This window comes from Dielma fastidiosa (assembly GCF_000313565.1).
Classification (GTDB): Bacteria; Bacillota_I; Bacilli_A; order Erysipelotrichales; family Erysipelotrichaceae; genus Dielma; species Dielma fastidiosa.
Map to the genome: position 1 here is coordinate 113251 of NZ_HE578926.1, position 57671 is coordinate 170921.

The 57671-nt window shown below is 40.2% G+C and carries 55 protein-coding genes (1 of these 55 running past the window's edge); 7 read left to right on the forward strand and 48 right to left on the reverse strand.

The genetic code is table 11. The features are described from left to right. The 14 genes from DAHG_RS08455 to DAHG_RS08520 all read right to left on the reverse strand — a co-directional run. A protein-coding gene (locus DAHG_RS08455) for an aminotransferase class V-fold PLP-dependent enzyme (protein WP_235696036.1) crosses the window boundary here: on the reverse strand, positions 1 to 444 show its 5' end (the start). 660 nt of this gene lie to the left of the window's left edge; the window shows 444 of its 1104 coding nt (coding positions 1–444); its start codon is at positions 442 to 444; the stop codon falls past the left edge of the window. Then, complete coding sequence (locus DAHG_RS08460; protein ID WP_110370599.1) at positions 441 to 1436, reverse strand: amidase family protein; 996 nt, start codon at positions 1434 to 1436, stop codon at positions 441 to 443. Before DAHG_RS08460 ends, DAHG_RS08455 begins: the two co-directional genes overlap by 4 nt. Further along, on the reverse strand, positions 1433 to 2311 hold the full coding sequence (locus tag DAHG_RS08465) for a phosphotriesterase family protein (RefSeq protein ID WP_022937911.1): 879 nt from the start codon (positions 2309 to 2311) through the stop codon (positions 1433 to 1435). The genes DAHG_RS08460 and DAHG_RS08465 overlap by 4 nt, the downstream gene beginning before the upstream one ends. 69 nt (positions 2312 to 2380) lie before the next feature. Continuing rightward, positions 2381 to 3688, reverse strand: coding sequence for a YhfT family protein (locus DAHG_RS08470; protein WP_022937912.1), 1308 nt, complete (start codon positions 3686 to 3688; stop codon positions 2381 to 2383). Positions 3689 to 3691: 3 nt separating this feature from the next. Beyond that, entirely contained in the window at positions 3692 to 4060 is a 369-nt protein-coding gene (locus tag DAHG_RS08475; protein ID WP_022937913.1) for a DUF2620 domain-containing protein, read from the reverse strand. A gap of 18 nt (positions 4061 to 4078) precedes the next feature. Then, entirely contained in the window at positions 4079 to 4420 is a 342-nt protein-coding gene (locus tag DAHG_RS20540; RefSeq protein WP_022937914.1) for a PRD domain-containing protein, read from the reverse strand. Between the two features lie 227 nt (positions 4421 to 4647). Next, entirely contained in the window at positions 4648 to 5571 is a 924-nt protein-coding gene (gene yhfZ / locus DAHG_RS08485) for a GntR family transcriptional regulator YhfZ (protein WP_022937915.1), read from the reverse strand. A 79-nt stretch (positions 5572 to 5650) separates the two neighbouring features. Continuing rightward, positions 5651 to 6562, reverse strand: a complete 912-nt coding sequence (locus DAHG_RS20545; protein WP_022937916.1) for a hypothetical protein — start codon at positions 6560 to 6562, stop codon at positions 5651 to 5653. Between the two features lie 47 nt (positions 6563 to 6609). After that, positions 6610 to 8034 carry an Asp-tRNA(Asn)/Glu-tRNA(Gln) amidotransferase subunit GatB gene (gene gatB, locus DAHG_RS08495; protein ID WP_022937917.1) on the reverse strand — a complete coding sequence of 475 codons (1425 nt, stop codon included), beginning with the start codon at positions 8032 to 8034 and terminating at the stop codon, positions 6610 to 6612. Next, complete coding sequence (locus DAHG_RS08500; protein ID WP_022937918.1) at positions 8031 to 9449, reverse strand: amidase; 1419 nt, start codon at positions 9447 to 9449, stop codon at positions 8031 to 8033. The genes gatB and DAHG_RS08500 overlap by 4 nt, the downstream gene beginning before the upstream one ends. Continuing rightward, the gene (gatC, locus tag DAHG_RS08505; RefSeq protein WP_022937919.1) at positions 9449 to 9742 is read right to left on the reverse strand and encodes an Asp-tRNA(Asn)/Glu-tRNA(Gln) amidotransferase subunit GatC; all 294 of its coding nucleotides are present in this window, start codon (positions 9740 to 9742) and stop codon (positions 9449 to 9451) included. Before gatC ends, DAHG_RS08500 begins: the two co-directional genes overlap by 1 nt. Before the next feature lie 14 nt (positions 9743 to 9756). Beyond that, positions 9757 to 10938, reverse strand: a complete 1182-nt coding sequence (locus DAHG_RS08510) for a CamS family sex pheromone protein (protein WP_022937920.1) — start codon at positions 10936 to 10938, stop codon at positions 9757 to 9759. Next, positions 10925 to 12919, reverse strand: a complete 1995-nt coding sequence (gene ligA / locus DAHG_RS08515) for an NAD-dependent DNA ligase LigA (protein WP_022937921.1) — start codon at positions 12917 to 12919, stop codon at positions 10925 to 10927. The genes DAHG_RS08510 and ligA overlap by 14 nt, the downstream gene beginning before the upstream one ends. 14 nt (positions 12920 to 12933) lie before the next feature. Beyond that, positions 12934 to 15117, reverse strand: coding sequence for an ATP-dependent helicase (locus DAHG_RS08520; protein ID WP_022937922.1), 2184 nt, complete (start codon positions 15115 to 15117; stop codon positions 12934 to 12936). Positions 15118 to 15315: 198 nt separating this feature from the next. On the opposite strand from DAHG_RS08520, the gene DAHG_RS08525 reads away from it, so the two are divergent. After that, on the forward strand, positions 15316 to 16884 hold the full coding sequence (locus DAHG_RS08525) for an LCP family glycopolymer transferase (RefSeq protein ID WP_022937923.1): 1569 nt from the start codon (positions 15316 to 15318) through the stop codon (positions 16882 to 16884). A gap of 110 nt (positions 16885 to 16994) precedes the next feature. Here DAHG_RS08525 and DAHG_RS08530 read toward each other — a convergent pair whose 3' ends face one another. Continuing rightward, positions 16995 to 19781 (reverse strand): InlB B-repeat-containing protein, encoded by a 2787-nt coding sequence (locus DAHG_RS08530; protein ID WP_022937924.1) that lies wholly within the window; start codon positions 19779 to 19781, stop codon positions 16995 to 16997. Positions 19782 to 20064: 283 nt separating this feature from the next. On the opposite strand from DAHG_RS08530, the gene DAHG_RS19160 reads away from it, so the two are divergent. Continuing rightward, positions 20065 to 21930: an LCP family protein gene (locus DAHG_RS19160; protein WP_022937925.1), complete on the forward strand. Its 1866-nt coding sequence runs from the start codon at positions 20065 to 20067 to the stop codon at positions 21928 to 21930. Positions 21931 to 22013: 83 nt separating this feature from the next. Here the strand turns inward: DAHG_RS19160 and DAHG_RS19165 are convergent, their stop codons facing one another. Both DAHG_RS19165 and DAHG_RS08545 read right to left on the reverse strand, forming a co-directional pair. After that, positions 22014 to 22619 carry a hypothetical protein gene (locus tag DAHG_RS19165; protein ID WP_022937926.1) on the reverse strand — a complete coding sequence of 202 codons (606 nt, stop codon included), beginning with the start codon at positions 22617 to 22619 and terminating at the stop codon, positions 22014 to 22016. A gap of 37 nt (positions 22620 to 22656) precedes the next feature. Further along, positions 22657 to 23820 carry an alanyl-tRNA editing protein gene (locus DAHG_RS08545; protein ID WP_022937927.1) on the reverse strand — a complete coding sequence of 388 codons (1164 nt, stop codon included), beginning with the start codon at positions 23818 to 23820 and terminating at the stop codon, positions 22657 to 22659. Positions 23821 to 23961: 141 nt separating this feature from the next. On the opposite strand from DAHG_RS08545, the gene DAHG_RS08550 reads away from it, so the two are divergent. Next, complete coding sequence (locus DAHG_RS08550; RefSeq protein ID WP_022937928.1) at positions 23962 to 24837, forward strand: class I SAM-dependent methyltransferase; 876 nt, start codon at positions 23962 to 23964, stop codon at positions 24835 to 24837. Positions 24838 to 24975: 138 nt separating this feature from the next. Here DAHG_RS08550 and DAHG_RS19170 read toward each other — a convergent pair whose 3' ends face one another. From DAHG_RS19170 to buk, 6 genes are read right to left on the reverse strand one after another with little or no spacing between them, the layout of a single operon-like run. After that, positions 24976 to 25218, reverse strand: a complete 243-nt coding sequence (locus DAHG_RS19170) for a LemA family protein (protein ID WP_022937929.1) — start codon at positions 25216 to 25218, stop codon at positions 24976 to 24978. A 26-nt stretch (positions 25219 to 25244) separates the two neighbouring features. After that, complete coding sequence (locus tag DAHG_RS19175) at positions 25245 to 25832, reverse strand: UbiX family flavin prenyltransferase (RefSeq protein ID WP_022937930.1); 588 nt, start codon at positions 25830 to 25832, stop codon at positions 25245 to 25247. After that, on the reverse strand, positions 25825 to 27294 hold the full coding sequence (locus tag DAHG_RS08565; RefSeq protein WP_022937931.1) for a UbiD family decarboxylase: 1470 nt from the start codon (positions 27292 to 27294) through the stop codon (positions 25825 to 25827). Before DAHG_RS08565 ends, DAHG_RS19175 begins: the two co-directional genes overlap by 8 nt. Beyond that, positions 27287 to 27646: a prenylated flavin chaperone LpdD gene (gene lpdD / locus DAHG_RS08570; RefSeq protein ID WP_022937932.1), complete on the reverse strand. Its 360-nt coding sequence runs from the start codon at positions 27644 to 27646 to the stop codon at positions 27287 to 27289. Before lpdD ends, DAHG_RS08565 begins: the two co-directional genes overlap by 8 nt. Before the next feature lie 2 nt (positions 27647 to 27648). Continuing rightward, positions 27649 to 28554 carry a phosphate acyltransferase gene (locus DAHG_RS08575; RefSeq protein WP_022937933.1) on the reverse strand — a complete coding sequence of 302 codons (906 nt, stop codon included), beginning with the start codon at positions 28552 to 28554 and terminating at the stop codon, positions 27649 to 27651. A 43-nt stretch (positions 28555 to 28597) separates the two neighbouring features. Beyond that, on the reverse strand, positions 28598 to 29659 hold the full coding sequence (buk, locus tag DAHG_RS08580) for a butyrate kinase (protein WP_022937934.1): 1062 nt from the start codon (positions 29657 to 29659) through the stop codon (positions 28598 to 28600). A gap of 273 nt (positions 29660 to 29932) precedes the next feature. On the opposite strand from buk, the gene DAHG_RS08585 reads away from it, so the two are divergent. Continuing rightward, positions 29933 to 30694 (forward strand): IclR family transcriptional regulator, encoded by a 762-nt coding sequence (locus DAHG_RS08585; RefSeq protein ID WP_022937935.1) that lies wholly within the window; start codon positions 29933 to 29935, stop codon positions 30692 to 30694. A 106-nt stretch (positions 30695 to 30800) separates the two neighbouring features. On the opposite strand, the gene DAHG_RS08590 is transcribed toward DAHG_RS08585, so the two are convergent. The 12 genes from DAHG_RS08590 to DAHG_RS08645 form a co-directional block, all read right to left on the reverse strand. Further along, complete coding sequence (locus tag DAHG_RS08590) at positions 30801 to 32072, reverse strand: acyltransferase family protein (protein WP_022937936.1); 1272 nt, start codon at positions 32070 to 32072, stop codon at positions 30801 to 30803. Positions 32073 to 32481: 409 nt separating this feature from the next. Next, the gene (locus DAHG_RS08595; protein WP_022937937.1) at positions 32482 to 33021 is read right to left on the reverse strand and encodes a LemA family protein; all 540 of its coding nucleotides are present in this window, start codon (positions 33019 to 33021) and stop codon (positions 32482 to 32484) included. An 11-nt stretch (positions 33022 to 33032) separates the two neighbouring features. After that, positions 33033 to 33923 carry a DUF3137 domain-containing protein gene (locus DAHG_RS08600; RefSeq protein ID WP_022937938.1) on the reverse strand — a complete coding sequence of 297 codons (891 nt, stop codon included), beginning with the start codon at positions 33921 to 33923 and terminating at the stop codon, positions 33033 to 33035. Between the two features lie 74 nt (positions 33924 to 33997). Then, entirely contained in the window at positions 33998 to 34732 is a 735-nt protein-coding gene (locus DAHG_RS08605) for a sugar isomerase domain-containing protein (RefSeq protein ID WP_022937939.1), read from the reverse strand. Positions 34733 to 34905: 173 nt separating this feature from the next. Continuing rightward, entirely contained in the window at positions 34906 to 35598 is a 693-nt protein-coding gene (locus DAHG_RS08610) for a Bax inhibitor-1/YccA family protein (protein ID WP_022937940.1), read from the reverse strand. Between the two features lie 129 nt (positions 35599 to 35727). Then, positions 35728 to 36381, reverse strand: coding sequence for a DUF1905 domain-containing protein (locus DAHG_RS08615; protein ID WP_022937941.1), 654 nt, complete (start codon positions 36379 to 36381; stop codon positions 35728 to 35730). 73 nt (positions 36382 to 36454) lie between these two features. Beyond that, positions 36455 to 36961, reverse strand: a complete 507-nt coding sequence (locus DAHG_RS08620; protein ID WP_051151199.1) for a YcxB family protein — start codon at positions 36959 to 36961, stop codon at positions 36455 to 36457. A 42-nt stretch (positions 36962 to 37003) separates the two neighbouring features. Beyond that, a complete protein-coding gene (locus DAHG_RS08625) occupies positions 37004 to 37609 on the reverse strand; it encodes a DUF5052 family protein (protein ID WP_022937943.1) in 606 nt (201 codons plus the stop codon). Between the two features lie 9 nt (positions 37610 to 37618). Continuing rightward, on the reverse strand, positions 37619 to 38062 hold the full coding sequence (locus DAHG_RS08630) for a GNAT family N-acetyltransferase (protein WP_022937944.1): 444 nt from the start codon (positions 38060 to 38062) through the stop codon (positions 37619 to 37621). A gap of 89 nt (positions 38063 to 38151) precedes the next feature. Further along, entirely contained in the window at positions 38152 to 38952 is an 801-nt protein-coding gene (locus DAHG_RS08635) for an ABC transporter ATP-binding protein (protein WP_022937945.1), read from the reverse strand. Beyond that, positions 38952 to 39866 (reverse strand): ABC transporter permease, encoded by a 915-nt coding sequence (locus DAHG_RS08640; protein WP_022937946.1) that lies wholly within the window; start codon positions 39864 to 39866, stop codon positions 38952 to 38954. Before DAHG_RS08640 ends, DAHG_RS08635 begins: the two co-directional genes overlap by 1 nt. Positions 39867 to 39874: 8 nt before the next feature. Next, positions 39875 to 40885: an ABC transporter substrate-binding protein gene (locus tag DAHG_RS08645; protein WP_022937947.1), complete on the reverse strand. Its 1011-nt coding sequence runs from the start codon at positions 40883 to 40885 to the stop codon at positions 39875 to 39877. Between the two features lie 201 nt (positions 40886 to 41086). Between DAHG_RS08645 and DAHG_RS08650 the strand changes: the two genes are divergently transcribed. Further along, a complete protein-coding gene (locus DAHG_RS08650; RefSeq protein ID WP_022937948.1) occupies positions 41087 to 42043 on the forward strand; it encodes a D-2-hydroxyacid dehydrogenase in 957 nt (318 codons plus the stop codon). A 35-nt stretch (positions 42044 to 42078) separates the two neighbouring features. Here DAHG_RS08650 and DAHG_RS08655 read toward each other — a convergent pair whose 3' ends face one another. The 11 genes from DAHG_RS08655 to DAHG_RS08705 form a co-directional block, all read right to left on the reverse strand. After that, positions 42079 to 42399: a hypothetical protein gene (locus DAHG_RS08655; RefSeq protein ID WP_022937949.1), complete on the reverse strand. Its 321-nt coding sequence runs from the start codon at positions 42397 to 42399 to the stop codon at positions 42079 to 42081. A 22-nt stretch (positions 42400 to 42421) separates the two neighbouring features. Then, complete coding sequence (locus DAHG_RS20550) at positions 42422 to 43090, reverse strand: CPBP family intramembrane glutamic endopeptidase (protein ID WP_022937950.1); 669 nt, start codon at positions 43088 to 43090, stop codon at positions 42422 to 42424. A gap of 55 nt (positions 43091 to 43145) precedes the next feature. Then, entirely contained in the window at positions 43146 to 43862 is a 717-nt protein-coding gene (locus DAHG_RS08665; RefSeq protein ID WP_022937951.1) for a hypothetical protein, read from the reverse strand. Then, a complete protein-coding gene (locus tag DAHG_RS08670; RefSeq protein WP_022937952.1) occupies positions 43855 to 46107 on the reverse strand; it encodes a M1 family aminopeptidase in 2253 nt (750 codons plus the stop codon). Before DAHG_RS08670 ends, DAHG_RS08665 begins: the two co-directional genes overlap by 8 nt. A 2-nt stretch (positions 46108 to 46109) precedes the next feature. Further along, positions 46110 to 46961: an ATP-binding cassette domain-containing protein gene (locus DAHG_RS08675; RefSeq protein WP_022937953.1), complete on the reverse strand. Its 852-nt coding sequence runs from the start codon at positions 46959 to 46961 to the stop codon at positions 46110 to 46112. A 95-nt stretch (positions 46962 to 47056) separates the two neighbouring features. Then, the gene (locus DAHG_RS19185) at positions 47057 to 48517 is read right to left on the reverse strand and encodes a sensor histidine kinase (RefSeq protein WP_022937954.1); all 1461 of its coding nucleotides are present in this window, start codon (positions 48515 to 48517) and stop codon (positions 47057 to 47059) included. Further along, on the reverse strand, positions 48501 to 49163 hold the full coding sequence (locus tag DAHG_RS08685) for a response regulator transcription factor (RefSeq protein ID WP_022937955.1): 663 nt from the start codon (positions 49161 to 49163) through the stop codon (positions 48501 to 48503). Before DAHG_RS08685 ends, DAHG_RS19185 begins: the two co-directional genes overlap by 17 nt. Positions 49164 to 49256: 93 nt before the next feature. Further along, complete coding sequence (locus DAHG_RS08690; RefSeq protein ID WP_022937956.1) at positions 49257 to 49634, reverse strand: DUF2500 domain-containing protein; 378 nt, start codon at positions 49632 to 49634, stop codon at positions 49257 to 49259. Between the two features lie 76 nt (positions 49635 to 49710). Beyond that, complete coding sequence (locus tag DAHG_RS08695) at positions 49711 to 50061, reverse strand: DUF2500 family protein (RefSeq protein ID WP_022937957.1); 351 nt, start codon at positions 50059 to 50061, stop codon at positions 49711 to 49713. Between the two features lie 22 nt (positions 50062 to 50083). After that, positions 50084 to 50656, reverse strand: a complete 573-nt coding sequence (locus tag DAHG_RS08700) for a hypothetical protein (protein WP_022937958.1) — start codon at positions 50654 to 50656, stop codon at positions 50084 to 50086. A 60-nt stretch (positions 50657 to 50716) separates the two neighbouring features. After that, positions 50717 to 51139, reverse strand: a complete 423-nt coding sequence (locus DAHG_RS08705) for a TFIIB-type zinc ribbon-containing protein (RefSeq protein ID WP_022937959.1) — start codon at positions 51137 to 51139, stop codon at positions 50717 to 50719. A gap of 173 nt (positions 51140 to 51312) precedes the next feature. Here DAHG_RS08705 and DAHG_RS08710 point away from each other — a divergent pair, with 173 nt between their 5' ends. After that, a complete protein-coding gene (locus DAHG_RS08710; protein WP_022937960.1) occupies positions 51313 to 51831 on the forward strand; it encodes a hypothetical protein in 519 nt (172 codons plus the stop codon). 49 nt (positions 51832 to 51880) lie between these two features. Here DAHG_RS08710 and DAHG_RS20555 read toward each other — a convergent pair whose 3' ends face one another. Next, the gene (locus DAHG_RS20555) at positions 51881 to 53260 is read right to left on the reverse strand and encodes a glucosaminidase domain-containing protein (protein WP_051151194.1); all 1380 of its coding nucleotides are present in this window, start codon (positions 53258 to 53260) and stop codon (positions 51881 to 51883) included. 185 nt (positions 53261 to 53445) lie between these two features. Between DAHG_RS20555 and DAHG_RS19195 the strand changes: the two genes are divergently transcribed. Next, positions 53446 to 54939 (forward strand): glycoside hydrolase family 10 protein, encoded by a 1494-nt coding sequence (locus DAHG_RS19195; RefSeq protein ID WP_022937962.1) that lies wholly within the window; start codon positions 53446 to 53448, stop codon positions 54937 to 54939. A 182-nt stretch (positions 54940 to 55121) separates the two neighbouring features. On the opposite strand, the gene DAHG_RS08725 is transcribed toward DAHG_RS19195, so the two are convergent. Then, positions 55122 to 57158, reverse strand: coding sequence for an InlB B-repeat-containing protein (locus DAHG_RS08725; RefSeq protein WP_022937963.1), 2037 nt, complete (start codon positions 57156 to 57158; stop codon positions 55122 to 55124). Positions 57159 to 57671: the final 513 nt, after the last annotated feature.

A 57671-nucleotide genomic window follows, 5' to 3' on the forward strand; every position in this document is an offset into this window, starting at 1 on the left:
AGGCTTCTGCCTTGTGTACTGCACAATGGCTCCATCGACATCCTGTTCCTGCATCACTTTGCGAATATCCTCTAAATCATTAAAATCAGCCTCTATCAAGGTCGCATTCAAACCATTTAAAGAAGTCAGCGTGGTTGGATAAACCGGTGCTTTATGTACCAGCACACGGCTGTTAGGCTTCAGCATCGCGGTTAAGCCCCAGCGAATCGCACCAGTACCGGCGCCGGTTACCAGGATTGCTTTCTCCGCATGGAAAAAACGTGCCAGCACCCGTTCAGCTTTTCCCGCATAGGATGGCTTATTACCTGGCTGAACAACACCTAAATCACCCAGATTCAAAAATTCTGCGCCTTCAAATTCACGGCATATTTCATCAACCAAAGCAAATTGCTTTTGTTTAGCTTCCTCCAAAGAAATGGAGTGCAGCGGATATGTTTTCATCATCTTTCCTCCTCGCTGAGATAACCTTTTGAAAAATACATTGATAGATTTTGGAAATAGCGGTGTACCATCACATCTGGTTCCCCCGCCAGCTGACCTGCCAGTGCCAGCATTCCCGCAATCTTTGTTTCTTTACTTTCACAAATTAATACAAACCCACAGCCCAATGCCGAAGAAGGTACGCACAGCGCTGTAGCATTTACCATATTGACAACCCGGATCAGCCCTTTTGAGGCCGCCTTTTGAATAGCCTGCGACCGTTTATCAAAATGACCGAATAACGTATCGCCAAACCCCTCCAAATCAATAGGACCTTCGTAGGAAATCAAACAATCGCATGTTGGCAGCACGCTATTCAAAAAATCAATCAAATCCAAGCGGCTGCCGCCAAGATCAGGAAAGGAACAGGATCTAACCGCAAATGGATAGTTCTGTGAATCCCTATCGCTGATTAAAATATCGCTTTGCGTTTCTGCCTCAGGCAATGGATAAGCATCCTTTACAACCTTGATCATCATCTCATAATCTCGGGTCATGAAACCGATAGAAGGGGTAAATGATATACCATCCGTTGATTGCTTCGTGTATTGTTTCATACTTTCCGCCTCAATCAAGGGGGAAATAAAACCAAACAAATTCACTGACATAGCCGGAGCCAGCACAGAACCGCCGCCATCAGTCCCAATTCCCACATCATTAATATAAGTGAGCACATTGATGGCTGTACCGCTTGAACTGCCGCTCATCCACCGGCCGCTGATTGGATTAATCAATTGAAGATCAACCGCCCGGCCGCCCAATGCATGAGCATCTAATGTATGCAGCGCATAACGATCCTTGCTCTGCAGACGCTTTAATAAAGAAGCGGGAATCTGTTCAACATTTTTAATACCCACCAAGAGTTCATTATGATGCACTTCAAAACACTGTTCCACCGAATGATAAGGATTTAATTCAGCTAACGCATGACGTTCTTCAACATCAGGCATCATCATTCTCCAAAAATCCTTTGCGGATTATGAATCAGCATCTGATCCAGTGATGCCTGTGATAAACCAGCTTCAAGCAGCTTTGGAATAAAGCTTTCAAACAAGTAGCAATAACCGATGCCGCCTTTATATTTCAGATGGGATTTGCGGGTCAGATCCTCCGACAGCACCACCTGATTCAGCAAGCCGTCTTTTTCTAACGCAAGCAGGAATTCAATTCTTTTTTCATCTGGGAGATAATTATTTTTGCCAATTGTGTCAAAGCCAACTGTAACCCCGCATGCTATAACGGAACGGATCATATCAAGATCACCGCTTAAATCAACATGCCCAATTACAACCTTATTTGGATCTGCGCCATGATCAACTAAATATAATGCCTGATCTTTTGCCAGCGTAGCCAATGTAGTATGGGTATAAATGGGTTTATGTGTTTCCTTATGGGCGATTAATGCCGCTTCAAACAACTTGCGTTCATTCGCTGTCCATTCATTTTTACTTGTTCCTATCTCACCGATGGCATCTGCTTTAACTGTACTTCCATCAATGCCTTCCATGATCTCTTTAATCATGAAATCAGCCAGCTCTTCTGCTGTCAGCCGATTCATCGCCTCTGGAATAAAAGGATCCTTATAGCAGCCGGTAGAGATCATAAAATGGATGCCTGATGCCTTTTCCAGTTTTAAAATCGTATCTACATCACGGCCCATGCCAACATTAGTAACTTCCCAAATATTGCGTACCCCATAAGCATAAAGCTGTTTCAATTCAGCACAGATTTCATCAAAACAGTCAAGACAGCAATCCTGATCTTTTTTCACACCGGATAAATCAATATGCATATGCTCATGCATCATCGTATAGCCATCGTTTAATTTCATTATTCTTATCCTTTCTTAAAATAAATGACGAGCAAGTGATTGTCACTTTACCCGCCATTTTCATGAAATTTAAGCTGCCAGTGTTACTAATTGAATAACAACCAGCAGGTTAATCAAAATACCATAGAGAATACAAGCAACCGGTCCAACGGCAAGTTCAACAATCGGTTTCTTGGAAACACGGTTCAGCAGCAGACAGCCGATTACAAATAATGCACCGATACCGCTTAACCCAACTGCCGCAGACATAGCTTCAGCTGATGCGACAGCACCAACAAGTAAGGCAACCTCTAAGACTTTATTCATTGAAGTACGGATATGCTCACCCATGTCTTTTACACCTGGGAACTTATCCATGCCTTTTGCGAAAACATTGATCAGCAATAATTCAATAATCATAACCGCCGCACCGGCAATCATTGCAACTAATGGATTATTAAAGAATAACAGACCCATAACGAAGACAAATGTACAGCCTGCCGGTCCATAAACACCAGTAACGATTGCTGTTGTGAATACCAAAGGAATGAAACCAATAGCCCGTGCCGCCGCAGCCATAGCTGCTTCAGAAATTGCGCCATTGCTTACTAAAGCTAATGAAATTGGGTCACCGGCAATCATTGCCATACTTGTACCGCAAGCCAGCAAGCCGCCCATGATAGCAAGCAAGAACCAATTCTTTCTGATTTTAGCTACTTTTTCTGAGAACACATTTACCAGATCCGTATTGGCCGTACCTGCTTCTCCCTTTACAGAAGCCGCGAAAGCCAGCATCGCAATCGTACCTGCGAGCATTGCCATACCCTCGCCATTTAACGCGATACTAACACCTTCACCAAGTGTAATAACACCAAACTTTTTAATCAGGAAATAAACGGCAACCACAATACCTGCCGTAATCGCGCCTTTTTTAAAGCCATGCTGATAAGCAACCGCGAGAGCTGGGAAAATGGCAAACGCAACTGTTACATATTTAGAAACGCTGCCTAATGCATCAAGGAAATTATATGGCAGATAACTAAATGCTGTTACGACAAAATCAAGTCCGACCAGAATCAGCAAACCATACAGAGCGCCGATTACACCAGCCATGATTGTACCCTTATTATTATCAGGACACCATGTACCAATGATATCCGTAGTCAGAAGCAAACAGTGAATTAATATAATTGTAGCCGCAATTGAGGTTGGAATACCAAAACCGATAACTAAACCAAAGCTAATTGCGAAACTCATGGTAGCCAGTTCTTTACGTGAAATCTGACCATCAAAATACTGCGGAACGATGGGTCTGAAACCATCATTAAACACCGCAATCCCCTTGTTCGCCAGAATTGATGCCAACGCACCAATTGCCGCGATGATAATGTACTTCATTTTCTAGTCCTCCATTTTTTCTAGAATAGCCTTCATTAATACTGGCAGCACCTGTTCAGCATGCTGGGCTGTAAAGCCAAATGCCTTTTTGCCCTCTTTCACTGCCGCGATGATTTCCTCATCAGGGAAAACCTTGCCCGGCATAGAAATCGTCTTGCATTGATTCTGTCCCAATAAAGCAATTGCCATTGCCAACGCACCGCCGCCGCCCGTATTACAGGCACCTACATAATAATCAAACTTCCCCATCTTTAAAGCATTTACTGCGTCCAGATCATTCTTAACAGCTAATTCAATACCTTCATAATTTTTTTGAAGAAAGTCATGAATCTCCTGCTTATTGATCTGACCGCCAACTACGATTCTCACCATCCCGCAAATCCTCCTTTCTTATTGATATAGATTGCATAGATGCATCAGCAGAAAACGTTTCTCACCTTCCGGGAAAGTACAAGGCGACTTTTCCATCAATGTTTCATAAAGCTTTTCTGCCTGATGAATACCCGAACTATTCACTACCTCATTCCAGATGCTCTCATCTAATGTTTCTACTTCCTGACCTGTGCATATCCGTTGGGCAGCCATTGCCAAGTGAGTCGTAAACATTTCAAGAATACTTTCTTTATCCATGAATGCCACCAGATCCTCATCGATGACTTGGTTCACAAACTCTGCAACTTCCGCTGAGATAACTCCTGCATTTTCTAAAATTGATATACGCTCCTTCAGCATAACTCCTCCTCTAATATACATTTTTTTGTATATTGATTGAATGAATAAGATTTGCATGATGCAAATCAATATTTATAATTCCAATATACATTTTTTTGTACAAATAAATTATAGACTGATTCCCGATGAATGTCAACCCTATTATTCGCAAGTATTCACATTAATAACTGTATGCTAATAAAGTAAAAGGCAACGTAATACCGTTACCTTTAGTTAGATTTCAAAATTTAATAGCTTGGTGTGATCTTTCCTTCCAGTACCAGCTTCTGATTATCCAGTACGATCTGTACATCAATCAACTCACTCAGCAAGCCAGCCATTTCACGCCGCCGTGCATTCACTACCATAACAGCTTCCGTATCATCAATGTTATCGGATGGCAGCGAAACATAATTGATATGCAGATGCTTATCAGTAATTTCATCTTCGTTCCAAATCGCCGCATCAAGCTCACCGCTGATAATTTTCTCAAGGATTTGGTTATATTCCACCTGGACAAACTCCACCTGCCTGCCTTCACATGCATGCTCGGTCAATACCTTTTGGTCAATAGAATCATTATCGATACCAATTTTCATGCCATTTTCAATTGCCTTGCATTTGGCATCATGAAATACAATCACATGCTCCGACAAATAAGAATGTCGGCCAAACGCTTTCACAATCTGTACGGAATCATTCTTCTTCATAATATTATTCGCCGCATAACGGGATATAATCGCAAAATCATACCGATCCGCAAGCAGCATCGCGATACGGTTGGTCGCTCCCCGCATATAGGCCATGGATGCCGGTAAATTATACTGGTTTTCCATCGCCACAATCAAACCCGTCGCAAATCCCTCATAGCGTTTTGAATACGGCAGCGGCATAACTCCGACAATCGATGTAATGCCGGCAAAGGCCAGTAAGATCGCCGTGTTCTTCGCGATCAGAAAGGTTCCCAGATGTCCCTTAGATTCAAGCTTGATCGCGCCGTTTTCCTGAAGGAATTTAATTGAATTTTGAATTGTCCCCCGTGCAAGTCCTACTTTCTCTTTTAGATCAGAAACGGTTGGTATCTTCTCCCCAAGCTGCCAAAATAAAAACTCCTTCGCTAATGTCATTGTTGAAAGACCGTTTTTACTCAATAATTTCTGATGGTAATCCATCCCCTCACCTGCTTCCTCTTATAATTAAATTTAATCAGCAATTGGCAAGAAAAACCCGGATCACTCCAGGTTTCACTTATTAATTGCTGTCAGCTTGATTAACAACCGACCAGTCCGCGGCATCAGCCATCTTTGCCTTTACATAATAGATCTGCGGCAGATCATCCGATCCCTCTGCTATATTATAAACATGAACCTCAAGATTCATATTCTTAGCATCTTCCGCATCTGAGAAATATGTTTCGATCGGCAATACTGAAACAACCTTTTCAGCGGCATCATTTAAAAGCCAAAGCAAATCATCTTCGCCAATGTTATCATTAGCGTCAATGCTGACCCGCAGAAGATTGTCTATAACACTGACCCGAACACTATCGACATTGTCATAGCTTAATGCAGCCTTCACATTTTCAATATCGGTATCTGTAATATTAGGATCAAGAATTGATTTTGCCAATTCTGGATTTTTGGCCACGGTATAATTATCAATGACCCAATCCTCATTAGCCGCATTCTTTGTTTTCACATAATAAATCTGCGGCAATGCTTCACTGCCCTTGGTTGTGTTATACACATGAATTTCAAGATCATACATCTTGGTTGCAGCACTGTTTGTGAAATAGGTTTCTATCGGCAGTACCGCAGCTATTTTATCAGCAGCATCGTTTAAGATCCAAAGAAGATCTCCCTCTGCCATATCATCACTGGTATTAATCATCACTCTAAGCGTTGCGCTGATCAGATTTACTTCCAAATTATCGATATTGTCATAATTCAAATTACTTCTGATACTGGCAAGATCAGTTTCGGTAATTGCCGGATTCAGCTCATTCTTAAAACGATCCGCAACCACTGGTTCACGGCTGTTTTCTAATGAGTTCATCAGCACGACACCAAGGATGATACATGGTACCAATACAATGATAATGCCCAGCCACAAGATAACGTGCGGCTTTTTCAGCTTAACGGGATTCGATGTTTTTTTAGCCATCAACTCACTCCTTCACGTACTATTGTACTTCAAATTATGCTGTTTGGCTATCTTTTCTTAAGCTCTTCCTGAACCATCTTATTGGTCATAGCCGGATTAGCAGTTCCCTTGCTGGCCTTCATAACCTGACCAACTAAAAAGCCGACTGCCTTATCTTTACCATTTTTAAAGTCTGTCACTGACTGCGGATTGGCTTCAATAGCGGCAGTAATCAATGCCAGAATTGCAGACGGATCACTCATCTGCTTCATACCCTTCGCTTCCGCAACCGCTTTTGGATCTTTACCCTGCATCATTTCCTCAAAGACAACCTTAGCCTGCTTGCCGGAAATCTCACCCTTAATGATCATATCAATCATTACTGCAAGATGTTCTGGCTGCAGCTTATTTTCTTCAAAGCTGATGCCTTCCTTATTCAGATAAGCTACCATCTCAGTAGTCACCCAGTTGCTGGCAAGCTTATACTCATTAGTATGCATGATTACCTCATCATAGAAATCAGATAATTCCTTCGTAGCAGTCAAGGTAACGGCGTCATAATCACTCAAGCCATATTGATTCATATAACGCTCTTTGCGCTGTTCAGGCACCTCATTCAAGTTCTCCTGAATACTCTTAATCCATGCCTCATCAAGCTGAATCGGGAAAATATTAGGCTCTGGGAAGAATTTATAATCGACATTGCCTTCCTTTTTACGCATCGAAATGGTCGTTTTGCTTGCTTCATCAAAACGGCGGGTTTCCTGAATCACCGTACCGCCTTCAAGATAGATTTTACTTTGCCGCTGGATTTCTTCATCCACTGCTTTCTGTACGTTGCTTAATGAATTCAGATTCTTGATTTCCGTTTTTGTGCCATAGCCGTCATAGCCATAAGGGCGCAGGGAAATATTTACGTCACAGCGCATGCTGCCCTCTTCCATCTTACAATCTGATACACCCAAATAATAAAGCATATTGCGCAGCTGTTCCACATAGGCAGCCGCTTCCTTACCACTGCGGATATCCGGTTCTGAAACAATTTCCACAAGCGGCGTACCGGCACGGTTGAAGTCGATCATCGTACCATTAGCAGTATGGAACTGCTTCGCCGTATCCTCTTCCATATGAATGCGGTTAATGCGGATCTTTTTCTTACCGGCTTCTGTATCGATGGTTAGATAACCATTGCTGCCGATTGGGTGGAACTGCTGAGTAATCTGGAAGCCCTTTGGCAAATCAGAATAATAGTAATTCTTACGATCAAATTTAATCAATGGATCAATCGTACAGTGAGCGCCGCTGCAAGCGCGGATTGCTAATTCTACCGCGTGCATATTTAAACATGGCAGCGTACCCGGCATACCCAGATCAATTTCATTGGTACAAGTATTCGGCGCCGCGCCAAAGCGTACCGGTCCGGCGGAGAACATCTTGGTATTGGTTTTTAATTCACAGTGGATTTCAATCCCGATGATGGTTTCAAAGTTCATGCGTTTACCTCCACAGTCTTTCCTTCTAATCCTGTTTCTTCTTCAATTGCTTTTGCGATATTCAATAAATTCTGTTCATCAAATGCCTTAGCTGTTAAATTCACACCGATTGGCAGACCTTCCACAAAACCGCACGGCACTGTAATACTTGGATATCCGGACAGATTGCCCAGCACCATATGGTTTTCAGCAACCAAATAAGTATCTGACATCTTTTCATCATTCGATTCATCCGGTTTCGGTGCTGTTGTGCTGGCAGCACTAGCCAAAACCACATCATAATCCTTTAATACATCCGCATAAGCATTAACGATCACACGGCGTACTTTTTGGGCCTTTCTGAACAATTTTTCCTGGTTTTCTACAAACAGCGACCAGCTGCCTAAAACAAAACGCTTACGCACTGCGGATGAGAAGCCCTTAGTTCTGGAATTGATCATGATTTCTTCCAGATTAGCTCCCTCTTCACGCATACCAAAACGCACACCATCAAGGTTAGAATGGTTTGCACATGCCTCCGCATTCGCGATAATCAAATATACCGGCAGCAGGGTTTCTAAAAGCTCATCATTCATTTTAACCTTTTCTACGATCGCGCCGCGGGCTTTAAGCTTTTCACATAAAACGTCAAAGTTTTTTAAGATAGCCTCATCCTTGATGGAATCCATCACATTGGCAAGCACCGCAATACGTTTTCCTTTTAAATCACTGTTTAACGCTTCAGCATAATGTCCAACTGGTTCATAGGAAGAAGTCATATCCCGATCATCTCTGCCCGCCAGCACTTCTAAAGCGGCAGCCGCATCTTTAACACAGGTTGTGAAACAGCCGACATGGTCTAAAGAAGAAGCATATGGAATGACACCATAGCGGGAAATGCGTCCATAAGTTGGTTTAAAGCCAACAACCCCACAATAGGCTGCCGGTTTACGAATCGAGTCACCGGTATCGGTTCCCAGTGCTAACGCAACAACACCCGCTGCTGTCAATGCCGCACTGCCGCCGCTGGAACCGCCTGAAATACGTTCAAAGTCATATGGATTATTCACCTTACCGGTATAGGCATTCAGATTGGTTCCACCCATACCCAGCTCATCCATGCTTGTTTTCACAGCAACAACGGCCCCGGCCGCTTTCAGCTTCGCAATGACATGGGCATCAAAAACCGGTACATAGTTATCTAAAATTCTTGAAGAAGCAGTGGTACGGATACCCTTTGTGGAAATATTATCCTTAACCGCCACCGGTACACCATAAAGCGGTAAATTCTGATCCAGCTTTTTAACTTCTTCAATCTGCTTTTCACAATCGACAAAAGTAACAACCGCATTCAGCTTATCCTGACTCGCGTGAGCCTTAGCCAGCACGCATTCTACGTTTGCTTCAACATTCTTTCCTAAATCATTCAGCTTCATTATTTCACCACCTTTGGCACTACAATATGATTCGCTGCCACCCGCGGAGCATTCGCCAGCGCATCTGCCGCGCTTAATGCATACTCATGCTCATCATCACGGATAAATGTTGTAGGTGTTTCAAACGGATATACCATTTCCTCTACATTTTCCGTATCTATGCGGTTTAACAAATCCATCTGCCGCACATAAATCTCAAACTCTTCCTGCAATTCGCTGATTTCCTGATCATTTAAATCAAACATGACATCATTAGCCAGTTTTTTCAGCATTCCTTTTTCAAATTTCTCCATCGATCTTCCTCCTGTTAATTCAGCATAATATCGATATTGCTGCTCCCCTTCTGCCTCGATAAAAGAGCAACTGTTTCATCATCCGATTTGATATCCACCTGAATAGAATAATTCGTATCGGTAAATAACGAACATAATTGTACCACATATTGAATCAGACTTTGCGTTTCAACGTAAGTTTTAGCCTGCATATTCACACTTAATTCAAGCTTGCTTAACGCGCTGTCCTCAAACAGCCCCATGCCAAACAAGCCGACATCCGTTGGGAAATGCTGAAACAATGACTGCTTCATCTGATTAAACTGAGAAGCAATTACCCCGTTGATCGCGTTGGCATCATCACTTGGAAAGTAAATCCATTCCTGATTGATCGGCGTATAGGATGATGAACGGTCAGTCACATAAGACTCTCCGATTACCACTCCCGGCGTTTTTGAATCAGCCGCCGGTGCCATATAGAGCACTACATGAATCGGCAGACTGCCGACTTCCGGGTGATTGTTGCGCAGATAATTAACCAAACGCTGCCCCGCCTCTACACTGCCGTATGTATAAAGCTGTTCCTTCGATACCTGAGTGGTCTGACTGCCGCCTTTTAAAAGCGTCTCACCATTCTCATCTGTTTTCACACTGCCGTCATCATTCAATTCTGCCTCACGATAAGACACATAACTGTTTAATACAATCACAAAGGTAAAACCGGCATAATCATACTGACCGTTTTCCTGCTTCATAAAATCAATTTCATATAGATCTGAAATCAGAATCGGATTATACATATTGGTACCAAAACCATTGGAAATAGCAATTCCTTTTTCCGGATTCAAGCCTTCGGTGTTTTCGGTTGATTTAAACTTCAAAAGTCCGCGTGCCGAGCCGTCAGTTTCATAGCGTTCAAGCTCTAACGCACTGACAATCTGACCCTCCTTCACCAAATACTCACCCGGATCAAAATATTTCTTGGCCAGCTGCTGGGCAAGATAGCCCATCGACAGCGGATCATATTTTGAGGAGCGATAGCTGTTATGCACAATTCTTGTGTCACTGGCTTCATAATCCAAAACATAACCATATTCACCGCTGATTACCGGTTTAATCTCAGTGATTTGATCCTGATCGTCGATCTCCTGCTTCGTACATGCACTGCCAAAAAGCGCGGCACAAAGCAGCAGCACTGCCGTTTTATGTAGTTTCATAGCGGTTCACCTCGCTTATAAATGAGACTTCATCCATTGTTTCTATGTTTAATTGTAATGCTTTTTGCAGCTTACTGCCAGCGTTTTCGCCATAAATAACCAGATCGGTTTTTTTGGAAACGCTGCCGGAAACATTGGCGCCGTATTTTTCAAGCAGGTCTTTCGCTTCATCTCTTGTCATTCTTTCTAAGGAACCCGTCAGGACAACCGTTTTATTCGTGAAATAGCTCTCCACTTTTTCAATTTGATCACTGTCCATACGAAGCCCTTCATGCTTTAATGCTTCAATCAGCTGCTGATTCTTTTCTTCCGCAAAGAAAGCCAGTATCGCATCAGCGGTTATTTCACCGATATCATGAATCTTAGTCAGCGTTTCTTTTTCCGCGAGCATTAGCTTATCCATCGTCTGAAATTGCTGCGCCAAAATTTTCGCCGCCTTTTTACCGACCTGACGGATTCCTAAACCAAAGATCAAATCCTCCAAAGGATTCTGTTTACTGTCTTCAATCGCATTTAACAGCTTATCTACTGATTTTTCTTTATAGCCTTCACATTGCAGAAGATCCTCACGGTGATTTTTCAGCTTATAAATATCTTCAACCGTATTCAGCCAGCCATGGTTATGTAAAAATTCAACCTTTTTATCACCCAGCGTATCAATATCCATCGCATCACGGGAAGCGAAGTGAATGATGCTTTCCACAACTCTGGCCGGACAGTCCTGATTGATGCAGTAATGATTCGCTTCATCTTCAAAACGGATTAATTTAGAACCGCAGATCGGACAGATAGTCGGGAATACATAAGGCTTTGAATCAGCCTCACGGCGTTCAGGCAGCGCTCTGACCACCTCTGGAATAATGTCGCCGGCCTTGCGGATTACCACAAAATCATTTACCCGCACATCCTTGGCGTTAATCATATCTTCATTATGCAGGGTTGCCGCTGACACACTGGTACCCGCAACTCTTACCGGTTCCAGTACCGCATTAGGGGTGATTTTACCGGTACGGCCTACGGTAATCATAATATCATGCAGCTTGGTAATAACTTCTTCAGCCGGGAATTTATAAGCAATCGCCCATTTAGGTGTTTTAATGGTAGCCCCCAAACGGCGCTGATCAGCGAGTGAATTTACCTTCAGCACCATGCCGTCAATATCAAAAGCCAGATCATTGCGCTTTTCTGTCATTTCCTGAATATAGTCCCAGGCATCCTGAATTGTTTTACACACGCGGCGTTCCTCATTGCAGTGAAAACCCAATTGCGCAAAGCGCTCTAAGCATTGTTCATGCGTCGTCATGCCATCATTTTCCGCATTGACATAAGTATACCAGAAAGCGTCAAGCTTACGGCTGGCCGCGATTCTGGAATCAAGCTGACGGATTGAGCCGGCAGCCGCATTACGCGGATTCGCAAATTCATCCTCACCGCGTTCACGGCGAATCGCATTCAGATGCTCAAAGCTGGCCTTGGGCATATACACCTCACCGCGCAGCTCCATCGGCCCTTTAAAATCAATAGTTCTTGGAATTGATCGAATCGTTAACACATTATTTGTCACATCTTCACCCACTGTACCATCACCGCGGGTAACCGCCATCTGCAGCTTACCTTCATCATAAATCAAGCTCATCGCCAAACCATCGATCTTGCATTCCACAACATATTCCACATTGCCGACTTCATTGCGCACCCGCTCATCAAAAGCCTGCAGATCCTCAAAATTATAAGCATTGCCTAAAGAAAGCATCACTTCCTTATGAGCTACCTTATTAAAGCCTTCCAATACCTTGCCGCCAACCTTTTGAGTCGGTGATTCAGGATCATATGCCTCTGGATACTGATTTTCTAATTCAATCAGCTCCTGCATATAACGATCATATTCCTGATCACTGACACTAGGCGCATCCAGTTCATAATATTCACGGGACAGTCTGCGTAAAATATCCCGCAATTCATTAATTCTCTCTATGCTCATACCGATACCTCTCTTTATTTTTTAGTGATTGAAGGATGATTCGCCATGATCTTGCGGATGCCGAATTTATTATTGAAAGCAATTTTCCAGACACCCTGGGATGTATCAAGCACGACACCCTCCCCAAAACTAGTATGTACCACTAAATCACCTTTACGGATGCGGCCCGATGTTTTTACCGGCGCATGACCTTCTTCATCCACATAGGTGAGCGCTTTGGCAGCTTGACCGGAAGGCAGCTCTTCCTGCCGGGAAGCTGTATGCTGAGTCGCATCCTGTACACCAAAATGTTCAATCGTATCCGGATCAATCTCTTTGATAAAACGCGATGGCAGTTTAATGCGGTCCATAACATAACTATACCCCTGCGCATCAGATATAAACAGCTGCTTACGCGCTCTGGTGAAAGCCACATAAGCCAAGCGCCGTTCTTCCTCAAGCGCCGTTCTTCCGCCTTCACTGATAGCTTTCTCACTTGGGAAAATACCATCACACATACTGTAAACAAACACAATATCAAATTCCAGTCCCTTTGCCGCATGAATTGTCATCAGCTGCACAAACTGACCGTTATTTTCCTGTTCCTTATCGGTATACAAAGCAATCTGCTGGAGATATTCATCCAGCGTACCATCAGGATTGGCGGTTTCAAAATCCTCGATATCATTAATTAATTCCTTAACGTTCTCAATTCGCTCAGTTTCCTTATCATCCTCAAGCATCTGCATATAGCCGCATTCATCCATTAAACCCTCAAGCAGCATCGAAATAGACATTGAATTTACTAAATTGCGATATTTCTCAATCAGCTTAATAAAATCATTCAGCGCTGTCTGCGCTTTGCCGCGGGCTACATCATGATTCTTGATCACTTCATACATATTCATATTCTCACTGCGCGAATAATCTTCAATCGTCTCTACCGTCTTATTGCCGATACTGCGCTTAGGCACATTGATAATACGTTTTAATGCCAGATCAATGGCCGCGTTATCATGAATCAGCATTCTTAAATAAGAGAGTGCATCCTTGATTTCCGCACGGTCATAGAATCGTACACCGCCATAGATACGGTAAGGAATCCTTGCTTCAAGCAGCTGTTTTTCTAAAGAACGCGACAGATAATTGCTGCGGTAAAGCACCGCGATGTCACGATAAGCCGCACCGCTTTGAATGCACTTATTGATCTGCTGGCAGACCCAGGCTGGTTCAAGCGCTTCTTCAAAAGCAGAATAATGAATAATTTTATTATCCTCCTGCCTTGATGTATACAAATCCTTATCAATACGATTCTTATTATTTTTAATAACGCTGTTGGCACCCTTAAGAATCGACGGGCATGAGCGGTAATTCTCATTCAGCATCACGGTATGAACAGGCGCAAAATCTTTCTCAAAATTCATGATGATATTCACATCCGCGCCGCGCCATGTGTAAATCGTCTGATCGGGATCGCCAACCACACAAAGATTGCATTTATCTGATACCAGATAGCGGATAATGCTGTACTGAATCTTATCAACATCCTGAAACTCATCGACATGAATATAATCAAAACGGCGCTGCCACTTAACCCGCACCTCTTGATCCTTCTTTAAAAGCCGATTGGTAAACAGCAATAAATCATCAAAGTCAAGCGCCTTCATATGCTCCAGACGTTTTTCATAATAATCATAAACCTGAGCTTTAATTTTCTCACTCGTAAACTCATTGGCAATGCTCATAGCTGCTTCCGGGGAAATTTCTTCACCCTTGCATGCAGAAATATAAGAGAGTACATTCGCATAGCTGTAGCTCTTTACCTCAATGCCGTACATCTTGTAAGCTTCCTTAAGAATACTTTTCTGATCATCGCTGTCTACGATTGTGAAATTGCGCGGATATCCATCGCCCATTTTATGTATATCTTCTCTCAATAAACGAACACAAAAGGAGTGTATCGTTGAAACAAACATCCCTGATGCATCATCACCAAGGATGGAATAAACACGCTCTTTCATTTCATTAGCCGCTTTATTCGTAAACGTTATCGCTAAAATACGATAAGGCGCAATCCCTAACGATTCAATTAAATAAGCGATACGTGTAGTTATAACTCTGGTTTTTCCTGAACCCGCACCGGCAATGATCCGGATATGGCCATCTGTGTATGTTACCGCGTCATATTGACTCGGATTTAAACTATCTAAATAAGACATGCGATCACCTCTGCGTATCATTATACCAAAAAACCTGTCTACTTTTTTAGTGAATTACATAGAAAAGATTCCTTTTCTATATATTTTAAATATCTCACATATATAATGGCTGTTTAATGTTTCTTTCAATTTTCTGAAACTGCTGTTAATCTTTATTTGCTTAGGGTATAATGATACATGAAATAATTGGAGGTTTTTATGAAGGCGGAAAAAAGACCAAGAAGGAAAAGGACAAGGATTCCTGATCTGATTCTATTACTGATCCAAGTCAGTGTTATGATTTTATTTATTTATACACTGATTAATTTGAATATGCTGAATTTTAAATGGCTGGTATTAATTATTGCCCTCTTATTCGTCTTATTGGCAATGTTTACTGTATTAATGATTATGAAGCTTGGACGCGGTGTTACCACAGTAAAAAGAGTAGTTCAGGTTCTGCTGATAGCTGTCATGCTGGTTGGCAATCATTATGCCGGAACGCTGACCAATACGCTTAAAACTATAACGAATGAGACACAGACGCGCATTGACAAAATATCACTGCTGACATTGGCTGATAACGAAGGTAATTCAATTGAAGATTTCAATGGCAAGACTATTGGCCTGCAGACAGGGACGGATAAAGATTTAACTGAATTTGCGCTTGGCAAGATTGATCAGCGCATTGAATACGGCAAGTATGAGTATGTTGATTACTCGGTGATGATTAATGATTTCCTGCTGGGCTATGATGACGCAATCTTAATTAATGACGCATACATAAAAATGATGGCTGATTCAGTTGAAGGGTTTGCTGGTTCTTATAAGGTAATCGAAACATTTACTAGAGAGATTGAGCTGACACCGGCAGAAGTTAATGCAAAGCTGCCTGATGAACCATTTGCGGTCTATCTCTCCGGCATGGATGAATTAGGCGATCCGCATCAGCAGCTGCGCAGTGATGTAAATATCCTGATGCTTGTTGACCCGGTGGCGAATCATGTTACGATGATTTCAATACCGCGGGATGCCTATGTACCGAATCCTGCCAAAAATGATCAGCTGGATAAACTGACACATACCGGACTATACAGTATTGATACCACGATAGCAGCCGCCGAGGAGTTGTTTGGTTTCCCGATTGATTATTATGTAAAGGTGAGCTTCTCATCACTGATAGAAATTGTTAATACTGTGGACGGTATTACGGTGAATGTGCCGGTTACCTTCTGTGAACAAAATGCTGAGCGTTCTTATTTATGGGATGATCAGATTTGTCTTGAAGAGGGAGAGCGTTTCATCTATGGGCCAGCGGCTTTGGCACTGGCAAGACATCGTGCCAGCTATGCGAATGAGCTGACCCGCAATCAAGTACAGCAGGATATCATTAAGGCTATTGTTAAGCGAATGATGACACCGGTTGGCTTCAGCCGCATCCCTGATGTGCTGAGCATTATTCCGCAGTATATGGTAACGAATATGCCTTATTCAGCTATTACCAACTTTGTATCCGCGGAGATGAATAATATTGGTGACTGGACATTTGATTCAATCGGACTGACAAACGGCATCTCTCAGCTGATGCCAACGGCAAGTGTTCCTGATCTGTATCAGGATGTAATGATTCTCAGTTACAGTGATGTCGTAAAGGTGTATGAGCGCTATCAGGCAATGCATGATCCGGTGGAGCTTAATGACTTAAAGTTTGATTTGAACGATTTGAATCGTTATGTGAAGCAGATGCCGTCAAATCCAAATTTAGTTTGGGCAGAAAATTATGAATAGTAATTCATAGGCATTGACAGAATAGTGGTAAGCATATAAAAGGAAGTTTTGAAGTTATTGAATATTCAATAGCGTCAAAGCTTCCTTTTTTTATAGCTTATATTTTATATTTAAGATAATGGTACTTGAATATCCACAATAAATTGATATTTTTTATCATTTATCGTGGTTTTAAAATTTACTCTGCATCTCAATTTAACAGTATCAATATTGATAATACATGTTTCGCCGTCACTAATGTAGGTATATGAACCATCCAGACTGTTACTTCCATACCATGAATAAGATATATCTTCTATTATACTTTCAAAGTTAACTTTATTTGTCACTTTGAATTTTTTATGTTGATTCACAGATCCTGCATATTCAATTAAAATATTATCATCTAGCATTTGTGAAATGCTTACCCCATCAACACGGTAGCCATTAATAATTTCATATTCTTCATAATCGTCTCTGTTGTGTTGCTTTTTTTCAAAATAGATCAATGGAATATCATCATATCCTGTCATTTTAACCTTGGATAATGATATACCATATCCATCATTTTCTATACTAGAATATTCTTTATTGAAATAGGCATTTGTTAAAGTAATTGGTTTGGTATATTCAAAATCATTAATTAATGAACCACCTCCCATACTAACATAAAAATCACAGTTTACAACAGTTAAAGCAGAACGAATACTCTCTAATTCGCTTAGCTCATTATATGAAGAATTAATTAGTTGTGTTCCAGATATACTTACATTACCATCCTCACCATATATTGATTGCAGATATACAGGGCTGTTTCCCTTAATAGTGGATTCTTCTACGTGTATATATCCATTTTCGATATCTTTAAACCATAATGTGTGTGTAAAAGGTTTTTCATTTATTAGATTTGATTCTACTATTTCTATATCCGTAGATTTGATTCCCATCATTCTTATAATTCCATCTGCAGCACATAAATCTTCATCTTCAATTGAAATATTATGTAAAAACAAACCTATACCTGTATGTTTATTCACACCAGTATAATCACCGCCAAATATTGCAATTGCGGTTTTGTTTTCTTCAGAAGATTTATTAAGCCTGATTACCACATCTTCCAAACTCATATATTCTCGATCATTATTTGCTTTAATGCCTGAAACAGGAAATATTATTCCATCTTTTTCAATATCTCCAGCAGTAACTTCTAAAATAGAATTTTTCATATGTAATGATGATATACCAAACATATCTATCACATTTTGGTTATATAAGTTGGATCTAATTAAGGTATTAATAAATTTTACTTTAGATTCAATTTCATTTCCTAATATATTAATTTTAGCATTTATAATGATATTTTCATTCTCGTTTCCCTCAAATGTAACTGATTTATCTATTATTAATGTATCCAAACTTTCAGATAAACCATAAGAACCAGCTGAAAGTTTAATAATATCACCATCTTTAATATCATTCATCATTTTATCTAATGGTGTGTTAGTATCAAAAACTCTAACCCATTTTGCTGTAATAGTTCTACTGTGTTTTGAAGATGAACGTACTTTCATTTGATTATTTGGGAATGTACGCGTTTTTCCAACATCCATATACCAACCATCAAAAACATAGCCCGTTTTTACTAAATTGGTTGGTAAATTTATAGTAGTTCCCACAGTCGCAATTATACTCTCTAGTTCAGTTTCTGCCGAATCCGTATCAAAAATAATTTCAACTTTCTCGGCGTCAGGATCAGTAACACTGCCACTGCCGCCTGATGAGCCTCCTGAAGAGCCTCCTGACGCACCGCCGCCCGATGAGCCGCCAGCGCTTGGTTTATTAGCTTCCGGAACATCAGTAACCTCTTTATTCTTTTCAACTTCATTTATATTAATGCTTGAAGATGATTTAATTCCGTTTGCATTTGCTTCAAGTTTATTAACAGTCCCCTTGCCGTCAATTGATATTATTGCATCAGCAATAATAGTCTCGACAGTTTTCCCACTTGCGATTTCTACTTGACTATGCGCCGCAGAGCCAGTGATTACTATATTTTTAACATCAGCCGCTACTTTCACATCCGTAGTTGCATTCATTATAAGCATTTCAACCGGTGATTGAACTTCTATATTCGCATAGGATCTAGTGACAACATTCAATGCTGGCGCGTTAATTACGATTGTATCTTTGACTGTTGATTGAATTTCAATATTTCTTATCGTCTTTTTAAAGCTCTTATCAGCTGTGATATTACCTGCTTCCTCTAATATCACATTTTTAATATCCGCATCTTTAAATAGAACGATTTCAGTATTCCTGTTTTGATTACTAATCGTTTCAATTACTGAGTTTTTAATATTAATATTTGCTGATGAAGCGTTGTCACCAATAATCACTAGCTTGCCTTTTACTGTTACATCACTCAGTTCAATATTTTTCTTGTTGGTAACATCAATGTATAGATTGCCTTCAATAACGCTACCCTTTAAAGCTTCAATATCATCGGCAATGACTGAATTAGAATCAGCTAAAGGTATAGCCTGTCCGTAATCATTTAATTCATAATCATCTTTGATATAATCTTTAGCCATTTGCCCTGTACCTTTTACATAGTACATACTGCCTTGACTTTCAATCCACGTTCCTGACTGCATAACACCTGATTCACCCATATAATACCAGTGTTCATTCGATGCAACCCAGCCTGTACGCATTACGCCTTCACTATCAAATGCATACCAGCAATTTCCATCTTTCAGCCAGCCAGTCGCCGATTCACCATTTTCTTTAATGTATGACCATTGACCGTCTTTCTTAACCCATTGAGCTTCTGCCGCTTTAACATTTAATGTTGTATTAAAGACTGTAAATGCCATTGAAATAGACATAATTGAGCATATTTTATTTTTAAGTTTCATTTTTCATCCCCCTTAATTTAACATTTGTCTCATAATGTATACTTTTTAAGACACTAGAAATCATGAGTAAATTCATTAATTTTAGCGCAAATTTCATTTACAAACATAGATATTCAGCTTATAATTAATTAAAATTGAGTGTCTCAAAAAGTATACTTTTTAAGACACTCTTCATTTTGTCTTGGATACTTTGTTACTGAAAACTCAATAAAATTATGGAAAATTATCTGAAATCCTTTCAAATAGGAACTTTTAATGTATAATAAATAAACGAGGTGATTGAATGCATATCGATTCACAATTAATAGAAAAGCTGAAAAGAAATGCTTTAGATATCGGACTAGATGTCTTTTATATAATTTGTATGCTGATTTTTATGTTTGAATGCTTCCATCTAAACATGATACCTACTAAATTTCTTGTATTAATCATAGCCGCTTTACTGATTTTAGCCTTTATCCTTATTATTATAGATATCCTTGAATATAAGGGCTGGATCAAGATTACTAAACGAGCGTGCAGTGTCGTGCTCAGCATCTTCTTATGCTTTGGGGCTTTCTTCATGTGGAAGGTCAACAGCGCGATGGCCAGCATTGACAATAGTCCTACGGTTATGACAAACCGAATCACTGTGATGGTACCCGCTGATTCATCCGTTAATGCCTTAGCTGATTTAAGCAATGCCAAAATAGGCTATCAAGAGGGCAATGATGCTGACAATGCGAATTATGTAATCGATCAGCTGCTGAGTAATACAACACTTGTCAATCCAACATATGAATCCTACACTAATTATCTGACTTTGGCTCAAGATGTCCTGAGCGGTAAAGTAGAAGCGATGATTTTTACTTCTTCTTACGCATCAACACTGAATGAACAAATTGAGGATTTTGATACTAAATTTAAAATTATCGCAACCTTTGATCGCGCGAACAGCAACACCGCTTCACAGTCAACCAAGGATATTAGTAAAGAACCCTTTACAATTTACATTTCCGGCATGGATGAAGTAGGTGAACCAACCATTAATTTACGCAGTGATGTCAACCTTCTGCTGCTGGTAAACCCGCTGACCAATCACATTGAAATGGTCTCCATTCCGCGCGATGCTTATGTTCCAAACACTGCAGCCGCAAATTTCCCGGACAAGCTGACACATACAGGCATTTACGGTATTGATACAACGATTTCCACCATGGAGAAAGTATTTGGCTTCCCTATTGATTATTATGCCAAGGTAAGTTTCACTTCACTTATTGAAATTGTTGACACACTGGGCGGTATCAATGCGAATGTGGCCGTTACTTTCTGTGAACAGGATGAAAACCGCAGCTTTGCCCCTGAGGATCTGATTTGCCTTAATCAAGGTGAACAGACGCTCAACGGAAAACAGGCACTTGCTTATGCCCGTCATCGTAAATCTTATGGTGATATTGAGCGAACCATGGCTCAGCAGGAAATCATTAAAGGCATTATCAATAAAGTATTATCAGCCGATGGTATCAATAAGGTTCCTACCCTATTGGAGATTGGCCCTAAATATGTATCAACAAATATCCCTATGGATCTGGTGAAACGGCTCATTAAGTCAGAAGCCGAGGAAATTCAGCCATGGACATTTGAAACACTGCATATGGAAAATGGTTACTCTGACATGTATCCGACCGCCAGCATGGGAGCGGATCTGCCGCTGAGCGTCTATATTTTGAATCGTGAGGATGTGCGTACAGTTTATCGCAAATACCTGCAGATGTTTGAAACCATGAAGCTAAATGAATTTGCATTCAGACTTGACGATTTAAGTGATCCTGTTGAATATCCGCTTGAAAGTCCATATATGCTGTGGACAGATAATGTTACAACTAAAATATACCAATTCTATTCTTTGGAATATCCAGAAACTGAACCAAGTGAAGATGAGGAAAATCCTGAAGGTGAAATTGATCCAAATGATCCTGAAGGTGAAAAACCAAATGAAGATCCGAATATGCCGGATCATCCAGGTGAACCTTCCGATCCAACCGATCCTGAACCAGGTACTCCAGAACCGCCGGCTGAAACGCCGGATCAAGATCCTGAAGCACCGGTTATTGATCCGACATTGCCTGTCGATCCGACACAGCCAATCGATCCAACGCTTGAACCATAATCCAAACCCGCTGTCTAACAGCGGGTTTTATTTATCAATAAGCCGCAAAAAAGCCCCACTTTGAAATGAGGCTTTTTGAACTTTTATTCTACTGCAATTAATCCTACGATGCCGTTATCTACAATCATTGTGGCTGTAATTTCAGTCTTTAATGTAGTTTCATCCATCTTGGTTTTCTGATATTCAATGGATGCCTTGACCACATAACCATCATATGCATTGCCAAGATACTGCACCTGCTGAGAAGTTGTGGAATTAATCGTCACCGACTTAACGCATGGCAGTGATTCCTGACCATAATCATTTACAATTGTTGCATAATTTTGATAATAATGTGAGACAGCATAAGTTTTAAATTCTTCAATGCGGTCATCTGGCAGATAAGTTAAGCCGCCGACATCATCCTGACCGGTTTTATTCTTCATAGAGAAGAAATCAAAGGCGAAGCAGATCGCAACATTTTTCGCAATCTCTTCGGTATTGCCGCTGGCAACCGCGTCCGTCAGTGCATTAAATGCCAAAATCTGTTCATTGGTCGGATTAACTGGTGACGCGTAGGCATCATTGCCGCGCAGCGTCTCAACTACATCTTCTATCGGAGCAGGTTCTTCCTCCGGTTTTGAACATCCGCTTAATACAAGGGTTAAAGCAACCCCCATGCTCAGCAATGTTTTTATCTTCATTTTCATGCTTTACCTCCAAACCGCATTAAGTATATCATATTTATTAGAATATCGGACTATTTTTAAGAAATTCAAGAATTTGCGGATCATATTTCCCGCCGCCTTGCGCAAGAGCCGCGTTGCCGCCGCCATGCAGGCCGAACTTCTCTGCCAATAATTTAAAGAATACCTGAGAATTAAAAGCGATATTCGGACTATGACCAATCGTTATGTGCATATTTTCAGAATCTGTATGAGTAATAAAAATTGCTACTCGATCATAGTTATTAACAAACGCTAAAGTGAACTGACTCAAATCCTTAGCATCAAAGTCTGTAAACTCATGAATTACTGTATTCTTCTTATTTGTCGTTGCTATTTCCTTCGCGAGATAAGTATAATAATTATTCTTCATTTCCACAAGCTGCTCAGTCAGTTTCTTTTTGTCATTCATCAGCTTATTGACACCGCTCATCACGTAAAGATGCGGCAGTGCTAATGTATGAGACATTTCTTCCAATACATCATAGCGCTTTTCAAACGCGTCTAAGAACTGATCACCGCACAGATATTTAATTTTGATACCGCGTGTTGTTTTCTCAAAGCCCAGTATTTTAATCATCTGAATATATTTCAGACTTGGCACATGAATGCAGCCGCAGAGATTATAATCAAGATTGCCAATCTTAACGACACGAATCTCATCATGCTCACATTTATCCTTTGGAGCAAATTTCATCGCTTCAGCCTTGCTAGGATAAGTGATCGTTACCGGCAGATCATCACGGATCAAGCCGTTGGTCAGAATCTGTAATTCACTGCATTGCCGCTGCGTAAACGATGTCATTTCAAACTCTACATCATTCTCATCATCACCTACATGATGTGAGATTGTCTTAGCCCCATAAATTCCCCCAATAAGCGCTGAAATCAAATGCTGGGCAGTGTGTACCTGCGCTTTGCGGAAACGCTCATGCAGATTCACTGATAAAAATACTGTTCCATCAAGCTTTTGATCCAGCAAATGCCAGACTTTATTGTTTTCAACTTTCAATCCAAGTACCGGAAGATTGTTGATCGTTCCTATATCACTGCGCATGCCGCCCGACTCTACAAAGAAAATTGTATTATCCAAATAGTGCCAATAAAAGTCCTTTTCTTCGACTACTTCTTTGACACGGGCAGTACACTCACAATGAAAGCACTGATCATAATTCTTATTTATCATACGACCCCTCCTTTTGTTCTTACTTTTTATTATACACCCAATCAGGGTCAAAATTGAATCATATCATCAAAACAATGTGTGAAATTGTCGTAAATCCTTTCTTATCTATGCTATAATGATTAAGCAAAATGAGGTGTACCTATGAATCAAGTCGCAGAAAATTGGAAAGATTATGAATGTATTGATACTGGCAATGGTGAGAAATTAGAACGTTGGAAGGACATCATTTTAAGACGTCCTGATCCTCAAACCATTTGGCCGATTGATCATGAAGATAGCTTATGGAAACATCCCCATGCGCATTATCACCGCTCATCATCAGGCGGCGGCAGCTGGGAGTTTTTAAAACCGGTAAAGGATACTTGGACCGTCAATTACCGGCATTTAACCTTTAAAGTAAGTCCTACGGGTTTTAAACATACAGGTTTATTTCCTGAACAGGCAGCAAATTGGGATTGGATGATGAAAGCCATTCATGAAGCTGACCGTGAGATTCGTGTTTTGAATTTATTCGCTTATACCGGCGGTGCAACTATGGCTTGCGCAAGTGCCGGTGCCGCGGAAGTCGTTCACGTTGATGCCAGTAAGGGAATGGTTCAATGGGCAAAGGAAAACATGGCCTATTCGCATTTGGAGGATAAAAAGATCCGCTTCATTGTTGATGATGTATTAAAATTTGTCGCACGTGAAAAGCGCCGCGGGCATACATATCATGCAATCATCATGGATCCGCCTAGCTATGGCCGCGGGCCTAATGGTGAAATCTGGAAGATTGAGGAACAGCTGTATCCTTTAATCAGTGCATGTTTGGAAATTCTGGATGATGAGCCATTGTTCTTCCTCGTTAATTCATATACGACCGGATTCCCGCCTACAGTATTAAATAATCTGTTAGTCAGCACGATCGGCAAGAAACACCCTGAGGGCAGCATTACTGCCGGTGAAATCGGGTTGCCGATTACGCGTTCCCATACGGTACTGCCATGCGGTATCTTTGGCCGCTGGATTCAAAAGTAAACCGTCGAAGTACGATACTTAACAGCTAAAAAAATTACTATGATATAAAAACAAAAAGGAAGTTCAAATTCATTAATACGATGAATCCCAACTTCCTTTTTAATTGTCTTAAAAACCAATTTCATATACATTTATCAACTACAGCTCAACCTTAACATTCGCCTTCACATCTTCTTCAGCCGCAAAATATTTTCTCGTCTTCGCCTTCATTGCCTTGGCCACCAACGCACTTGGAAACGTCGTTACCCGATTGTTGTAATTCGTCACATTAGCATTATAGAAACGGCGGGCAGCCTGCAGCTGTTCCTCAACATCGCTGAGCTGTTTCATTAATTCGAGATACAACGTGTTGGCATCATTAACTTTATAATTGAAATTCATTATTTCTGCATACAATAATCTCTGAATTATATACTTAGATTTTTATTTTTTGAATTCCATGTCTGATAACCAGTAACTACAATTTTAAATTTATTTAGAATGCGCCCAACAATTTGTATTTCCATATCCTTTAGACTATTAACCCCTGTATAATATGTTAAAACGGGAGGCATGATAAACACATTTTGAAGCCTTGCTAAATAAGCCATATTATCTAAATGAATTGCGGAAAGCGGTGATTCTCTTGTTACCAACACAAGACAACGATGTTCTTTGATACAAACATCCGCAGCTCTTGCTATTAATCCATCAGCATAACTATTTCGTATACTTGATAAAGTTTTCATACTACAAGGAATTACAATCATGCCAATAGTTTCATAGGAACCACTTGCTATATCAGCCCTATTATCCTCATTATCATAAACGACATCAGCCATTGCTTTTAAAGCATCAATATTATTTAATGTCCCTAAAGCTTTTTCAGCACCTTTTGATATAACTAAGTGACTTTCTATCTCATCATTGTCTTTCAGCAAACGTAAAAGACAAAACGCAAGTTGAATACCATCTGCCCCACTGATAGCAACTATCAGCCGCTTTTTATTACTCAAAATCAGATACCCAATGTTTAGGATTCACTTCCATAAACTTTGCCCTTTCGAATTTTTCTTTTAAACAGAAAGGAACTGTGCAATCAAAAATTGTTTTGCAGGCATTCCCCTTTGCTTTCAATTTAGATGAATACTCTCGCTGATTAGATGGATCTAACGGATGACATTGTACACTTGGTATCATAATAATATCTTCGTTGCTTTGGAATCGGGTAGTCATTGCCCAAAGTACATCATTCATATCAAATGGATCTACATCTTCATCAACAAGATAAATATGCTTCAATTCAGCAAAAGCACTAAAAGCCAGCAAAGCAGCTTGTCGCTGTCTTCCTTCATCAGAAGGCATTGTTTTTTTAAATTGCATGACAGCTATGTATTTCCCGCCCCCACTGCTTGCACAATACACATTCAATAACTTTCCAGGCATAGCTTTATCAACCATGCCTAAAATACTAGCCTCTGTTGGAATCCCAGCCATGCTAACATGTTCTTCGCTTGGACCAATACATGTTTGCATGATTGGGTTTTTGCGTGTTGTCACTGCCTTCACTTTAATAACAGGCAGTGAAGGATTGGCCGGCCCACAATAACCAGGAAACTCTGGCATTGCTTTACCAGTATTACTATTTTGATCCTCGCGTACACGAATAAATGGCATTAATTCACCTTCAATAACATATTCAGCATTAGCTATTGCTTTTTCATTTATGGTAAGACATTGTACAAGTTCAACAGCTTCATTTCTAATAGCGCCAGCCACTTGCAATTCATCATAACCTAAAGGTGTTGTTGGTGCTTCAAAGCATGAACCAATCGCTATAGCAGGATCAACCCCAATACTAATAGATATTGGCAGGGATTGCCCCTTAGCTTCTGCTAACTCTCTAAAATATCCAATATGCCGTGCTCCTGGCTGTAAAAAAATTGATATTTCATCTTTTGACTGAAGACACATTCGATGAATAGTCACATCTGATTCACCCGTATCCGGATTTGAAGCATAGCACATTCCCAATGTAATATATGGGCCTGCATCTTCTAATGTATTGGTTGGTGCAGGAATTAATTTACGAATATCAAAGCCTTCATCTTCTGCTCGATAAACAATTTCTTGACATTTTGCCTGTGAATTAGGCACAACAATAGGAGGAATAGGGTTATTAACAGATTCCTTCAAAAGAAATCCAAGTCGCTCAGGCAAACAATTTAATAAATAACCCACACGTTTCCGAGAAGCCATTAAGCCAATAACAACGCTTGCGTTTGGAAACCCCTTAATGTTCTTAAAAATCATAGCTGGTCCTTCCTTTGTAGGTCTTTGAACAGTCCCTCCAGCTCCAATATGTCGGTAGACACCAGCTAACTCTCCCATTGGATCTACTTCTACCTCTGTCTCAATTAACTGATGATCAAGCTTAGATAACAACTTTAATGCATATCTCAAATCATATTTACTCATAAGCACGCTCCTTCTCAATAACTTCTTCTGCAAATAATTCCATTAATAAAATAAATTTTTCAATTTCTGATGAAGTAATAATATCATAATGAATACCACAGCTACATGAAACATTACTATTGAATGCAAGCGCAAAACGTTTAGCAAACAGTTCCGCTATCACATTATCTCTATGAGTGGGGATAACTAATGTTGATACACTAGCATGCAGTTTTTCATTCTTATAATAAGGAACAGCAAGACATAAAGCACCAAGATGCGGCTCGTCCCCACCATAGACACAGATAGCAAAATCACGTCCCAAACGTGTTACCTCACAATTGATTACCTGATCGAAAATCTTTTTTTTCATAATTAATTCATACTGTTTAAAATAGCTACTAAGATTGAAAAATATTTATCTTCAGCAGTATCTGTCCGACTCGTCATGATAACAGGATGCGTAGTTCCAATTAATGAACCACAAGATTTTAGATGAGCAAAAAAAGTTAAAGATTTAGTAAAAATATTGCCTGCTGTAATCTCTGGCATAATTAAAATATCTGCATTACCACAAACCTGATTATAAATTCCTTTATGTTCAGCCGCTTCTCTACTGATTGTAATGTCCAATGCCAGTGGTCCGGCAATAGCACCAATACCGCTATAACCCGCATAATCAGCAACAGCTTGTGCATCTACTGAACTCGGCATTTTTGGATTAACTTTTTCAAGTGCTGATAATACAGCAACATTAGGCTCATTAATTCCTAAATGATGAGCCAGATTGACTGCATTTTGGGTGATCTTAATTTTCTGTTCTACATTGGGTGTAATATTAACAGCACAATCACTAATGATTAATAAGCGATTTTCTTCAGTAAACTCAAGTACTGTAGCCTGCGAAAGTAAAGCACCTTCCTTTATAAAACCAGCTTCTTTATTTAGTATTGCTTTCATGAAAGAAGCTGTCATCATCAATCCTTTCATAGGTATGTCCGCTTTTCCTTCGACAACCATTTGAACTGCTAACCGACCAGCCTCCTGTTCATCTAAACATTCGATACATTGGTAATCCGTAGAGTCCTCACCCATTTGATTTAACAATGCTTCTAACTTTTCACAATCACCAATCAGTATCGCATTAAGTACACCTTTTCGTTTAGCGGCTACTACTGCCTGTAATGCTAGTTCATCTTGGGCACAAGCCAAAGCCACTGTTTTAACCAATTGATTATTTAAAATATAAGATTCTATTTCATTAAAACTTGTAAACTTCATGTTCTCACTCCTCTTTTTATTGTTCACAGAATATAAAAATACTTTATAACTCTTTAATTTCATTAATACCTATTAATGCCTTATATGTATTGACACCCAAAGATTCCATTTCAAACTCACCAGGATACAGAATCACTGGTGCTATGAATTTTACTCGACGTTCAATTTCAGACATCAAAAATTTAGAATTAGCGATACCACCAGTTATCAAGATAGCATCTACGTCTCCATTCATTACCGAAGCCATTGCTGCAATTTCTTTCGCGGTCTGATAGCACATTGCTTTAAGTGCTTCCTTACATTCATGATTTCCTTCCATAGCAGCCTTCTCTACTTTTTTTACATCAGTTTCTCCAACATAGCTCATTAAACCGCCTAAACCCTTTACTTTCCGTTTCATTTCTTTGTAAGTGTATTGATTACTATAACAAAGGTCAATCAATGCTCCTACTGGTAATCCACAGGCCCTGTCTGTTGAGAATGGACCATCTCCTTCTAATCCATAATCACCATCAATCATTCTACCATGTTTGTGAGCAGCTACTGATGTACCACCACCCATATGGCAAACAACTAAATTCATCTCTTCATAACTCTTATTTTGTTCACTTGCATATTTTCTTGCTACAGCCTTGTGATTCAATGCATGAAAGCGACTGACACGTTCAATTTCTTTTAAACCGCTGTATCGAGCTAACGGTTCAAATTCATCTGTACAAGAAGTGTCAACAGTAAAAGGCACAGGTCCTTCTTTTGCATAAGCAGCCGCTAATTGAAGTCCCAAATCCGTGACATGATTACCGTATTTCATGCTTCTAGACTGTGCCAGCATTTTTTCAGTAATTCGATATGTTCCACTACTAAGTGGTTCTGTATGTCCTCCTCGCGAAACTATTGCATCCAATTCACTCACAACAATACTATGTGTTTGCATGAATTCATCCAACGCTGCCTTTCTTAAATCAAACTGTTCCCAAATAGTTTCATATTTTTTTATTTCTTCAGCTGGGTGTATCAGATTTTCTTTATATATACATTGATCATTTTCAAAATAAGCAATTTTTGTTGATGTAGAACCTAAATTAATTACAAAAATTTTCTTCATATGAACCCTCCTCGTATAATAGTTTTGTAAAGGTATTACGCCTTTAATATCTAAACATCCATTAATCGATGTTAGATATTCATTTAAATATCCTTTTGTTGTAATATTCTGTTAAAGAATGCAATGGTATGCTCCTAGTCCTCCTTATATTATGAAAATAATTTTTTCAATTCATCTGCCTACTTTTATGTATCTTTTATTAACTTTTGAAATGTGTTAAAATTGTATTGTAATTCAAATAATCTTATTAACAACCACTGTAAGGAGGCACTTATGGAAAAAGATAAATATCTTTTAAATTCACTCAGCAAAGCCTTGCTGGTAATTAATATATTAAGTAAACACGAAAGTCTTTCATTAGCAGAAATAAGTAAATTAAGCAATTTTGATAAAGCAAGTACTTTCCGAATCTTATATACGTTAGAAGCGAATAATTTTGTAGAGAAAAGTGAAGATGCACGCTATAAGCTTGGATTAGCCTTTCTTAAATATGGAAGCATTGTTACAGCCAAATTAGATTTAGTATCAGTATCTAAACCATTAATTCAAAAGGCAAGCTTAATGTCACACGTTCCCATTCATTTAGGTGTGATTTCAGGTAACCGTGTCATTACTATTCATATTGAAAACTCATCAAATGACTTGGAAGTTACAGGCAGAGTAGGTATGAGTGCTCAACTATATGTAACTGCTATGGGACGGGTACTTTTATCGTCCTTAAGTGATACTTTTTATCAAAAATTATGTGAAGATTTTAGCTTTAAACAATATTCATCTAATTCAATTAAAAACAAAACAGAATTAGATCAAATCATTATTCAGACACGGGAACATGGCTATGCGACTGACATTAATGATCGCTATCCAGGCTTTGGAAGCGTTGCAGTTCCCATTCGAAATTACAGTAACCAAGTTGTCGCTGCCATATCAGTCGTGACACTTTCACAAAATATAGAACAATATTTTAGTGAATATCTAGATATATTAGAAAATTTAGCTGCTTCAATTTCAGAAAATCTTGGCTATAAAGCTTAACTTTTTAAAAAGATCTCTCAATAAATTGAATATTTTATTGGGAGATCTTTTGTTTTTCAAAATTACAATGCAAAATAATTTCTGTCTCCGGGTTACAATCTAAATTTTATTGAATACCTTCTGCAATACCTTCTTGTGTACAGCGTTGGATATTATTATCCAGTTTTTTTAGTAATGGAGAAATAACCTTTTTGCAAAATTGCTGAGCGATTAACCCCAGTATTATACAGATTATATTAACGATTATTAACCACATGTAATACTGACCACTGGTTGTTACATTTTCACCACCTACTAAACCAAGCACAACGTTGATAACATGGATATGAACAATAAAATAATATAATGCAAATTCACCAAGTTTACCGAAAATTGGCCGATTAAAAATCTTTTCTGTCAGATAATCCTGATTTGCCACTGCAAAAGCCAGCGTAATGGCAACAATGATATTTACATACATTTCACTATTGATACGCCCTCCATCACTTGCTGCACTAGCGTATAAACCATCAAAACCTACAATCGTTATATAAAATAACCACCCTGCAAAAAGAACATGAATAACAGTCAGCCATTTTTTACCAATATTCCCGATTTTCATTTTTCTAAATCGTTCATATGGCTGATACAGAAGGATTCCCAGTGCCATACCCCATGAACCAAAAGCTATAGCATTATCAAATAAACCTAAGAATAAAACCGAACGATCATTCATACTTAAAGCACTATTCATTGCCCAAACTGAAGGACAGATAATTACGATAGCCGGAATAATAAATCCGCGTGTGAAATCTTCATTCTTTGCTAAACAATAATAGAGGAAATAACCACCCACAAAAATTGCTGAAATATACCAGAGCGGCGAATTCCATGAATATGCAAAACCAGTATCACTTAGCAAACCAGTAGCATCTAAACCTAAAAATTGAAGTATAGATACATTTAAAGCAGCAAATATATCAGTAATACCATTAAAATGTTCGCCAACGGTTAAGAGCTTGCCATGCCATAAACCTGTCAATTCGCCTGTTATAGAAATAACAAAACCGAAAGCAACACCAGTAAATAGTGCTGGCCATAGACCTATGTATCGACTTTTTAAATACTCAATTGCTTGAACTCTAGCTGACTTATCTGAATTCATTCCCTTTGCTTTTTTGCTTTGAAATGACTTCATTAAAAAATAACCTGTAAAAATTAAAAATACACCTAGCACGGGACCATTTGTAAATAAAGTGCTAGCAGGATAATGAGAACCTCCTGCAAATCGGAAACCCACGCTTCCAAAATGTCCCCAACATACCGCTAATGTTGCAAATACACGCCAGAAATCAACAGCATAATTTCTAGTTTTTTTGGGTTGTAAAACCTGATTCATACTTATCTCCTCTCTTTATGATAGTAGTGATGTATCACATTTGTTTCGTTTTACGAAACATCGTTTCTCACAACGAAATTATAAATGATGTATTATTCGATGTCAACACTTTTTTTGTAACAGCTTACAATACTTATTCAATTCAGAAGTATATTCTAATAATTAAAATAAATGAATTCACAATTGCAGTAAAGACCGAACATTATACTCTAATCAATAATAAAAAACAGAAAACTATTCATTATATAAATGAAAAATTTTCTGCTTTAGTTACTTCTCAATAAATTTAAATATCTCTTTAGCCATATTAAATAACAGAGAGCAAAAAAAAGATTGTGTTATAAAGTTTATCAAACAGCTGTCTGCTTTACACCTCTTCACAATCTTTTTTATTTCTCATACTTCAATTTTACAGCTCAACCTTAACATTCGCCTTCACATCTTCTTCAGCCGCAAAATATTTTCTCGTCTTCGCCTTCATAGCCTTAGCCACCAACGCACTTGGAAACGTCGTTACCCGATTGTTGTAATTCGTCACATTAGCATTATAGAAACGGCGGGCAGCCTGCAGCTGTTCCTCAACATCGCTGAGCTGTTTCATTAATTCGAGATACAACGCGTCAGCCTTCAGATCCGGATACCCCTCGACAACAGCCAAAAGCTTGGTTTCCGCCTCATTCAGCCCCTCATTATACTTATTCTTATTTGGTTTCACATGACATGTATTTCGCAGTTCAACAACCTTGCTTAATACATCCTCCTCATATTTTGTATAACCCTTTACCACCTCTACAAGATTCGTAATCAGATCAAAGCGCTTATTCAACAAAATATCAATTGTTGATCCGCTCTCATCCATCTTCAGTCTTGCTCGGATGACCATGTTATACAACATTGTAATAATAACTGCCAATATCAGCAGGAGTACCGTCCCAATACTTAATTCCATAAAAATGCCTCCTATGTATTCCATTCAATCTGATTAATCAGATTCAGAATTTCGCATAAATCCGCGCAATCCCGATGCAGCTTTCTGAGCAGTGACTCATCAATAGTATCATGTAACTTAATTTCAAATGGATCATTTTCATCAGCTACCGCCACATATAACTTATTATCATAAAAACTGACACTTAAATCAAGCCTTTTTTTCAAATCTAACAGAATCTCCATCACTTTTGGTGTCAGCAGATAAAAAGCCTCATGACCATCCTCACTATAAACTACAAACTGCCGATTAAATTCAACACTTTCAAGCTTTACCTTTTCTGTTTGCGGCGTATCATCAAAGAAGCCGCCGGAATGGTTATCATTGCCGATCAGCACTTTTGGATACACCTGAGTCAGTGAATGAATCTGACGGCTGATATCAAGAATAAAGAAATGACCCTTAAATATATCTACGGTAACCGTAGTTTTACCAGCCGAACGCACTTCATTGATATAAACATCACTGCAGATAAACGCTCGTCCCTGATACCGCGCGCGGATCAAATCGTTGGATTTATAATTCGTATAATGATTATACAGTTCAGCCGCATCAAAGCGTGACTGAGATAAACCATTAGGTGAATACGTTAAATCGGTAAATTTTTCCGCCAGTACATTCTGAACCAGCAATTGCTTGGCATCCAGCTTAAATTGTTTTATCTCTGGATTGATAGCTCCATAATAAACGGCTAAAGCAATAAGCAAGACAATCACAAAAGGTATTAAAAGCAGCATTGAGGAACAAATCATTGACAGCATTAGAAAAATCACTGCCAGCACGCCGGTTAACGCAAAGAAGCGGCTTACCCGTGAAGATAGCTGACGTCTTCTGATTTCAAGCGCCTGAATATTTGGTTCCATAGAAAAATCCCCCTTTATGTTTTCTATTATAAAAGAGGGATTTCGACATTTCAATCTTTCTTACAGAACTGATATTATAGGATATCCACCTTACCATGGTAGTTTTTAATGTATTCCTGATTCACAGCATCACCGCGGTCCAGATTGCCGCTGACCCAAATCGGTACTTCAATGCCCTGATCCGCTAGCTTAACGATAACCTCACCAACTAAGCCAACCAGTATTGACATGCCAATGATGGTTGACGGTGAACAGAAGTTTTCCTTCACATTCTCACGATGCAGTGCTGCATCACCCTTAATGCCGCCCATATCGATAACAATATCCGCTACATCACGCACCAGCTTCCCGGATGAATGACGTGAGGTTACACCATTGGTATACTTTAATGAAGTCAAGGTGATAACCTTCATACCCATGGCCTTCGCTGCCAGCGCCATATCCACACCAGCCGCATTGCGCCCAGATACCGAAACAATAATCATCGTATCATAACTGCGCGGATGCATCGCTTCTAAAACACCCTGCGCAAAACCTTCTGTACGCTCCATCGTCTGTGAATAACGAACCTTGGGATAAATATTATACTGTGGGATCATAATCGCATTCACGGGCACCAAGCCGCCGGTACGGAAACAAAGCTCCTCACCAAACATCTGAGAATGACCGCAGCCAAATACATGGATAACACCGCCTGCCGCCACGGTTTCACTCATTGCCTCGACAGCCTGATTTAAAACCTCTTCTTGTGCCAAGGAAGCTGCCAGCTCCTTTTCAATCACTTCATAAAATTCCTTCATGACTTTCATAAACACACCTCCGCTTATAAACTATTATAAGAGTTTATGGCAGCGTTTACAATGCGTTTCCCTTACCTCTCGCCGGGCTTTTTAATACCAGTCACGCAAATCCACAATCAAAAGTTGCTTTCAACACAAAGAAAAAAAGACCACATCCGGTTAACCCAGATATGATCTTAAACTTATTTACGGCTGCTTCTTCCTAGAATTTGAACAATACGCAGGAAGATATTAATAAAATCAAGATATAAATCAAGAGCACTGAAGATGGCTAATTTATTCAAAGCCTCATCATTACCCTCATTTGCTTCATATAAGCGTTTCATCTTCTGAATATCATAAGCCGTGATACCCATAAACAGAATAATACCGGCATAGCTCAATACAAGATCAAGCCCTTGAAGACGCAGGAAGATATTAGCTACACTGGCAATCAGCAGAGTAATCAAACCAGCCATCACAACGCTTGAAAACCTCATTAAATCACGCTTCGTTGTAAAGCCGATCAGAGCCATACTGCCAAACAGCAATGACGTATAAGCAAAAGCGACGAATGTTGTATACATTCCAAAGATAAAAGTAATACCTGCCACAGTCAGCCCTGTCATCACAGAATAAAGCAGAAAATAAACTCTTGCCGCACCGGCTGAAATCTTATGCAGACTTGCGCTGATTTTAAACACCAAGAACAATTCAACGATGAACATTCCCCAATAAATCAGCTGATTACTGAAAACAACCATCCACAGATTAGTTTCCGTAAACACTAAGGCGCTTGCCGCTGTAACCATCAATCCTATAAACAGCCATAAAAATACTTTCCTAGCATATGAATTCTCACTCACGCCAGGTACATAAGTTGGACTTTCGTACATTTTTAACCCTCCATATATGCAATATTATAAACTTTTTCGATGATCTCAACAATACTTTCGCAAAAAACTGCCGGATATTTGCATTATTTGTCTGATCAAAAAGCCGTAATATTGATAAAACGTCCTTTTCTACTCAACAATAATTTCTAAATAATTAATAATATCTTTGAAATGAATCTCTTTTGAATCATAATAATGCCCTTGATAATACAAGACATAATGACTGACACGCTCATCCCTCACATTAACAATACAGCATTTAGGTAAAATAAATTCTTCACCATGTGTATAAGTAACCCGATCCCCATGCTGAATTCCAAAATAATCAAGTGCTTCAATCAGCTTGGCAAATGAACACCGCCATGCTTTCGCATGCATAATATCAATGATTTCCTCTACACTTTGCCCTGTCAGCATCGCAATACATGTCTGACCGCAATAGCCCTCTTTCGGATATACCAGCTTTTGAATATTATCAATTTTTCGTATTGGATGCTGCTTTGAATACGGACTATCATGATTAATTCGTGTTAAACCATCAATGATTTGAAAGGTACCCTCTGCTGCTTCATCCATGATTTGAGAAACCAATTTCTTTAATATCGGGATGTAATAAACACCATTGCCTTTAGGTACCAGACGGCATTCAAAATGAGTGCTGCCAATTGAAACCTCCACAGGTATCAAACCCTTTTGTCCGCATTCTTCCCACACATTAAAGGGAACTTTGATAAAATAACGATTGCCTTCTTTAAATATTTCATTCTTAAATGTGTACCGCATGAGCTTCACTCCCATCGTGTAGATGAATCAAATACTTGCTATTGCATAAATCAAGAAAGCATAAATCACAGTCCTATATCCTTTTAATCAATTTCAGCTTTGATTGGACAAGCTCTTCAAAAGCCTCTTGCTCATCTGAATCTTTAAAAACTCTTTTGGGAATTAATGTATACATCCGTACACCTTGGATTAAATAATAGAAATTATCGTTATGCCAAAGCTGTGAATAAACATTCCACTGCAATTCTGAATCAATGCTGTCGGTTTTGAAATAAATCGCATCCTCTGAAAATATCAGAGTATATGCTTCATGAAATTTTGAAGTGTTTTTATACTTAAGGATTGGCATTAAAAAATATAAACAGCAACCCATTATGACAACAAGAATCACTATCCCAAAGAGTATTACACTCAGGGTACTGAATGCAGAAGCAAGCATATAAATCATCGCAATTAATAAGCATAAAACCGCTAAAACAGGATCATACTTATGTAAAATTTTAGCTGCAATTAAATACAGTCTTTCTGCACGCACATACTCACTTTGTGTATATTGAAATTTTAATTCTATCCTTGCCAACAAAATTCCCCGCTTCCTTTAAATTACAGCCTATGATATGCCTCAGTCAATCATTTCTGAATCAAGAATGACATAATTAGCCCGATGAATATATAGGCTCTTGCCATCGATATTCAATCGTGTCATTTTAGGTAAATCGTTAGGAATTTCCACATACACACTATTCCCCTGATAAACAGCGATCGGTATTCCCTGCTGGGATGAAATCAGGATCGTCTTAGCTTTGCCGATATCATTCTTATATTGATTCAGTACCCGATCAAATGGGATAAAATTAATAATCCCGTCATCGGTATCGATTTCATCCTGCATTTCAAAGTCAGTGATTTGATCCAGTCCCGCTTCCGCGAAAACCATCGTATTGCCGATCTGCAGCATTTGATTGCCGTCAATCGTAATTTCAAGCACCTCTGAGGTAAAATCAGCATTTTCACTGGCTCCCTCTTCCTGCTTGACTTCAACCTCAACATTCTTGCCATGCACTGTTAATGTCGTATTGCCATAATCATCATAGGTATAAATATCAAATTCAAGACCGATCAGTGATCCCTTCCATTTCTGAAAAGCATTTCTGATTTTAGCACAGCCGCCAACCCCGCCAAGCATCAGCAAAGCCGCTAATGTAATACAAATTGTACGTTTTTTCATCGCTGGCTCCTAAAAGTTCTTCACAAAATTTTTGTGATCCTTGCGATGTGTATAACCGCATTTTAAATAAAATTGATGAGCGCCGGTACGGGCAAAACCACTGATCAATCTAACACCGGCAACACCGCATTCACGTGCCCATGCTTCTGCCTCATTCAGCAGTTTGCGGCCGATGCCATAGCCCTGATAACCCGGCAGCACAGCCAGTTCCTCAATATCTTTATACGCTTCCATATAAGTGCATTCATAATCTGTCGCATGGATGTAACCAGCTGGCTGATCATCAACACATGCCACCAGAAATAAATCCTGCGGGAAACGATCCATGATATCATGAACCCTGCGGATCGTATCTTCAAGGGCAAATGTATATCCCAAGCCTTCACAGTTACATTGCCAGATCATTTCTGCATCTGACTTTTCAGCCTTGCGAATGGTAACCTTTTTTTCCATAATTTCACCTCTTGCGACCATTATAGCTAAATCAATACGCTAATACAATAACAATGTCGTCATTTAAAACATGTAAAAAGTCAGATGCTTTACATCTGACTAAATGCTAACTTATCCCCGATATCATCGATCACATTTAATGAATTAAACTGTTCAATCAACTTTTCAGTAGTCAGTTTTTTCTTTTCTTCACCGCTGATATCAAGGATTACTTTTCCCTCATGAAACATCAGCAGCCGATTGCCATGCTGGATGGCATGTTTTAGATTATGCGTAATCATAATCGTCGTTATTGCCTTTTCTTTTACAATCTGTTCGGTTAAATCGATGATTAAATCACTCGTCTTCGGATCAAGCGCCGCTGTGTGTTCATCAAGCAGCAATAGATCCGGAGTAATCATAGTTGCCATCAGCAGTGATAAAGCCTGCCGCTGACCGCCGGATAAAGCCCCGACCTTGACATCCATTTTGTTCTCAAGATTAAGATGCATGCCGGCCAGTTCTTTTGAAAACAGCTCTCTTTGCTCCGGTTTAACACCGCGGCTCAAGCCATAAAACTTCCCCTTATTATAAGCCATAGCCATATTTTCAAGAATCGTCAATGAGGGTGCAGTCCCTTTCAGCGGATCTTGGAAGACTCGGCCGATAAACTTTGAACGCTTATGTTCACGCAGGTTGGAAATATCCATGCCTTTAAACAGAATTTTACCCTTATCCTGACGAATATTGCCTGACACAATATTAAAGAAGGTCGATTTGCCGCTGCCGTTAGATCCGATGATGGTCACAAATTCACCCTGCTTGATTTCCACATTCAGATCGGTATAAAGGACAACCTCATTAGCCAGTCCCTTGTTAAATGTTTTTGCGATATGCTTCAGCTCCAGCATTACTCTTTGCCTCCTTTAGGCAGCCATTTGGTAAAGACGCCATTGTTGCTGATTAAAGCCAGAATGAAAATCACCGCCATAATCAGCTTCAGATAATAAGCCGGTAAACCGAATTTTAAGGCGACAGCAATCGTCAAACGATACACGATAGCGCCTAAGATTACCACACTGGTTGATTTCAGATGCTTGCTCTTGCCAAAAACGGAAATACCAAGAATTACAGAGGCAAGACCCAGTACGATGATACCGTCCTTTAACTGCATATCAAAGTATTTTAATACTTGGCATACCACCGCGCCCGACAATGCCGCATAGCCATTGGAAATTGCCAATCCGATAATCTTGATCAGACCGATATTCTGTCCGAGTGAAGCAACTAACTGCGGGTTGTCACCAGTGATGCGAAGCATAAAGCCCAGCTTCGTATTCAAGAACCAGTCCAATAAGAATTTAGCCAGCAGCACCAAAATCAAAAGCAGGAAAACCGGATAAAGCTTAGCCAGCCAGATTCCCAATTCACCATCAATCTGTTTAGCCAGCTTGGTACCGATCGTAAAAATGGTATCATAATTAAAAATTGGCAGATTACTTTTCTCGGCAGTAATAATCAGATTAATTGAATACATACCAGTCATGACCAAGATACCGCTTAATAGCGATGATATTTTAAACATCACATGCAGCAGACCGGTCACGCAGCCCGCCAGCAAACCGCCGATAAATGAGACAATCAGCGTGAGAAACGGATTCCAGCCATTGATGATACACATGGCCGCAATCGCCGCTCCCATCGGGAATGAACCCTCAACACTCAGGTCTGCGTAATCCAAGACCTTATAAGTAATATAGACGCCAAGGGCAAGAAAGCCGTAGGCTAGCCCTTGTATCAGTACATCTAATATGAAATCGGCCATAAGCTCACCTATTCTTCAAACAGAGAAGCACGTTTTAATAAATCTTCCGGAACTTCGATGCCCAATGTTTCCGCAACCTTCTGATTTAAAATCAAAGTCGTATCCTTAGCTGTTTCTACCGGAATATCAGCTGGTGCTTTGCCATTAATAAGAATATCATAAGCCATCTGTCCAGCCTGCTCACCCAGACTGTAATAGCTGATTGAATCAGAAGCCAGCAGTCCCTGCGCCATTTGCCCATCCTCTGCAGCAAATACCGGCAGGTTCTTCGCGTTAGCCTTATCAACAACACTGGCAGTCGCATTTACTACCATGTTATCGGTAATATTATAGAAACAATCAACATCACCGCTTAACTGTTCAGCCGCCGTAGGAATTTCCGTCGTCGCACTGACACCTAATTCTTTCACCTCAAAGCCATAATCAGGTGCCATTGCCTTTACCTGATCGACCTGTATTTTACCATTTACTTCACCTAAGTTATAAAGCATACCAATCGTTTTAGCTTCCGGCAGCATTTCCCGGATCAGCTTGATCTGTGCCTCTAAAGGCGCCGCGTCACTGACACCCGTAACATTGCCGCCCGGCTGTTCATTGCTTTGAACGATACCTGCCTCCACCGCATCGGTAACCGCGTTAAAGATTACCGGTACCTCAGTATCCATTGTCGCATTGTAGGCTGATTGAGCCGCCGGTGTCGCAATCGCATAGATCAAATCAACCTTGTCACTCACAAACTGCTTTGCGATCAGATCATCAGTGCTTGCCTCACCTTGCGCATATTTGATTTGAAAATCAACTTTGGTTTCATCATAACCTAATTCCTTCAGCTTTGCCAAGAAGCCTTCCCGCGCTGAGTCAAGCGCCGGATGTTCCTGATGCTGAACAATACCGATAGTCAGCTTATCATCACTTCCTGAATCATTATTCGGATTTGCCGCGTCCTGCGAGCAGCCGCTTAACCCTGCCAGACACATGCTGAATGCCAGAATTAAAGGCATGATCTTTCTATTTTTCATATTCGTCCCTCTTTCATAAAGTATATCGTTATTTTACCGCCCTTTGAAAAGCAAATCAATAGTAAATATGTAATTTATTTCACATTATTCAATATTTTTCATAATTTTCATCAAGTTATCATTCAGCCTGCTTAATTCATTGAAGAAAACACCTTTTTATGATACACTGAGTCCGACAATTAACAGGAAAGTTGGGATCTTATGAGAAATATATTATATCTGCTTGAGACAAATGAGGAGCAGCGTCAGCAGCTCCAAAAAAGATTTGCGGATTGTTCGTTTACCTTTAAATCAAAGCATGAAGTCAGCGATGAAGAAATCCGTCAGGCTGAATGCATCATCGGCAATCTGCTGCTGAATCAATTAGACCTTTGTGAAAATGCGAAACTGATGCAGTTAGGCAGTGCCGGTTCAGATGCCTATGCCGCGGCTTTAGATGAGTCGGTACTCTTATGCAATGCCAGCGGCTGTTACGGCCCGGCCATTTCTGAATATATGATTGGTGTCTGTCTGTCATTGATGCTGAGATTGCCAAGCTACCGCGATCAGCAGCATCTGCGCGCATGGCAGAATGCAGGCAAGGTATCCTCCATCCTAGGATCAAAGGTTTTAATCGTTGGATTAGGCGATATTGGCTCACAGTTTGCCATTAAAATGCGTGCCTTAGGCGCAAAGATCACCGGTATCCGCCGCAATACTGCCGATCAGCCTGACTTTGTTGACGCGATTGCGGCTTTGGATCAGCTTGATGAGCTTTTGCCTGAAATGGACATCATTGCTTCATGCCTGCCTAACTCAAAGGCTACTGAAAAGGTTTTTACCGCTAAGCAATTTAAGCTGATGAAGGACTCCGCGATTTTTATTAATGTTGGGCGCGGACAGGCGGTCGATACCGACGCCTTATGTGATGCTTTGAAAGCTCATGAAATCTATGGTGCTGCCCTTGATGTCGTTGATCCTGAACCGCTGCCTTTAAACCATCCGCTGTGGAACTGCGGCAATTTGCTGCTTACCCCGCATATCGCCGGCGGCAGCAATCTCAAGCTGACTACCGAGCTCATTTATACGCTTGTCAGTGATAATCTCGAAGCTTATTTAAAAGGTGAACCTTTAAAGAATGTTGTTGACCGCGCCACCGGTTATCGTAAGCATCAATAAAAGAGCATCCATTAAAGGATGCCCTCAATCTCTTATCAGCCAAGCATACTGCCCAGTGTCTGAGTAAGCCAGTTAATGAAAATATCAATGTACCAGCTTGTTTCACGCATGAACATAATCCCTGGCAAGATAATCAAAAGATCTTTGAAAGATCTTTTTTCTTTATAGCCGATGTTTTCTTCAACATAGTGTTTGTCAAACCTGTACCACACAAACAGATACGCCGCCGGCACAATCAACAGCCAATTATTCAACATGCTGATCAGATTGGCAGCGCCAAACAAAGCAAAACTGACACTCCAATAAATTGCCTGTTGGCGATGATTCGTAATCCTTATCACTTTTTCCTTTTTCATCCTGCTTCCCCCTGTATCATACTTAACCAATTAATAAAATAGAGCCAAAATCTGACCAGAAATGAATCAACATCGCAGGCAGAATATTCTTGCTTTTTTTAAATAAATAACCAAATACCAAACCGAGAATCAGCACATAAACCGCCTGTGTCAGCATTACGGATAACGCCAATGAGCCCTCTAAATACCAATGGATAAAATAGCTTGGAAAATGAAGCAAAACAAAGTAGCCGCTGGCGATGAGATTCGCCTTATTCTTACGCATCGAAGCAGCAAGCACATTCATTCCCCAGCCGCGGTATACGATTTCCTCACTGAAACCCACAATCAGAAATTTAGGCAGTTCCTGAAGCAGATTCAATTCATGATTGACCCAAAAACCACCATGATTTGCGGCCATACCAGCCAGCAGATAAAATGTAATCAAGAGGTACACAATGCATACTGAACGCCAATCCGGCCGCTGTGTAAACAGCGCTTTAAAATCAACCAACAACTGATCAGAATATTTTATAATCAAGAGGATAAAAGGCAAAGCCCAAACAAGTCTGCTGAGATATCCGTATAAATAGTTGTCCCACTGATTGGGAAGGGTGCCAAACACAAGGGCGGATGTTCCCCATGCATTCGTAAGTACCGCCCATAACAGCACTGACATCAATAATGTGAAATGAATTTTTCTAGTCGACATAAATACCCCTCTATCTGTCTTCATTCTAAGCCGCAAGTGATAGGTTGTCAAATACTTACTGCGCAGACGCTGAATTTTTCAAATGCGATGCTGCCAGTACCATAAGCAAACCGGCACAAATCAAAAGCAGACGCTGAATCAATTGTTCCAAGGGTATCTGAAAAATTGGATCTAACCGCTTTAAGGTAAGCGGATATGACGACAGAAAACGCAGCCCATACAGATCAAAGGATATCGGCAAGGCATCAAGTACCAAGGCTGCCGCCATACAAGCATAAATCAATAATGGCTGCAGCCGCCCCAGCAATAAGCCAAGTCCAAGGGTAAATACCGCGGCCGGCACCAGCGTATAAAGACACGCGGCAGCTTGCTCAAGCGAGGGGCCCAGATGAAAATAAGCGGCATAGAACCAACTGCTGATAGCGATCGGCACCAGACTGATCAAAATAAAGGCAGAGGTGATTGCTGATGTTTTAATCAGCCGATAAACCGATGCTGAAAAGGGTGCCGTCTGGGTCAATACCTTAACCTGCAGTTCTTTTCTTAAATACAGAAAGCTGATAAAAAACAACAGACTGACAAGCAGCAGCGGCAAGACCTTTGCCAGATAAACGCCATAGCTCCAGCCCGAAAAAGGCGCCGTATCCGCGATACCGAGAATGATTTCACCGCTCATGGTCTGATAGCTGTAAAAGGCGGTAATCAACAACAGACACAGAAAGAATTTATTTACCAGCAGTCTGCGTAATTCATAATAATAAATCTTAAACATTAAATTCCCCTCCTAAGCTTTCAATAAAGGCCTGATCTAGCATTAATTCTTCCTCCGTTAAATTACATGCGTCAAGGAAATCCTGCCATGTCACATATGGCGGCATTTCTGTCCCGCCATTTTCAAACAGATTGGCAAGCACTTCATCCATTTTAGCTTCACCGATCAGCTGTTCAGCTTTCAGAATCTGCAGCGGCATCTTGTTATAAATCGTAGCGTCAAAGACTAGCTGCTCAAGACTCAATAGATATTTATCCGGCAGCATCGCCTGCATATCCGGATTGCGCAGAAAATAATTATTACGCAAAGCCGCCAGACTGTTCAGCCATTGATCAATATAGAACTGCTTAACATATGCTTCTCCGTATTTTTCCTTCATCATTCGATAGGTAGTATAAACTGTTAAGCCTTCCGAGCTCCAATCCGTATTTTCCATATCCATTAAATAACTATGAACACCCCACCACTGATGAATAATTTCATGGGCAATCACCTCGGCGGCACTGGCACCCTTGCTTGGATTGCTTAGATTCTCTTTGCTGAAATAGATTTCACCCATAAAGCTGAAATTACCGTTAGCAGCGCCGCCCATAAAATGCGCGCTGATCATGATAATATTCAGCGGATAATCTTCACTGTAAGGCAATAGCCCAAATTGCTTCGCACAATAATTTAATGTATCACTCAAAACCTTATCAATATCCATTGCTTCAAATTCCTGCTGATGACGGCGGCTGTAATAAAAATATACCGGGAATGGACTGTCTTTGACAGCCAGCTTTACATAATCACCGGCAATAAAGCGCAGCTTGCTTGAGGTATTGGTAAACCGCCATGTTTTAGTTGAAGCATTTTCACTGACTACTTCTGCCTCATTCCCTAAACTGATCAATTCAAGATTTGCCGGCAGCACCACTTCCCCCTCATTGATAAAATTTTCAGCTTCATTTAATGACAATTGCGGCAGGATTGACAGGGAATTCATAAAAAGATAATCAGCGCTGATTTCATTTCCCATAAGTGTTGAACGTGCCGCGTTGGCGATTTTAGGATGACCGGTGTAGCTTACTTCAAGCTCAATCCATTCATCAGCCGGCAATTGAATCTTGATCGGATGCTGACTGTACTCCTGGTCAATGCCTGGATCTACATATTCAATCACTTTGCCGTTAGCGGTAATCGTATTGATTGTATATCCTGGCAGCAAAAGCATCGTCACCCATTGACTTTCACGCGTTTTATTATGCAGCTGATAACTGGCATTGCCATCGACATAGCCTTTTTGCGCGTTCACTGACAATCTGACATATTGATTCAGAAGGTCGATATCCGGATAGTCAGTTTCATCATCAACAGAAACACTGTAAACCATACCGCCGCTGACTGGCCCATCATCTTTTTGGACAAGCGCCGCCTTATCAATATAGGGCTCTGAAACAACCATCCAAACACTGCCCATTGCCAGCAGACAAGCCAATAAAGGCAGATAAATTTTACGCAGATGAATCTTGAATGAGCCGGTGATGCCTAAGCCATGGCTGCGGACACAGATCAATGAAAATACATAGAACGCACTGAATATTAAAAGCCAAAGCAGACGGCTGTATGCCGCCAGCCGATAGAACAATGTGTTATTGAAATCATTTGAGAATACTGTTACTAATGGATTGATCCAGCGCATCAGATACAGGTCACTGCACCATTTACTCATACTGAATAAAGCCAAAGCAGTAAAACTGATAAAGCTTAAATCAATACGGCGAAAAAGCTGGTAAAATGCCGCTGAGGCCAATACTCCCATCCACAATGTCGGAAGCATCATCACACTGAACGCCAGCAATGTTTCACTGAGTATAAACGCTGTACCCAATGCCGCTCTCATAATTGGCAGATAGAGACAAAGGGCTGCCAGCCAAGTCAGAGATGCGATTAATAAAATAGAGAGACATTTGGCAAAACTCATAATTAATGGTGAAATGATGCTGTCCATCACAGCCTCACACTGATATTTATTGATCCGATCATACTCAATCAATGTAAAGACACTGAAACAAAAGGCACCGCCCAGACCGCCGGCTAAAATTGGATTTGCCATTTGAGCGCTGAATGCCGTCGCGGTACTTGCCGGGGTATAAAAAGAATAACCCAACAGCGGCATACATAAGCTGCATGCCATCACAAGCCATGTACCTTTTGAAACAAGCAGACGCTTAAACTCTACAAATAAAATATGAAGAAAAACCATCTTTACGCCCCCTTATACTGAATCAGATACATATAGGCATCTTCTAAGGTAGGCTCCACAAGCATGCTGTCAGCAGGCATATTTTCCGCTACACCGCGGCATTGAATCCCTTCCGCTGTATTGATTCTGGCAGTTATATGAATCTTATCACTTACCGGCTGATCATTAAACAAAGCGACATGACCGCGGGCCGATGCGATCAACTGGGCTGGCGTACCGATAAAAAGGATTCTGCCGTGATCAATGACAATCAGCTGGTTGCATACCGACTGCACATCATCAATAATATGTGTTGATAAAAGGACTAAGTGATCCTGTGCCTTCTTAGAAAACAAATTTCGAAAATCGAGCCGTTCCTTAGGATCAAGCCCTACCGTCGGCTCATCTAAAATCAAAAACTGCGGATCATCAAGCATCGCCTGCGCAATTCCTACCCGCTGCCGTTCACCGCCCGATAAACTGCTGATTCTGCTTTTCCTTTTCGCATTTAGATTCGTATCCCATATCGCCTGTTCAATCGCCTTTGCCGGCTGATTAATCTGCTTTAATGCCGCCATATAATCTAAAAACTGCCAGATTGTCAATTCATCATATAAACCAAAGGCTTGCGGAAGATAGCCGAGCTGCTGCTTCAGCTGCTGTTCATGTTTCAGCAAGGGTTCGCCATCGACAAGAATTCTGCCCGACGTAGGTACAAGTGCGGCTGTCAGCAATTTCATCAAGGTTGACTTGCCGGCGCCATTAGGCCCTAATAAACCAATCAGATTAGGACTTTCCAAGGTACAGCTAATCTGATCAAGTGCTGTTTTGCCATTTGGATAAACCATTGACAGGTTTTCAATTGTTATTTTCATAAAGTTCTCCTTTTTAACTGCCCTTAGTGTATCAGCTAAATATGAAGCCTTTATGTAGCCATTGTGGAGATTGAATGTAGAAGAAAGATCAGCGCTTACTGATCCTGTTTCAATTCATTCATTATTAATGGAAAGCTTAATGTAAAACAGACACCCTTTGCCGTATTCTGAATAGCGGCTTGGGCATGATGAGCATCAGCAATCAGTTTTACCAAATATAAGCCTAAACCGCTGCCGCCGCTGCTTCGGCTGCGTGATTGTTCAACGCGGTAAAAGGCTTCAAAAAGATGCGGTAATGAAGCGGCAGGTATTTCGGTATCCGAATTGACGCATTCAAAATTGATGAAGTGTTCCTTTTGATACACACGAACGGTTATCTTCGCATGCATCGGTGAATAAACAATAGCGTTGCAGAGAATGTTATCCAATGCTTTCTGCATCAGCGCTCGATTGCCGACAACCATTAATTCTTCCTCAATCACACACTCCCATTGATCATGGCGTGACAAGGCTAATTCATGGCATGCCTCAATGCATTCCCTGCACAAAAGGCCCAGATCAAAGCGGTCTTTTTGTAAATCAAAATCATTTTTTTCCATCTTAGATACGGCAACGATCTGCGCGACCAGCTCTTCCATGCGGTTGACAACCCCTAAAGAACGGCGCAGATATTTATCACGGTCGGCATAGACACCGATTCCATCACTCATCCCCTCAAGCTGTCCCTTCAGCACGGTCAGCGGGGTTTTTAATTCATGGGATACCGCCGTAAAAAAGGCCAGCCGCTGCTCTTCAAGCTCACGCTCGCGGTCAATATCCGCCTGCAGCGCCTGATTAGTCCTTTTTAATTCATTCATCGCTTCTGACAATCTTTCTGACAATTCATTTAAGCTGCCGCCCAAGCTGCCAATTTCATCCCTGCGCTTATCATCACAGCGCCAGTCAAATTCAAGCTCTGACATCTTGCGGGCAATAGCGGAAATCTGCACGATAGGCCGAGTCAGATAGCGTGAATAAAACCATGAGCTTAAGATCGAAATAATAAAGACCGATAAAACCAGCCAAGGCCATGTTTTCTTCAAAGCCTCGACAGCCTGATTCACCGCCTTCATGCTGCCCTTGGCAATCAGCGTGTACGTCGTACTGTCACCCTTAAAGGTGAAAGAAAAGCCAACCGCGGTATCGATTTCATCACTTGGCGCAATATCGATTGACTCTAAATCATCGGTAAGCAAAAACGCGTTATACTTGGAATCAAAGGTTTTATCCTTTGCCGGTGTCAGTAGATTTCCCTGATTATCAGACAGCTGCACTTCTACACTATGCCGTTGTGAAAATTCTTCAAGCAGCTGAGCGCTTTCTTCTAAAGTATGCTGATTCAGCGTTGCCGCCAACGCCTCAGCATCAGCACTCAGCACTTCACTTTGCGCGGCTTTATAGGTAATCGGCATCGTCCATGATATAAAAAGATAAGTCAGCATACTGGCACTCATCAGCAAAACAAAGGTAATCATAAACACCTTTAAGGAAAGGTTGCTCTTAATTGCTTTTATCAATGCGGTATCCCACCCCTCGTATCGTTTCAATATAATCACGGTTTAACTTCTTGCGGATATTTTTAATATGCGTATCCACGATTCGCTCATCACCGAAATAATCATAACCCCATACCCGATTTAACAGGCTCTGACGGCTCATAACCTTTCCCTGATTCATCAATAAATCACTCAGCAGATCAAACTCACGCTGTGTCAGCTCTATGATCTGATCATTAACAAAAGCCTGATAAGCACTCAGATCCATGACTAATTCTTTATAGGTGATAAGCTTAGAGACCGGCTGCTGACAGCGCCGCAGCACAGCTTCAATTTTCTTTAACAGCACTGACATTGAGAACGGCTTCGTAATATAATCATCAATCTTCAAATCAAAACCACGCAGCTGATGCGCCTCACTGTCTAATGCCGTCAGCATTAAAATGGGCAGATCAGATTCTCTGCGGATCACCTCACAGACCCCAAAGCCATCAATCTTTGGCAGCATCAGATCCAGCAGCACTAAATCATAGCTGCCCTTATGAAACAGCTCCAATGCCTGCACACCATCCTCCGCCACACTTACCTGATAGCCCGCATGTTCTAAATAATTCTGCAGCAATTCCTGAATATCAAACTCATCCTCTACGACTAACAGATGCTTCATGCACTCACCCCGTTTCCAAAAGTATACCATGTGTTTATGGAGGTTGTGTGGAGTTATGTCAAAATCAGAAAAAAAGCAGGCGAACCTGCTTGATTATTCACGGTCAAAACCTAGATAACGAGTTCCCTGAAAGGTCAGCTTCCCCTGATCATTCACAATCAGATAGCCATATTCCTGCCGGTCAACCTGAAACACCAGCCGTTCTCCGCCCTCAACCGTAAAAGTAACATAATAGGATGTACTTGATGTTGAATGCGACATGCCATTATCATTATGATGATGAACACTGACATCCTCATGCTTATCCGCTACAATGGCATTCACAACCAAACGCGGTGAATTATTATTCTTATGCCATGTGGTAATACCCCTAACAATAGTAAAAATAAACGCCCCTATCACAATAGCAAAAATGGTAAAAAACATAATTGGAAACAATGTATCCATCAAGCCAAACATTCCCATACTCATACTTTCACTCTCCTATCCTATATCTACTTCTATTATACCGAAAGTTCCGCCTTTCTGTCTCACACTTTTGTCATAATCAGCGCTCAAAGGTGAGCAATTTCTTGCCTTTATAGACCAGCCTGCCTTCCTCACCGACGGCATGAGCGGCATAAACCTGCGGATTCACCTTAAATTCCAGCATTCCTGAATCTGTTTCAAATATAAAAGAGAAGGAAACCGTCATACTTTGTGAACTGATGCCGCCCTGATGAATCGGCGCTGAATTCTCATGCTTATCGAGCAGTCTTGCATAAACAGTGATTTTGGGTGCGCGGAAGTTATCATATAAACGTTTCAGCTTAACGATGATCAGCAGCAGAAAAGCAGCGAGAATTAAGCCAAAAAGAATCGGCCAAAATATTGAAATATCACCATATTGAGTTTTCATTTCACACCTTCTTCCACCCTCATTATACCTGATACTCATCAGTCTTGCCTGACACTTTTGTCAGATTTCTAGCCGTAAATTTGAGCAGATTTGATACCGCGATTGATAAAAAGATTTCAACCAGCGTATTTACACTGGCATATTTAAAATAAATTCCCAATGCGATGACACAGATCAGCAAAAACACGCTCAGATAGGGAGCCATAAGCGATGGGTAAAGCATGCGCAGATCCATAAAGATCATGAAGACAGCCGCCAGCAGACTCAAGGGTGCCGCAAAGGATAAAAGGATATGAATCAAAGAGAGCAAGGGCAGATCTAAAGGCCGATACGGCAATGTGACAGCCAGCATCAGCAAACAAGCCGCAAGCATCACTAACATCCGGTTGCGTTTCTTAAATAAGGAATGATCAATGCATGTCCGCAAGCCTAAAGCCAGCGCGAGAACAGTCAGCAAACCCCAAAGGATAAAAGCCCAATGCAGGTGATCCAGGTTTCCCACATAGGAGAGATTTTCATCAAAAATTGACGCATGATTGGCAAACCAAAATGTATATATCGGATAAACAACAAGCAAATATAAACCTTCCAGCATCTTCTCTCTCCTCTCACTACTCAACCATTTTAACCAAAATAAAGACAGCATTCAAGCTGTCTATGATTTACGGTCGAAAGACTGTTTGCATTTAGGACAGGTAACGGTAATCTCACCGCGGCCTCTTGGCACCCTTAACTCCTGCTTACAGTTAGGACATTTAAAATACTTATATTCCTTACGCGTTTTAAATCGTTTAATTTTCCGATTAAAGAAGCCCTTAATTTTATCCAGTAAATCATAGACTGGACTCATCAGATTTGTATAAATGCGATTTTCATTATAACGCTTAGAAAAATTCTTGGAAAACATCCGGTAATAGCTTAAAATCATTGGGATCAGCGCGATCCATGTGAAAATGGTATTGCGAGTCAGAATACCAATTAGAATTAAGATAAAAAATAAAAATACTAAACCGTTAGACAGCTGATCAACCCCATAACGGCCCCGCATAAAATTACGAAAACGATCACTCATTTTCATTTAAAACACCTCCAGCATTGGTTTAATTATAGACCTTTAAGCCTGAGATTGCCACTTCTTTCATTAATTTCCACACTCTCACATAATTTTCACAGAAACTTGCATTCTCTGATTAATTCAGATACTATTAAGATAAAGAAATCAGTAAATGATTTATAGGGGAGGAAATAATAATGAAACGATTCATCAGCGGCATGTTGGCGTTAACCCTCATGCTGAGCGGCTGTGCTGTAAAAAAAGAAGATGTGACAATCACTTTGCCAAAGGAATATTTTGAAATGGCGGGGACTGATGCCGCAACGGCATTAAGCAATAATGATGCTTATAAGTCAATGACTACCAACGAGGATGGTTCTGTGACACTCGTCTTTGACGCCGATAAATATGCAAAGTATTTAGAAGAATACAAGACGCAGATCAGAACCTCATTGGATGAGATTGAAAAGGATACAGAAACCTTCCCCAACATTACAAAAATCAGTGTGAATGATGATTTCACCCAATTTGATGTAACTTTAGAGAATGGTCAGGTAGGTTTGATGGATTCGTTATCAATCTTGATGCTGTATATGTATGGCTTCATGTATCAGGTATTGCTTGGTGAAGAAGCCGGCAGCAAGGATATTATTGTTAATTATCTTGATCCTTCGGGAAACATTATCGATACGCTCAACAGCAGCAACATGGAATAACTAATAAAATGCACCCATTTTTAATTAAATGAGTGCATTTTTATTATGCTTATTGAAGCAGTGGAATAAAATTTTGAGAATGTACATAACCGATAGAATCACTTAATGAATATGGGATAAAAACACCGTTAAATTCATGCAGCTCATGATTTTCATCTAGCACAGAATCAACTTGAATTTTATACCAGAGTGAATTCCCGGATATTGATTCACCCTGTATTTCTTCTAATACAAGGATTGGCACATTAGCGGTCGATGACAGCTGGCTGATTGCGGCTATCTGGGTTGACGCGTCTTTTCTGACATTTACGCTGCCGGTATCGGTTTTGATCATAATTTTATATTTATTATAATCTTGACTGAAGTAATAGCTATCTACAGCATAGGCATAACCGGCGGCTTTTTCACCCCAATAAGGATCAGAAGCATACATCACATTTAAACCGCTGCCCTTATCGCCAAGATGGCTGCCATGATAGCGAGAATCAAGGGCATCGAAAAAGCCCCAGTTCAAATGGGCGGTCGTATAAGTAAGCAGACAATCATAAACGGATTCATAAGTATCTGCAGCAGCGGTATTGCCATCAACCGCATTATATCCAAATAGATTGTAACGATTGACTGCGAAATCACTGGTGCCGAAGCGGCTCTCATTCATCGCAACCGCATATATTAATAAGGCATTGCAGCCTGATTCCTGCTGGGCGGCAATAAACGCTTCACCGGCATCCGCTAATACTGAGGCCGGGGCATAATCAGCTTTTTCATTATTCAGCCAGCCATTCAGCTGACTGCCGCTTAATGAGGTTGCTGAATGCATCGGCAAATACTGATAATAATTGTAAAACGGGATTGAATTAATGCTGTTGGCCATCTGGCGGTTATTCAAATCCGCTAAATATTGATCTAATGAACGATAAAAATAATGTCCGTCATAGCTGTAAACAATCTCACCCTGCTTCAGCCATGAAGGCGCTGCGCAAAGCACGATTGGCATATAAATCGGTTCATTAAGATTGGTACTAACCATATGGATCAAATTCTGCCGCTCATCAACCGTATAATAAGAAGGATAATCATATCCCTGTTCAGACAGCTCGGCATTCTCCATTTTAATCCAGCCGCGGCAGCCGGCAAGCATGATTTCATAACGATGTCTCGACTGACTGATCAGTGCCGCATCCGCTCCATAAGCGTTATCAGCAGTGACATAGGTAAAAGGTGTTTCAGAGGTGCTTGTTTCATAGATAGGTATCGTAGCATCAGCAGATACAAGGCGGACAATCTGCGGATCTGTATGTTCAAAATAACCCTCAGATAACATAAAAAGCAGTGTGCCCATCAAAACAAAAGCCGCGCAGATTACACCTGCCGCTATTTTTCCCTTTTCAGTCAAACGGTAACGTTTTCTTTTTCTCTTTGCTGCCATAAATTCACCCTTTTTATTTATTATAAGCAACAAACTGCCGCTTTCAAAGTCGTTCGTTAATTTCACATAATTTCACAAACGCTTATTTTATCAATGATGAGCCTGATTTGGAAGGATCTGGGAGAATTTTCTAATGAAATTAGTGATTTGGTAGTGTATACTTGATGAGAGGAGGAAGTTTGAATATGGTAAAAAAACTTTTTAAAGGGTTCGTGGCAGCTTTAGTCATGCTGGCGGTATTTAATGTTCCAACCGCCGTAAAAGCAGAAGATGCCATGACATCAAGAGCTGTCTGGGTCTCATATCTTGACTTTCAGCAATATTTGAAGGATAAGAATGAAAGTGAATTTAAATCAGCATTCACCGCGATCTGTGACAATGCCCTTGACAACAATCTGAATACACTGATTGTCCATGTGCGTGCATTTAATGACGCGGTCTATCCAACGGCAAATTATCCATGGGCAGAATGGCTGAATTCAGACATGAAAGATCCAGGCTATGATCCATTGGAAGTGATGATTGAGATTGCTCACCGCAAGGGATTGAAATTTGAAGCGTGGATCAACCCATTCCGCATTTCATTAAAGACATCTGAAACACAGCGTTTTGCGAGCTCAGAATACTTTAAAGATTTTGCGCAGGATGATTTAATTGAATATGACAATGACGGTCAGCATAAAATGATTTTAAATCCGGCCAGCAAGACAGCGCAGAACGCGATTGTCGAAGGGGTCAGAGAAATCGTTGATAACTATGATGTTGACGGCATTCACTTTGATGATTATTTCTATGTATCCGGTACATACGGCAACACTTCACAGCAGGAGCGCAAGGATTATGTTAATACACTTGTGAAACGTGTCTATCAAACGGTTAAGAATGCCGGTTCGGATAAAGTCTTTGGTATCTCTCCGCAGGGCAATCTGGATAATGACCGTGATCATGGTGCTGACATTGACACATGGCTGTCAACAGAAGGCTATGTAGATTATGTTATGCCGCAGATTTACTGGACTGATCAATATGGCACCAGCGGTACGACAACAATGTTCTCTGATCGTGCCAAAGCATTCAAAAATATTTGGACGAATAAGAACATTGATTTAAGAGTTGGCTTGGCACTTTATAAAGTTAATGGTCAGGGCAGCGGTGACGCCGGCTGGGCATGGTCTTCAGACAATCTCGCAACACAGGCTGAAAAAGCCGCAGCATTAGGCTACAGCGGTTATGCGTTATTCAGATATGATCAATTAGTAGCTTCCGGCTCACAGACTGAATTAAACAATCTAAAAAAAGTTTTCAGTACAAATAACAATCAAGGCAGTGAGAAACCGGCTGGCAAGAATGGCTGGGTACAAAGCGGCAATACTTGGTATTATTATAAGAATGATCAAAAAGTAACCGGCTGGTTCAAGGATGAATATCAATGCTGGTACCTGCTTGATTTTGTGACTGGTGAAATGCAGACGGGCTGGATTGCCGGTGACAGCACTCATTGGTATTATTTAAATCCAGCAAACGGCATCATGCAGACGGGCTTGAAAACTATTGACGGTGTTCAGTATCTGCTTGAAAATACTGGTGAATTTGCTGGCAGCATGAAACGTTCAGGTACATATACGGTTGGTAATGATACTTGTACTGTAGCTCAGGACGGCAGTGTTATCAGCTGTTAATTATCGAAATGAATCGGCGCTTAGGCGCTGATTTTTTTTACACCACTAAAAAGCTCTTTCAGTCACCGCTTTGGACTCAAAGAGCTTTTTTCAATATCTGGGAAGTAAATTTGTTGAATCGAATTTTATCGAATGCTCACAATTTACAGCTAATCATTTGCAAATTTGCTACATATTTTTGATTATTGCTTATAATTTGCTATAAATTCGGGATCAGAATAAATCGGACTCCAATAAATACCTAATTCATTGATCCAGCAGCCATCAACCCACTGATTTCTAACCATTTTACCCTCTGCATCAAGGTAATACCATCTGCCGTTATCTGTTGCATGCCATGTATTCTTTAGATATGAATAATTATCAAAATAATACCAGTCTTCATAATGAGCCTGCCAATATTCATATTTTGCCGAGAAATCTGCATTGAAATAATACCAGTTATTTTCTGTATCCTTCCATGATCTGATTAGTTTACCATTGGTATCTGCCAGATATACTTTATATTCATTACCATATTGCTTCTTAAACTCACCAAGCGGCAGGGTATCAATCAGTTTGCCGTTTTTATCAAGAACGATCCATTCCGCCTTAGCAACTGTACCATCAGGTTTAGCATAATAAGCCTTATAATCGGAATCAGATAATTCCTCCATATTATCCGGCTTGATCGTTTCAACCAGTTTATCCTTATCGTTTACAACCACAAAGCCATTCTGCACTGGTTTACCTTTTTCATAGAAGTAGGTTTCACCTTTTTTATTCACAAAACCGTTTGAAGATGTAGGGGATGAACTAGAACCCGAAGAAACAGATTTCCAAACAGCGGTAAGTATAACATCAGCTTCTGGAACAGTATAATCACTGCCTGGCGCATAAGTAGTCGTGCCATCGCTCCAGCCCGCGAATTCATAACCTGAACGTGTAGGTTTTGGTAATTTTACTGCATCTCCCTTTATCTCTAGTTGTGGTTCAAGCATTTGACTTGTTCCAGTTTCCAAAGTAATCATCATTACATCCTTATTTGCTCTGCCAATAACTATTTCATTCTGATCATTCAAAACATAACCTGTATTTTTTAATAAATTAACACCTTTATACGAATCAGCATTAGTCAATACAATACTTTCATCTGTTGGTTTCACAATAACCGTTCCTAAAGCCTTAATTTCTGGCTCAATATTTATTCCGTACCTACTATACTCAATTACTGTATCACTAGGATCGATAACTACGTCTTTATTTAAATATATTACAGAATTTTCATTGCAAGTTGAGATACCGCCTGCCTTAATTGTAGCATCAGCCTTGTCATTTGTTCTAACATCACCATAGAAGTGTGAAGCGCTCAGCGTATATTTCACTTCGCCGGTAATTGTTGCTTTTGAACTATCAAGATCATAAATAGTATATTCTTGATTTGGCTGAATCCAGAATTCAAAATCGCCATTAATTGTTGTACCCTCACCGCCTGCATATACACCGCCGCTTGTAGGGCTATATGCAGAATCACCAAAGACTCCAGCTATTGTAAATGTTTCGTGTGAGCGAATCATTACGTTACCATTGACTATTGTTTCAGCATTCTTTGATCCGCCATATACTTCATGAAATGGAGTTTCTCCATAGATTACCATTGTGATATCCCCATTCCATGTACCAGCGCCAGCTCCTTCTATGAACTCAACTTCACCTGTATCTCTGCCCATTGTATTAAATATAAAATCGCCTGTCTGTTCACAGCCACCTGTAGAACCAACGATACCCTTAATGGCACCGCCCTTATAAGTAATCATAACATTGCCAGTATGCTCTGAATAATAATCATCATTGAAGCCGCCAACACCATAAATAACAACATTTGTGCAATCATAACCATTATTTGGATAAGAATCAATATCGATTCCAACCTCTTCACCTAAAGACTTAATATCAATTTCTGGATCACTGCTATCAAGTAAACCATTATGATTTTTATCATCATAAATTTTGGTATATGTATCATCAACTCGGCTTGTGTCAATAAATATTGAATGTCCATGCAGTAATAAAGCGTATTCCTCTTCACCATCCGCATTTGTATGCGATACCATCTCAATATTTCCTTCTTCATTAAATTCGTCTGATTCAGCAAATATTTCAGTAGCATAACTACCTGAAACTAACACTGCTGCCATTGCAGAAGATAAAATAATACCAATCATTCTCTTGAATTTCATCTGTTTCCCTCTTTTCATTCGTTTCTGCGCATTCATAAACAATTACAGATTATGTATAGCTATCCCTCTTCTCTTCCACTACTAAAATCATTCAACGGGGAAACATGCTAATTGTAATTCTTTCATAAATTCCCCCGCATAAAATAAAACTGTCTTATAAGGTATACCTTATAAGACAGTATAAAAAGGGCTAAAATTATACAAAATATGGTAAAAATCGTTTTACAAATGCTATAAACAGGCTTATAATTAAGGTAAATAAAGTGTCTCATAATGTATACTTTTTGACACACTATTTCGTTTTGTTATATAAAAAAGTTAGAATACTTATAAAGCAAATTTAAATACTAAATAAAGACAAAATTAGCAGCCAAAAAATGTATATAATAGACTTAAACAACATAAAATCATAATTAATATTGTCTTTATGATAATGGAATATTTGTTTTTCCCTTTTCACTATATTTAATCGTTATGTGAAAACACATCAAAGTATATATTTACTATATATTA

What these genes read in the sequence shown, in the direction of transcription:
- DAHG_RS08525 (WP_022937923.1), top strand. Translation starts at nt 15,316, where the DNA reads ATGAAGGCGGAAAAAAGACCAAGAAGGAAAAGGACAAGGATTCCTGAT.
- DAHG_RS08665 (WP_022937951.1), bottom strand. Translation starts at nt 43,862, where the DNA reads ATGTTTAAGATTTATTATTATGAATTACGCAGACTGCTGGTAAATAAA.
- DAHG_RS08600 (WP_022937938.1), bottom strand. Translation starts at nt 33,923, where the DNA reads ATGGAACCAAATATTCAGGCGCTTGAAATCAGAAGACGTCAGCTATCT.
- gatC (WP_022937919.1), bottom strand. Translation starts at nt 9,742, where the DNA reads ATGGAGAAATTTGAAAAAGGAATGCTGAAAAAACTGGCTAATGATGTC.
- DAHG_RS08615 (WP_022937941.1), bottom strand. Translation starts at nt 36,381, where the DNA reads ATGCGGTACACATTTAAGAATGAAATATTTAAAGAAGGCAATCGTTAT.
- DAHG_RS08585 (WP_022937935.1), top strand. Translation starts at nt 29,933, where the DNA reads ATGGAAAAAGATAAATATCTTTTAAATTCACTCAGCAAAGCCTTGCTG.
- DAHG_RS19170 (WP_022937929.1), bottom strand. Translation starts at nt 25,218, where the DNA reads ATGAATTTCAATTATAAAGTTAATGATGCCAACACGTTGTATCTCGAA.
- DAHG_RS20550 (WP_022937950.1), bottom strand. Translation starts at nt 43,090, where the DNA reads ATGTCGACTAGAAAAATTCATTTCACATTATTGATGTCAGTGCTGTTA.
- DAHG_RS08475 (WP_022937913.1), bottom strand. Translation starts at nt 4,060, where the DNA reads ATGGTGAGAATCGTAGTTGGCGGTCAGATCAATAAGCAGGAGATTCAT.
- DAHG_RS08510 (WP_022937920.1), bottom strand. Translation starts at nt 10,938, where the DNA reads ATGAAACTACATAAAACGGCAGTGCTGCTGCTTTGTGCCGCGCTTTTT.
- DAHG_RS08700 (WP_022937958.1), bottom strand. Translation starts at nt 50,656, where the DNA reads ATGCTGGAAGGTTTATATTTGCTTGTTGTTTATCCGATATATACATTT.
- DAHG_RS08685 (WP_022937955.1), bottom strand. Translation starts at nt 49,163, where the DNA reads ATGAAGCATCTGTTAGTCGTAGAGGATGAGTTTGATATTCAGGAATTG.
- DAHG_RS08590 (WP_022937936.1), bottom strand. Translation starts at nt 32,072, where the DNA reads ATGAATCAGGTTTTACAACCCAAAAAAACTAGAAATTATGCTGTTGAT.
- DAHG_RS08465 (WP_022937911.1), bottom strand. Translation starts at nt 2,311, where the DNA reads ATGAAATTAAACGATGGCTATACGATGATGCATGAGCATATGCATATT.
- yhfZ (WP_022937915.1), bottom strand. Translation starts at nt 5,571, where the DNA reads ATGGATTACCATCAGAAATTATTGAGTAAAAACGGTCTTTCAACAATG.
- DAHG_RS08500 (WP_022937918.1), bottom strand. Translation starts at nt 9,449, where the DNA reads ATGAAGCTGAATGATTTAGGAAAGAATGTTGAAGCAAACGTAGAATGC.
- DAHG_RS20540 (WP_022937914.1), bottom strand. Translation starts at nt 4,420, where the DNA reads ATGCTGAAGGAGCGTATATCAATTTTAGAAAATGCAGGAGTTATCTCA.
- DAHG_RS08610 (WP_022937940.1), bottom strand. Translation starts at nt 35,598, where the DNA reads ATGTACGAAAGTCCAACTTATGTACCTGGCGTGAGTGAGAATTCATAT.
- DAHG_RS08530 (WP_022937924.1), bottom strand. Translation starts at nt 19,781, where the DNA reads ATGAAACTTAAAAATAAAATATGCTCAATTATGTCTATTTCAATGGCA.
- DAHG_RS19165 (WP_022937926.1), bottom strand. Translation starts at nt 22,619, where the DNA reads ATGAAAATGAAGATAAAAACATTGCTGAGCATGGGGGTTGCTTTAACC.
- DAHG_RS08695 (WP_022937957.1), bottom strand. Translation starts at nt 50,061, where the DNA reads ATGAAAACTCAATATGGTGATATTTCAATATTTTGGCCGATTCTTTTT.
- DAHG_RS08690 (WP_022937956.1), bottom strand. Translation starts at nt 49,634, where the DNA reads ATGAGTATGGGAATGTTTGGCTTGATGGATACATTGTTTCCAATTATG.
- DAHG_RS08725 (WP_022937963.1), bottom strand. Translation starts at nt 57,158, where the DNA reads ATGAAATTCAAGAGAATGATTGGTATTATTTTATCTTCTGCAATGGCA.
- DAHG_RS08460 (WP_110370599.1), bottom strand. Translation starts at nt 1,436, where the DNA reads ATGATGATGCCTGATGTTGAAGAACGTCATGCGTTAGCTGAATTAAAT.
- DAHG_RS08675 (WP_022937953.1), bottom strand. Translation starts at nt 46,961, where the DNA reads ATGAAAATAACAATTGAAAACCTGTCAATGGTTTATCCAAATGGCAAA.
- DAHG_RS08645 (WP_022937947.1), bottom strand. Translation starts at nt 40,885, where the DNA reads ATGAAAAATAGAAAGATCATGCCTTTAATTCTGGCATTCAGCATGTGT.
- DAHG_RS08565 (WP_022937931.1), bottom strand. Translation starts at nt 27,294, where the DNA reads ATGAGTAAATATGATTTGAGATATGCATTAAAGTTGTTATCTAAGCTT.
- DAHG_RS08635 (WP_022937945.1), bottom strand. Translation starts at nt 38,952, where the DNA reads ATGCTGGAGCTGAAGCATATCGCAAAAACATTTAACAAGGGACTGGCT.
- DAHG_RS20545 (WP_022937916.1), bottom strand. Translation starts at nt 6,562, where the DNA reads ATGGCTAAAAAAACATCGAATCCCGTTAAGCTGAAAAAGCCGCACGTT.
- DAHG_RS08705 (WP_022937959.1), bottom strand. Translation starts at nt 51,139, where the DNA reads ATGAAAATGAGTGATCGTTTTCGTAATTTTATGCGGGGCCGTTATGGG.
- DAHG_RS08550 (WP_022937928.1), top strand. Translation starts at nt 23,962, where the DNA reads ATGAATCAAGTCGCAGAAAATTGGAAAGATTATGAATGTATTGATACT.
- DAHG_RS08630 (WP_022937944.1), bottom strand. Translation starts at nt 38,062, where the DNA reads ATGGAAAAAAAGGTTACCATTCGCAAGGCTGAAAAGTCAGATGCAGAA.
- DAHG_RS19160 (WP_022937925.1), top strand. Translation starts at nt 20,065, where the DNA reads ATGCATATCGATTCACAATTAATAGAAAAGCTGAAAAGAAATGCTTTA.
- DAHG_RS08575 (WP_022937933.1), bottom strand. Translation starts at nt 28,554, where the DNA reads ATGAAGTTTACAAGTTTTAATGAAATAGAATCTTATATTTTAAATAAT.
- DAHG_RS08605 (WP_022937939.1), bottom strand. Translation starts at nt 34,732, where the DNA reads ATGAAAGTCATGAAGGAATTTTATGAAGTGATTGAAAAGGAGCTGGCA.
- DAHG_RS08655 (WP_022937949.1), bottom strand. Translation starts at nt 42,399, where the DNA reads ATGAAAAAGGAAAAAGTGATAAGGATTACGAATCATCGCCAACAGGCA.
- gatB (WP_022937917.1), bottom strand. Translation starts at nt 8,034, where the DNA reads ATGAACTTTGAAACCATCATCGGGATTGAAATCCACTGTGAATTAAAA.
- DAHG_RS08670 (WP_022937952.1), bottom strand. Translation starts at nt 46,107, where the DNA reads ATGGTTTTTCTTCATATTTTATTTGTAGAGTTTAAGCGTCTGCTTGTT.
- ligA (WP_022937921.1), bottom strand. Translation starts at nt 12,919, where the DNA reads ATGAGCATAGAGAGAATTAATGAATTGCGGGATATTTTACGCAGACTG.
- buk (WP_022937934.1), bottom strand. Translation starts at nt 29,659, where the DNA reads ATGAAGAAAATTTTTGTAATTAATTTAGGTTCTACATCAACAAAAATT.
- DAHG_RS08640 (WP_022937946.1), bottom strand. Translation starts at nt 39,866, where the DNA reads ATGGCCGATTTCATATTAGATGTACTGATACAAGGGCTAGCCTACGGC.
- DAHG_RS08650 (WP_022937948.1), top strand. Translation starts at nt 41,087, where the DNA reads ATGAGAAATATATTATATCTGCTTGAGACAAATGAGGAGCAGCGTCAG.
- DAHG_RS08710 (WP_022937960.1), top strand. Translation starts at nt 51,313, where the DNA reads ATGAAACGATTCATCAGCGGCATGTTGGCGTTAACCCTCATGCTGAGC.
- DAHG_RS08625 (WP_022937943.1), bottom strand. Translation starts at nt 37,609, where the DNA reads ATGAAAAAACGTACAATTTGTATTACATTAGCGGCTTTGCTGATGCTT.
- DAHG_RS08470 (WP_022937912.1), bottom strand. Translation starts at nt 3,688, where the DNA reads ATGAAGTACATTATCATCGCGGCAATTGGTGCGTTGGCATCAATTCTG.
- DAHG_RS08595 (WP_022937937.1), bottom strand. Translation starts at nt 33,021, where the DNA reads ATGGAATTAAGTATTGGGACGGTACTCCTGCTGATATTGGCAGTTATT.
- lpdD (WP_022937932.1), bottom strand. Translation starts at nt 27,646, where the DNA reads ATGAAAAAAAAGATTTTCGATCAGGTAATCAATTGTGAGGTAACACGT.
- DAHG_RS08520 (WP_022937922.1), bottom strand. Translation starts at nt 15,117, where the DNA reads ATGTCTTATTTAGATAGTTTAAATCCGAGTCAATATGACGCGGTAACA.
- DAHG_RS19195 (WP_022937962.1), top strand. Translation starts at nt 53,446, where the DNA reads ATGGTAAAAAAACTTTTTAAAGGGTTCGTGGCAGCTTTAGTCATGCTG.
- DAHG_RS08545 (WP_022937927.1), bottom strand. Translation starts at nt 23,820, where the DNA reads ATGATAAATAAGAATTATGATCAGTGCTTTCATTGTGAGTGTACTGCC.
- DAHG_RS20555 (WP_051151194.1), bottom strand. Translation starts at nt 53,260, where the DNA reads ATGGCAGCAAAGAGAAAAAGAAAACGTTACCGTTTGACTGAAAAGGGA.